At 41.8% G+C, this 57,671-nt stretch carries 50 protein-coding genes and 1 pseudogene (2 of these 51 cut by a window edge); 6 read left to right on the top strand and 45 right to left on the bottom strand.

The features are described 5' to 3' along the window. From BR63_RS03660 to BR63_RS03600, 13 genes are all read right to left on the bottom strand, one after another. A protein-coding gene (locus BR63_RS03660) for a helix-turn-helix transcriptional regulator (protein ID WP_051966137.1) crosses the window boundary here: on the bottom strand, positions 1-71 show its 5' end (the start). 1,171 nt of this gene lie to the left of the window's left edge; 71 of the gene's 1,242 nt are visible here — the first part of the coding sequence; the start codon lies at positions 69-71; its stop codon lies off the left edge, out of view. 8 nt (positions 72-79) lie between these two features. Further along, complete coding sequence (locus tag BR63_RS03655; RefSeq protein WP_034424783.1) at positions 80-1,024, bottom strand: 3'-5' exoribonuclease YhaM family protein; 945 nt, start codon at positions 1,022-1,024, stop codon at positions 80-82. Positions 1,025-1,074: 50 nt separating this feature from the next. Continuing rightward, positions 1,075-2,322, bottom strand: coding sequence for a vWA domain-containing protein (locus tag BR63_RS03650; protein ID WP_034424786.1), 1,248 nt, complete (start codon positions 2,320-2,322; stop codon positions 1,075-1,077). Positions 2,323-2,416: 94 nt separating this feature from the next. Continuing rightward, positions 2,417-5,671, bottom strand: a complete 3,255-nt coding sequence (locus tag BR63_RS03645) for a UvrD-helicase domain-containing protein (protein ID WP_034424788.1) — start codon at positions 5,669-5,671, stop codon at positions 2,417-2,419. After that, positions 5,664-8,750 carry a PD-(D/E)XK nuclease family protein gene (locus BR63_RS03640; RefSeq protein WP_051966139.1) on the bottom strand — a complete coding sequence of 1,029 codons (3,087 nt, stop codon included), beginning with the start codon at positions 8,748-8,750 and terminating at the stop codon, positions 5,664-5,666. Before BR63_RS03640 ends, BR63_RS03645 begins: the two co-directional genes overlap by 8 nt. 61 nt (positions 8,751-8,811) lie before the next feature. Next, positions 8,812-10,455: a UvrD-helicase domain-containing protein gene (locus tag BR63_RS03635; RefSeq protein WP_034424789.1), complete on the bottom strand. Its 1,644-nt coding sequence runs from the start codon at positions 10,453-10,455 to the stop codon at positions 8,812-8,814. A 144-nt stretch (positions 10,456-10,599) separates the two neighbouring features. Then, positions 10,600-11,409 carry a hypothetical protein gene (locus BR63_RS03630; RefSeq protein ID WP_034424790.1) on the bottom strand — a complete coding sequence of 270 codons (810 nt, stop codon included), beginning with the start codon at positions 11,407-11,409 and terminating at the stop codon, positions 10,600-10,602. A gap of 41 nt (positions 11,410-11,450) precedes the next feature. Beyond that, positions 11,451-13,412 (bottom strand): ATP-binding protein, encoded by a 1,962-nt coding sequence (locus tag BR63_RS03625; RefSeq protein ID WP_207724760.1) that lies wholly within the window; start codon positions 13,410-13,412, stop codon positions 11,451-11,453. Between the two features lie 527 nt (positions 13,413-13,939). Further along, positions 13,940-14,203 (bottom strand): ATP-binding protein, encoded by a 264-nt coding sequence (locus BR63_RS03620; protein WP_034424792.1) that lies wholly within the window; start codon positions 14,201-14,203, stop codon positions 13,940-13,942. Further along, a complete protein-coding gene (locus tag BR63_RS03615) occupies positions 14,200-15,330 on the bottom strand; it encodes a metallophosphoesterase family protein (RefSeq protein WP_034424795.1) in 1,131 nt (376 codons plus the stop codon). Before BR63_RS03615 ends, BR63_RS03620 begins: the two co-directional genes overlap by 4 nt. A 15-nt stretch (positions 15,331-15,345) precedes the next feature. Next, positions 15,346-17,535 carry a DEAD/DEAH box helicase gene (locus BR63_RS03610; protein WP_034424798.1) on the bottom strand — a complete coding sequence of 730 codons (2,190 nt, stop codon included), beginning with the start codon at positions 17,533-17,535 and terminating at the stop codon, positions 15,346-15,348. Further along, on the bottom strand, positions 17,532-18,860 hold the full coding sequence (locus BR63_RS03605; RefSeq protein ID WP_034424801.1) for an ATP-binding protein: 1,329 nt from the start codon (positions 18,858-18,860) through the stop codon (positions 17,532-17,534). Before BR63_RS03605 ends, BR63_RS03610 begins: the two co-directional genes overlap by 4 nt. 15 nt (positions 18,861-18,875) lie before the next feature. Then, complete coding sequence (locus tag BR63_RS03600; protein WP_034424804.1) at positions 18,876-22,538, bottom strand: TerB N- and C- terminal domain-containing protein; 3,663 nt, start codon at positions 22,536-22,538, stop codon at positions 18,876-18,878. A gap of 469 nt (positions 22,539-23,007) precedes the next feature. Here BR63_RS03600 and BR63_RS03595 point away from each other — a divergent pair, with 469 nt between their 5' ends. Continuing rightward, on the top strand, positions 23,008-23,409 hold the full coding sequence (locus tag BR63_RS03595) for a hypothetical protein (RefSeq protein ID WP_207724759.1): 402 nt from the start codon (positions 23,008-23,010) through the stop codon (positions 23,407-23,409). A gap of 50 nt (positions 23,410-23,459) precedes the next feature. On the opposite strand, the gene istB (BR63_RS03590) is transcribed toward BR63_RS03595, so the two are convergent. Then, positions 23,460-24,215, bottom strand: coding sequence for an IS21-like element helper ATPase IstB (istB, locus tag BR63_RS03590; protein ID WP_187142695.1), 756 nt, complete (start codon positions 24,213-24,215; stop codon positions 23,460-23,462). After that, complete coding sequence (locus BR63_RS03585) at positions 24,203-25,765, bottom strand: DDE-type integrase/transposase/recombinase (protein ID WP_187142697.1); 1,563 nt, start codon at positions 25,763-25,765, stop codon at positions 24,203-24,205. The genes istB (BR63_RS03590) and BR63_RS03585 overlap by 13 nt, the downstream gene beginning before the upstream one ends. A gap of 274 nt (positions 25,766-26,039) precedes the next feature. Between BR63_RS03585 and BR63_RS03580 the strand changes: the two genes are divergently transcribed. Next, entirely contained in the window at positions 26,040-27,056 is a 1,017-nt protein-coding gene (locus BR63_RS03580; RefSeq protein WP_243270060.1) for a transposase, read from the top strand. 195 nt (positions 27,057-27,251) lie between these two features. Here the strand turns inward: BR63_RS03580 and BR63_RS03575 are convergent, their stop codons facing one another. The 9 genes from BR63_RS03575 to BR63_RS03540 all read right to left on the bottom strand — a co-directional run bounded on the left by BR63_RS03575 (position 27,252) and on the right by BR63_RS03540 (position 35,423). Continuing rightward, positions 27,252-27,773, bottom strand: a complete 522-nt coding sequence (locus BR63_RS03575) for a mismatch-specific DNA-glycosylase (protein WP_207724758.1) — start codon at positions 27,771-27,773, stop codon at positions 27,252-27,254. Between the two features lie 253 nt (positions 27,774-28,026). Continuing rightward, positions 28,027-29,625: a bactofilin family protein gene (locus BR63_RS03570; protein WP_034425898.1), complete on the bottom strand. Its 1,599-nt coding sequence runs from the start codon at positions 29,623-29,625 to the stop codon at positions 28,027-28,029. Continuing rightward, positions 29,616-30,902: a glycosyltransferase family 2 protein gene (locus BR63_RS03565; RefSeq protein WP_243270059.1), complete on the bottom strand. Its 1,287-nt coding sequence runs from the start codon at positions 30,900-30,902 to the stop codon at positions 29,616-29,618. The genes BR63_RS03570 and BR63_RS03565 overlap by 10 nt, the downstream gene beginning before the upstream one ends. Next, positions 30,887-31,699: a hypothetical protein gene (locus tag BR63_RS03560; protein WP_153802196.1), complete on the bottom strand. Its 813-nt coding sequence runs from the start codon at positions 31,697-31,699 to the stop codon at positions 30,887-30,889. The genes BR63_RS03565 and BR63_RS03560 overlap by 16 nt, the downstream gene beginning before the upstream one ends. Positions 31,700-31,885: 186 nt before the next feature. Continuing rightward, the gene (locus tag BR63_RS03555) at positions 31,886-32,062 is read right to left on the bottom strand and encodes a hypothetical protein (RefSeq protein WP_187142832.1); all 177 of its coding nucleotides are present in this window, start codon (positions 32,060-32,062) and stop codon (positions 31,886-31,888) included. A 221-nt stretch (positions 32,063-32,283) separates the two neighbouring features. Beyond that, positions 32,284-32,922, bottom strand: a complete 639-nt coding sequence (locus BR63_RS03550; RefSeq protein WP_243270058.1) for a GGDEF domain-containing protein — start codon at positions 32,920-32,922, stop codon at positions 32,284-32,286. Continuing rightward, on the bottom strand, positions 32,901-33,287 hold the full coding sequence (locus BR63_RS19435; RefSeq protein WP_243270103.1) for a PAS domain-containing protein: 387 nt from the start codon (positions 33,285-33,287) through the stop codon (positions 32,901-32,903). The genes BR63_RS03550 and BR63_RS19435 overlap by 22 nt, the downstream gene beginning before the upstream one ends. Positions 33,288-33,468: 181 nt before the next feature. Continuing rightward, positions 33,469-33,681 (bottom strand): sigma-70 family RNA polymerase sigma factor, encoded by a 213-nt coding sequence (locus tag BR63_RS03545; RefSeq protein ID WP_081908343.1) that lies wholly within the window; start codon positions 33,679-33,681, stop codon positions 33,469-33,471. Between the two features lie 233 nt (positions 33,682-33,914). Next, entirely contained in the window at positions 33,915-35,423 is a 1,509-nt protein-coding gene (locus BR63_RS03540; protein WP_051966292.1) for a restriction endonuclease subunit S domain-containing protein, read from the bottom strand. Between the two features lie 313 nt (positions 35,424-35,736). Here BR63_RS03540 and BR63_RS03535 point away from each other — a divergent pair, with 313 nt between their 5' ends. Beyond that, positions 35,737-37,194: a transposase gene (locus BR63_RS03535; RefSeq protein WP_243269998.1), complete on the top strand. Its 1,458-nt coding sequence runs from the start codon at positions 35,737-35,739 to the stop codon at positions 37,192-37,194. Here the strand turns inward: BR63_RS03535 and BR63_RS03530 are convergent. Continuing rightward, on the bottom strand, positions 37,154-39,181 hold the full coding sequence (locus tag BR63_RS03530) for an HsdM family class I SAM-dependent methyltransferase (protein WP_051966320.1): 2,028 nt from the start codon (positions 39,179-39,181) through the stop codon (positions 37,154-37,156). The genes BR63_RS03535 and BR63_RS03530 overlap by 41 nt on opposite strands. Before the next feature lie 341 nt (positions 39,182-39,522). Between BR63_RS03530 and BR63_RS03525 the strand changes: the two genes are divergently transcribed. From BR63_RS03525 to BR63_RS03515, 3 genes and pseudogenes are all read left to right on the top strand, one after another. Continuing rightward, positions 39,523-41,085 carry a DDE-type integrase/transposase/recombinase gene (locus BR63_RS03525; RefSeq protein WP_187142831.1) on the top strand — a complete coding sequence of 521 codons (1,563 nt, stop codon included), beginning with the start codon at positions 39,523-39,525 and terminating at the stop codon, positions 41,083-41,085. After that, positions 41,073-41,828, top strand: a complete 756-nt coding sequence (gene istB / locus BR63_RS03520) for an IS21-like element helper ATPase IstB (protein ID WP_187142695.1) — start codon at positions 41,073-41,075, stop codon at positions 41,826-41,828. Before BR63_RS03525 ends, istB (BR63_RS03520) begins: the two co-directional genes overlap by 13 nt. 130 nt (positions 41,829-41,958) lie before the next feature. Beyond that, a pseudogene (locus BR63_RS03515) lies at positions 41,959-43,101 on the top strand (IS3 family transposase). Positions 43,102-43,496: 395 nt separating this feature from the next. Here BR63_RS03515 and BR63_RS03510 read toward each other — a convergent pair. From BR63_RS03510 to BR63_RS03415, 20 genes are all read right to left on the bottom strand, one after another. Then, positions 43,497-44,246, bottom strand: coding sequence for a hypothetical protein (locus BR63_RS03510; RefSeq protein ID WP_051965865.1), 750 nt, complete (start codon positions 44,244-44,246; stop codon positions 43,497-43,499). A 125-nt stretch (positions 44,247-44,371) separates the two neighbouring features. Then, positions 44,372-45,202, bottom strand: a complete 831-nt coding sequence (locus tag BR63_RS03505; RefSeq protein WP_034423116.1) for a tyrosine-type recombinase/integrase — start codon at positions 45,200-45,202, stop codon at positions 44,372-44,374. Positions 45,203-45,509: 307 nt separating this feature from the next. Next, positions 45,510-45,866 (bottom strand): hypothetical protein, encoded by a 357-nt coding sequence (locus BR63_RS03500; RefSeq protein ID WP_034423115.1) that lies wholly within the window; start codon positions 45,864-45,866, stop codon positions 45,510-45,512. Between the two features lie 484 nt (positions 45,867-46,350). Next, positions 46,351-46,650 carry a type II toxin-antitoxin system RelE/ParE family toxin gene (locus tag BR63_RS03495; protein ID WP_034423114.1) on the bottom strand — a complete coding sequence of 100 codons (300 nt, stop codon included), beginning with the start codon at positions 46,648-46,650 and terminating at the stop codon, positions 46,351-46,353. Between the two features lie 5 nt (positions 46,651-46,655). Next, positions 46,656-47,000: an AbrB/MazE/SpoVT family DNA-binding domain-containing protein gene (locus tag BR63_RS03490; RefSeq protein WP_153802107.1), complete on the bottom strand. Its 345-nt coding sequence runs from the start codon at positions 46,998-47,000 to the stop codon at positions 46,656-46,658. 217 nt (positions 47,001-47,217) lie between these two features. After that, positions 47,218-47,457 carry a zinc-ribbon domain-containing protein gene (locus BR63_RS03485; RefSeq protein ID WP_153802106.1) on the bottom strand — a complete coding sequence of 80 codons (240 nt, stop codon included), beginning with the start codon at positions 47,455-47,457 and terminating at the stop codon, positions 47,218-47,220. Positions 47,458-47,491: 34 nt separating this feature from the next. Further along, positions 47,492-47,896 (bottom strand): DUF7448 domain-containing protein, encoded by a 405-nt coding sequence (locus BR63_RS03480; RefSeq protein WP_034423111.1) that lies wholly within the window; start codon positions 47,894-47,896, stop codon positions 47,492-47,494. A 19-nt stretch (positions 47,897-47,915) separates the two neighbouring features. After that, complete coding sequence (gene nrdG / locus BR63_RS03475) at positions 47,916-48,419, bottom strand: anaerobic ribonucleoside-triphosphate reductase activating protein (RefSeq protein WP_034423109.1); 504 nt, start codon at positions 48,417-48,419, stop codon at positions 47,916-47,918. Positions 48,420-48,681: 262 nt separating this feature from the next. Beyond that, positions 48,682-49,074 (bottom strand): YopX family protein, encoded by a 393-nt coding sequence (locus BR63_RS03470; RefSeq protein ID WP_161781887.1) that lies wholly within the window; start codon positions 49,072-49,074, stop codon positions 48,682-48,684. An 83-nt stretch (positions 49,075-49,157) separates the two neighbouring features. Beyond that, entirely contained in the window at positions 49,158-49,667 is a 510-nt protein-coding gene (locus BR63_RS03465) for a hypothetical protein (RefSeq protein WP_153802105.1), read from the bottom strand. A 198-nt stretch (positions 49,668-49,865) separates the two neighbouring features. Then, on the bottom strand, positions 49,866-50,147 hold the full coding sequence (locus tag BR63_RS03460) for a type II toxin-antitoxin system HicB family antitoxin (RefSeq protein WP_051965864.1): 282 nt from the start codon (positions 50,145-50,147) through the stop codon (positions 49,866-49,868). 23 nt (positions 50,148-50,170) lie between these two features. After that, on the bottom strand, positions 50,171-50,350 hold the full coding sequence (locus BR63_RS03455) for a type II toxin-antitoxin system HicA family toxin (RefSeq protein WP_187142881.1): 180 nt from the start codon (positions 50,348-50,350) through the stop codon (positions 50,171-50,173). A 358-nt stretch (positions 50,351-50,708) separates the two neighbouring features. Continuing rightward, positions 50,709-52,184, bottom strand: coding sequence for a VWA domain-containing protein (locus BR63_RS03450; protein ID WP_034423104.1), 1,476 nt, complete (start codon positions 52,182-52,184; stop codon positions 50,709-50,711). A gap of 16 nt (positions 52,185-52,200) precedes the next feature. Then, entirely contained in the window at positions 52,201-53,340 is a 1,140-nt protein-coding gene (locus tag BR63_RS03445; RefSeq protein WP_034423102.1) for an AAA family ATPase, read from the bottom strand. Positions 53,341-53,613: 273 nt separating this feature from the next. After that, entirely contained in the window at positions 53,614-54,528 is a 915-nt protein-coding gene (locus BR63_RS03440; protein ID WP_034423100.1) for a DUF6744 family protein, read from the bottom strand. A gap of 117 nt (positions 54,529-54,645) precedes the next feature. Then, positions 54,646-55,068 carry a YgiT-type zinc finger protein gene (locus BR63_RS03435; RefSeq protein WP_034423098.1) on the bottom strand — a complete coding sequence of 141 codons (423 nt, stop codon included), beginning with the start codon at positions 55,066-55,068 and terminating at the stop codon, positions 54,646-54,648. Positions 55,069-55,148: 80 nt separating this feature from the next. Then, positions 55,149-55,595 carry a DUF4258 domain-containing protein gene (locus BR63_RS03430; protein WP_034423096.1) on the bottom strand — a complete coding sequence of 149 codons (447 nt, stop codon included), beginning with the start codon at positions 55,593-55,595 and terminating at the stop codon, positions 55,149-55,151. Positions 55,596-55,609: 14 nt separating this feature from the next. After that, positions 55,610-55,960 (bottom strand): hypothetical protein, encoded by a 351-nt coding sequence (locus tag BR63_RS03425; RefSeq protein WP_034423094.1) that lies wholly within the window; start codon positions 55,958-55,960, stop codon positions 55,610-55,612. Continuing rightward, positions 55,950-56,156, bottom strand: a complete 207-nt coding sequence (locus BR63_RS03420; protein ID WP_034423091.1) for a hypothetical protein — start codon at positions 56,154-56,156, stop codon at positions 55,950-55,952. Before BR63_RS03420 ends, BR63_RS03425 begins: the two co-directional genes overlap by 11 nt. 310 nt (positions 56,157-56,466) lie before the next feature. After that, positions 56,467-57,671, bottom strand: partial view of a DUF2325 domain-containing protein gene (locus BR63_RS03415; RefSeq protein ID WP_034423089.1) — the 3' portion only. Its footprint extends 208 nt past the window's final position; 1,205 of the gene's 1,413 nt are visible here — the last part of the coding sequence; the start codon falls outside the window, past its right edge; the stop codon is at positions 56,467-56,469.

Raw genomic sequence — 57,671 nt, 5'->3', positions numbered from 1 at the left:
ACAATTCTGCCCTCTTTCAGTTGATCAACAATCCCCTGGTAGATGCGGATCTCCCGCTCCAGCCTGCTCATTTTCTCACCTACTTAAGATAGACATAACGATCCAATCCTTTTATCCATCCCGACCAGACCTGTCCCTCTCCTAAATCTTCTTTTACCTGGGTAAATTTATCTACCTTGGCATCAATCATATCTGCATAGTGGAGCAACATTGCTTCCAAAAACTTTGGCCTTTTGGGAGACTGCCACTCATACTCACCATGGTGGCTCACTATCATATGTATAATCTTCAGTTCTAAGTCTTTGGGGAAATCCGGTATCTGTTTAATTAAATCAACAACTATTTGCGAACCAAGGACAATATGACCTAGCAGACGACCCTGGTCCGTATAACCAATCATAAGATCGTAAGATAACTCAATCGTCTTCCCAATGTCATGAAGAATGGCCCCGGTAACTAACAAATCACGGTTAACATCTTTATATATATCGGCTAAACGAGTACATACCCTGACAACACCCAAAGTATGCTCCAATAGTCCTCCAAGATAGGCCTGATGGTGAAATTGGGCAGCAGGGGCACGGCAAAACAGTTTATATCTCACAGGATCATTAGTGATCATATTAAGTAAGTATTTTAGGTTTTTATCATTTATTGTTTCTATTACATCCCCTAGTTCAACCTGCATGATGCCAATATCCTTGGAAGAGACAGGCACCAATTCTTCGATAACATAACAGTCGCAGGGTATTAGGGAATTAACTTTGATCTGGATGTTCTCTCGATATGTTTCTACTTCCCCTTCCACTTTGGCAACAAGACATTCTCCCAAATGTGCTAGACAATCTTCGGCATTTTCCCAAAGAAAGGCCTCAATTTGCCCAGTCTTGTCGCCTAAGATCATATTAAGAAACTTTCCAGTCTTGTTTTTAAAGGGCAGTAGCCTCTTCGATTTGATCAGGAAAGGAGCAGATATTTTGCTCCCTTCCTTCATTTCGGCGATAAAAACTCTATCTTCATGCATATTCATCTCTCCCGCTTGCTTCTTTTCCCTAATTCCATTCTAATAGGTCTTTATCGTTTATTCCGGGAGACATAGCTGGCGTATTTCATTTCTTTGCGATTAATCGGACTATAACAATTCTCAGAGATAATCGTATAATTCGATTCCAAAGTTTGGATTTCCTGCAAAATCTCATCATCTTTCGTTCTATTGTACAGTTCTTGTAGTTTTTCTTGCTGATTCTTCAACACTCGCCCTGCTTCCGCTACATTGCCTTGGTCGGCCATTTTAATTGATTCTTCTTTAGCCTGAGCAGTTCGGTAAATCTCTACCTCTTTTAAGACCTGGATATCTACGCCTGAATTGATACTTTCCTGGTCATTGGAAACTTCAGCGCTGAGTGTGACATCATAATTGACAGTGGTCAGGTTCTCCAAAACATCGTCATAGCGAAATTTCACTTGTACCAACTGCGTCTTCCCCGCCACCTCCGGATTAACTAGCATTTCCACTAAAACAGTTTTGGTATCGCCTCCATACATATCTGGGAGCATAATTTTGACCTCAGGCCAACCTGCGGGCTCATAGCCAAGGATACCCATGATCTTAACCCCAGCCGCAGGAAGCAGAGCTAACTCCAGATTCTGACCTGTAATACTTAGCAGCCCCTGTAATTCCTGATCAAATATCTCAGGAATTCTGTCAGGGCTTCCGATGAAATAGAAGTTACCCCCTCCCCCTTCAGCCATGTCAACAAGCAAATCCTCCTGAAAATCTGATCCTACACCTAATGTTGATACTGTTATATTCCCAGCCTTAATCTCCTTGGTCTTTTCAACAAGCGCATGATGACTGGTAATTCCCTTATTAGCTATCCCATCGGTCAACAGGATCACACGGTTAACCTGCCCATCCTTCAGATTGGCCTTGACCTGCGCCGCTCCTTTCAATAAACCTCCGCTTAGATTAGTACATCCGCCGGTCACGATTCCGTTGACAGCCTGGCTTATTTGGTCCTTATATAATGCTTTCTCAGCAGGAACCAGAACCTCTACTTGGTCCTCGAAAGTTACCAGTGAGACAGTATCTTTAGCCTCCAGGTGCTCAAGAGCAAACTTCACGGCTTTTTTGGTGTAATCCAACTTTTTCCCTTCCATGGAACCTGAACGATCCAATACGAAACTTACATTTAGAGGAAGTCGCTTTGCATTCTCAAATCTGGGTTGCTTCAGCCGGATCATCAGGTAAACCACTTGGCAACTACCGGGTTTTAGGTATTTGTGGCTTAAAGATAACTCCATACCCATTTTCTCATTCATATAAAAAACACCTCCTGTACTCTCTAAGATAAGAATACACGAGGTGACTGACAGTAGATTGTCAGTATGATTTTTGCAAATGACAACATTTTTGTCAGCAACTATAGACAACCCTGTTTTCTTGAAGGAATGTAAAGTAAATTTCCCCTTTTTTAACGTTTTCTCCACTCAGTTGCTGCCAAACATTACAGTAAATTGCTACCTGAGTTGAATACTCTTTCTCCAGCAATTGAAAGTCTTCCTGGTTCTCAGGCCGGTCTGTCTTAAAGTCAACGATAACCCAACCCTCGGATTCTTTTATTGCAAGGTCAATAACACCAGAAAGAACCACGGGTTCATTATTCTTTGCCTTTAGATAGCTATATACTGGACTGTCATTGGTAATCTTCGTAGTAAAGGGGATTTCTGTAAGGGTTTGTTCCGCTTTTTGAATTCTCTGCCACAGCAGAGAGTTTTTAAATTTGTCTAAGAAATCCAGTATCTCACCTTTTCTTTCCAGAGGTAAAGAGTATTCCTCCAGTGTTAGTAAGATCTGTGTGTCTATGTCGTTACAGCCTTTTATCATCTGCTCCAAAACCTTGTGGATTGCGCTGCCCCAATCCTGTCCTCCACCGCTTTTTCTCAATATTTGAGCCTTATCTTCATCTACTTTTATTCCCGTGGGGGAAGATAAGATAAAACTCGGTTTGGCGAGAACAGCCGTACGTTGCGTTAATTCAGTTTGTACCTTTTCCAGATGAGAGGGTATCACATCTTCCTTGCCTAAGGACTGGACAATGCTATAACCCTTATCTATTTCTGGCAGCCAAAGGCTCTCTACCTGCTCCTCATTGTCCAGCAAAGGAAGCCATGGATTTAAGTTTTGCTTTTTAGGATTGAGGCACCTGCTGACAACAAGGAGGTTTTTAGCCCTGGTAGCAGCAACGTATAATAGGCGCATTTCTTCCGCATCGGCATAGTTCTGTTCCTCAGATGCAAATTCATCCCATAGCCTGGGTTGGGCGATAACTTCCTTATTAAAATTCCCTTTAGGCCGTGTAAAGATGAAATAGCCTTGTGAACTGCCATCTACTCTTTTGACATGAGCATCAGGGGGTATGTTGGGATTCTTTGCAGGGTTGGCCAAAAACACAACCGGGGCTTCTAAACCCTTAGCCTTATGGAGATTCATAATTCGTACCGAATCTCCTTCATCTGCAAGCAAGTTTAATTCTTCCTCCACACCCATTTCCAGGATGGCTCCAAATTGTTCCACCATCTTAGAATAGCTTGAAGCTTCAGTGCTCTCTATTCTCCGGATATATTCAAGAATCTGATATGGATATCCGGAGCGGCTCTTGCTTAGGGGTTGAGTTAAAGCATAGGGAATTAGGCCTAGTTCGTCAATAATTTTTTCTAATGCCACAGCCGGAGTGTATCTTCTGGTAAAACCGTAGAATTCTGTTAACTTTTCATAGGAATAAAAGAAGATATCTTTTACCCTTTCGTCCAACTCCGCGGGGACGGGTGCAAATATATTGAAGATCCCCCCCGCCTCTTTAAAAGAGTATAAGTCAGCATCACTAATCCCAAAGAAGAGCCCTCTTAAGACTGCTACCGTATGCACCTGGTTTTGAGGATCGGCAAGGGCTTTCAGCAGTTGCAAGAGTTCATGGATTTCTTCGGTCTGTTTAAGGGAACTACCCCCGGCAATACTGACAGGTATTCCATATTTTTCTAACGCCCTGGCGTATACATCCATAGCCTCTTTATACCTGAGAAGAATCATGAAGTCTTTGGGTCTGGGGGTTCTTCTCAATCTAACATTTCCATCAATAGCCCATCTGATATACCTGGCTATGAATTCAGCTTCTATAGGAATAACCTCGTCCTTATTGCTATATTCCTCAGGAATATCTAAAACTCTTATTCCTGATTCGGTTCCTTCCTCATCAGGCTTGATGGTATCAAATGAGGTAAAGCTGGCCTGGTAGCAGCTTCCTTCAGAGGGTAAAAGCTTTTTGAATACAGGATTAAGCCACCGCCCCAGAGAATTTACAGACCGGAAATTAGCGGTAAGGTGTAATACCTCTCCCCCACTTTGTAGAATGAGTTTCTTAACCAGGTTATAGATATCTATATCGGCCCTGCGAAAACGGTAAATGGATTGTTTAGGATCTCCCACGACGAACAAAGAACCTGGCCTGGGTTTCAACTTCTGCCATTCCTGTTCATTTGCATTTTCTCCGGTCAGGTAAAACATGATTTCCGATTGAATCGGGTCGGTATCCTGGAACTCATCCACCAGAAGGCAACGGTATTTCTGTTGAAAGTATTGTCGTACTTCAGGATAAGACTTGAGCAGCTGGGCAGTTTTCATTAACAGGTCTTCAAAGTTTAAAACAGAGTGTTTTTCCCTAAACCTGCTGTAGTATTGGACAGCAGGCAGCAAGAATTGAACAACATTGCCATGACAATATTCGCGCCACTGGCGAAGGAGTGGTTGTATTATCTCCCTTGCCAAAAGAGCGAATTCGTCTCTGAATTGTTTTCCTTGAGCAGTTGTTAACCACAACTTTTGAGTTACACTAGGTTCTTTTTCAAAGATAGAAAGCAGTTTAATTGCATTTTTATCTTGAGCCATGTCAAAATACTTTATATATCTACTTGCTCTCTTTACCGCTTCCTGCAATTTGTCATACCTGTTTTCATGGGGAGGATAGGGGATCGCAACTCTCGCCCTTTCAACCAAGGAAACTAGCCTGTCAATTGGCTCCTTCAAGTCCGGTTTTCCAGTCTTTTGGTATACTATAGCAACATCTGGGTAAGCACTCAGTTTTTCGAATCCTGTTTTAAGTTCAGCTAGACTAATGCCTAGTTTATCAAACAGTTCAAGATAGTAAGGTTCCTTTATCTTTACTTCCAGGATGTAACTATCCCAGGCTTTGTCCCTCCAAATCCTGTTTTCAACCTCGTCTAATTCTGCAAATTCAGGATCTAATCCGGCCTCCACGGGTCGTTCACGCAAAAGCTTGGCGCAAAAGGCATGGATAGTGCCGATATAACACTGGTCCAAGTCTAAAAGTGCCTGAGCCAGCCTCTCTTTCTGTACAGTATCGCAATTTAGGTTATAAGCTTTTTCTAATTCTGTTTGAAAACGCTCACATAGTTCCGCAGCGGCCTTACGGGTGAAAGTTATAGCGGCAATCTCGTGTACTTTACAATGGCCTTCTTTGATTAAACCAAGCATTCTTTTGACAAGGCTGGCCGTTTTGCCCGAACCGGCACCCGCTTCTACAAGCAGATTCTTACCCAGTTCGGTTTCAATTTTGGCACGTTCACGATAATCAGGAGGTGTCATTCTACTCATAATCCTCCAACCTCCTTACCTTTTCCAACTGTGGATTACAAGGGGCTATAAGCTTAGCTTCCACAACCGGTGCAAATAATTCCCTGCGGCACACTTCTGGATAATCACAAAATTTACAATGTTTGTCTTCAAACGACATGATAAAAGCGCCAGCATGGAGAATGTCACACAAGACTTCAATGATCTCCAGAAGTCTTTCCCGCAAGTGGTATTTCCGGACAATCCTTTGCCCTTCACCTTTCAGGGTTGGAAATACATAAACACCTTCTTCCACACGAGGGCTTGTAAACAAACCGTACTGAGAAAGGATTTTTTCTGCGGCCATAGCATAGAGAGTATGCTGCAATTGGGTACCACGCTGAAAAGGCTTGCCTTCTTCAAAAACATAAGTGCTCCCCGACTTATAGTCCAGTACCCGGAATACTTGATCACCAACCTGGTCTACTCTGTCTATCCTACCACGAAGATAGAGCCCCTCGCCGTTGGGGAGTTCTAAATATACCGGACCAATTTGGCCCAGTCCGGGAGTTTCCTCTGCGTTAACTCCAAAACTCAGTTCAAAAAAGCGAGGGTCTGCTCCCTGGCATTCTTCTTCCTCACTGGCCAGAAACACCCGGCAGGAATCTTGGATTTCGCGGGATTCCAATTCATAAATAACACTGCTTGGCGGAGGAAGCATCTCCTTTTGCTTGCTTAACAATTCGCTGGCTATTTCATACATTAAGGCTTGGTGTTTCCCCAACTGTGGTTTTTCTTTCCTGTCAATAAGTTTCATATAAAATTGTTCAAAAATACTGTGTAACAAAGAGCCCCTGGCAGCAGCATCAAGCCAAACTCCCGGGTCAAATGCCAGTTCTTCCGGCGGGCTTATCCTCAGTATATATTTCAGGAAATAAGCAAAGGGACACTTAGCCAGGTCCTCAAACTGGGTCGCTGAAAGTACCAGTTGATGATTTTTTCGGGGATCTAAGGAAACGTTACTATTAATTAGGCCGTCATAGGATGTATATAGATGATTCCTTCTGGCTTCCCAGGCTTTGAGGCCGTTTTCCCAGTGCCTGTAGCAAGAAACTAAAGATCTTTCCGGTTCTTTTATACCTCCAGCCACAAAATTTAGGTTTAGCCAGTATTCGGTCGGATCTAGAACATCCGCAAGATTCCTGGGAACGAAAGCCTTCTTTTCGGTAAAGGCTAATAAGAGTTGAGAATAGTCCTTAGTTTTTTCTCCGGTTTTTAACCGGTAATATTGCATCAAAAGCGGTGAAGGGAAAACATCTCTATTTTCAACAGTATCAAAGGAGGAATAACTTAACGTTACATTTCCGGGAAGAGCGGATAATAATTGGACCATGTCGTAAAGGTTTTCTCTAACCTGGTATTTTCTTTGCAAGAACCCTAACCCCATATTTTGTCGTTCTATATCAAGCAGGATCGGGTCTTCTCTCAATTGCCCGGGAAACTTATGGGCATCCAGACCAACCACGAAGGTATTCTCCCGAAATACCCAGAGCCCTTGACGGTAGCCTGTGACATGGATAGCACCTGGCTTGGGGTTTGATCTGCCAACTCTGATCCCGGAAACTAGATCTTCTAATCTCTTTATTGCTTCTTCAAGGCTCATTTCTTCATTGGCCGTTGCCGACATTAAACTCAATTCGTCTATAATAATTTTCTTAGCTGCACCATCAATATCTCCTGTGATATTGCCGAATGTCTCAACAATACCTGTCACTCCATGCAAAAATGCAGCATAGTCTACCCTGTTGTTTATCTCTTCCGGTAACAATACAAAAATTTTTTCCATAAACTCTTGGAGCCACTTTGCATTTTCAAGAAGCCTGATGTTTTTTTCTTTTTTATTTTGTTCTTGTGCTTTACCGACCTTTTCTTCATAGCTCCCGGAAAGTATCGCTAATTGTTGGTTGTAGCGTTCTCTTCCCCAACCTATTCCTGCATTTCTGAGCAAGGCAATTATTGTAGAATTAGAAGGGGCGGCTTTCTCATCATCTACCCTGAAATCACCATTGTTAATCAAGGATATCAGCAGGGAAACATCGTAATTATTCCCGATCCATTCTAATAAACCAAAAAATAATCTGCCGGGACGGCTGTTTATAATGCCTATACCTTCACCAAAGGTCATAGGTATGTTATATTGCTGGGATAGGTCGTAAAAAAGCTGTACGTATGGCTCTTGGGATGTATAGCTAATCGTTACTTCATCAAGTAGTAATTGATTTTTTATAATCCTGCGCAAGACTTCTTTAACCTCGTTCGTTTCACCATAAGCATGGAACAAATCGGTTGAGTTATCATTAAAAGGGGCTGGAGCATGATCCATGTCATACAACCAGGACAAGCGATCTTTATCGGTTTTTACATCTATCTTTCCTTCTTGGCCTGATAAAACTATACATTTCTCCGGCTTATTCAGTCCCTGTACAGGAGCAAATTCCAATACCTGATAACCGGAAGTGCTAAGCTTTTCCAGAAATAGTCTTTCCATGGGGTAAAGCTTAAGATTTTCAGGTAGTAGATACAATACTTCCTTACCCTTGGATAAGATGTCTTCAGTCATGGCTGTTTTCAATAGGTCTGCTGCATCAATAAAACCGTTCCTTTGTAGGGTTTCCTCATACGCTTTAAAGATTAGATTAAAATCAGCCCCCTTTTGAGGGTTAACAAACATATCATCTTTAATATCTGTATAGTTAATCCCGGCTAACTTCAGCTCGTTTATGGCAGAGTATATTGACCTGCTAATACCAGGCGTTATGTCAAGTTGCGTAAAATAATTGAGTTTCTGCTGGAAAGAGAGATCTTTTAACACTCGCAAAAGTAAATAATTTCCCAAATTCTCAGGTATTAACGTTAATCTTCGGCGGTAAAGAGACAGTTTTAATAAATCTTCGGCGAGTGAAAAAAGAGTATCGGGTTTAAGATTAAGACAGCTACAGCCCTGTCTCGCAAAAGCCTGCAGTATCTGTTGCCCCGCAGAATGAGAGGGAACTATAAGGACTTTCTCTTCAAAACGGTACTCTTCACATTTTTTATTAAGGGAAGTCAAGAAGTTTCTCATATTTACCCCCGTTTAATCTGCTTTTAAAATAATTCTTACCATAGCTGCTGACAGCAGATTGTCAGCAGCTTTTAACTCTTTTCCAGTTTTCTTCATAAAAAACATAGAGTAAAAATTTTGCCCTGGAGCCGCCTACATAAATATCAGCATCGGTACAGACAAGACTGTCCCGTTTCACACCAATAAGAAAGACTATGTCTGACTCTAATCCTTTAAAAGCCCGTATCGTTGAAAACCTGATGGCATTGGCATTATTAGTTTCTATTCCCGCCAGATGCCACTCTTTCAGTTTATCTATTCCTGCCAGGCTGCTTTTTTCTTTAGTATGAGGAGATAGTATAGTGATTCTTTTCAGTTGAACACCTTGGCTGACCAGCCGTCCTATCTCATTTTCGATCAGCTTTTTTTCTTCCTGAAGGGATGTCCATTTAAAAAAAACAACAGGTAACCCCCCTGGAATAGCGCTTTTTAATTGATCCCCAGGAACGTACTCCCCAATCCACTTATTTATTTCCTCTGTGTTGCGCAGGTTTCTAGTGAGCCGGTGTTTGGAAATTGGAATGCTTTTTATTCTCTCGATCTCTTGATTAAATATGCTCTGATTCGGATCGGCAAAGATATAGAATTCCCCATTCTTTTTCACCATGGTTTCTAAGCACGTTATCCAGTGTTCTTTAAAATCCTGGCCCTCATCCACAATTATTGAATCAAATTTCCTTTCTTCGGATAAGTCAATGAAATGATCGAAAGCCAAGGATGGTAACGTTTCATCAAAATAATGCCGCAGTTCCTCGGGTGTTTGGGGTACTGGCAGTTCATGCCCATTTTCTCTTAAATAATCATCCAGAAAAGTATGAAAGTTTTTCGTGGTAACGGTAGAAGACAGACTGTTAAACATTAAATTGGCAAGGTTCTTATTATAGCATGTTAATAATACCTTCCTGCCTTTTTTAGCAAGCCTTCTGGCCTTTTCCATGGCTAGAAAGGTCTTGCCAGAACCTGCGCCGCCGAAAAATATCTTGCGCTTGTCCAGCTCAGTCTCATCCAAGATTCTTTCCTGCTCTTCAGTGAGAATTCTGTGGGTTTTCTGATTATGCATCTCAATTTTATCTTCGAGTTTGGCAAAGACCTTAAAGCTGGGTGCAAGTATCTTATTAATGAGAGTATCAACTGCCTCCTTCAGGTATCTGATATCTTTAGCACCGAATAAGTCTAAAATTTTGTCTTCAAGCCTATCTAAATCATTAAAGAGAATAATGCTGTTTGGGTCCAGATCGGACGGGAGTTGGCCGGTAATCTTGTTGCACTCAGGAAAGCAGATTGCGTATTTAATCTTCAGGGGGAAATTTTTCCCTGTTCTCTCGGTGTATTGTTTCAATATAGCAAACATGGCTTGTTGGGCTTGTTGAACCGGATTCTTGTGAAGAGGCTGGTATCCGTACTTTTTTAACTCATGCCAGGTACCGTCGATATAAGCTATTTCACCCTGTTTCACTTCTACAACAACAAACCCTAAGCTGCCGTGGACAATAACAAAGTCAGCTTCTCTGATTTGCTCTTCATATTTATCCAATTCATCACCTTTGTACTTATATGAATAAAGCACTGCATATTCCTCAGGCAGTTGGCTCGCTGCTAAATAAAAAGCTCTTTCCCCTTCATTAGCAATGGTACCCGGATCAATGTCAGGAATAAGTTTAGCCATGGCCAATCCCCCCGATTTGCATGGTAGTGTTTAAACAATATAATACTTCATGCTGGCTATATTTCCCTTCTTAGCTATTCACTTTCTAATCTATTAAAAGGAAAAAGTAGCAGCATAAATCGCTACTACCGGTAACACTGTCATTTATAAACCTATTAAATAATGGTTTTTCTTGGGATGCCATGAAATAAAATTATACAGCGGCAAAAGCTTAGCAAACTCACCTTTTAGGTAATTTAGAATGTTATGGTTATTATTAATATCGTTAGGTTCATGAGTCTTTTCAATGCTTATAGAGCAAGACTTCTTTAAATTTTTGAACTCACGCATCATCTTAACAAAATCTCTTCCATCAGTAAAAATCAAAGAATCTTCGTAGGGGTATGGATATATATAAAACTCATAACCTTCCTCTGCAATACTATCAAGCAGCTGATAAAACTCACTCTCTAAGTGCAAATCCTTAATCTTCTCTATTAAGTTGTACTGTTCAATCCAACCCTTTTTATCAATGTACAGATTAATCCACCAATAATCACTATTCAATCCTATCTGCAACTGCGTTACACAATAGAATGCCAGCGCGTCTCTCTCGCCTAAGTTTGTTATTTCTTTAAATACGCCAGCCCTTCTTGCAAGATCTTGAACCAATGACCTTTCTTTCCCGTAGCCCATCCGTAAATAATCTACCCACCCACCGTTTGCAGCAGGATAAGGCCAATAAACATTTGTTAAATGCTGCAATTGCCAGTGAGGGTATAGTTTATTTGTTTGAAAAAAATCCTTTAAACCATTTCCACTTTGGTGATCAAAATGTAATACCTTAAACCGATTATCAACTACGTATTGTCTAGCTGCAATTACACGATCATCTTCGGATTGAGCTAGAGATTCGTCAAAAGCTTTAAAATCTGAATCTACGAAAAACCTGCTCTTATTTCTAAAAAAAACCACTTTATCCCCTCTTCCACTACTTGTTAGAAATAAGCTTATGTTTAAATATTAATATAATTAAATTCTTTACCTTGTAATATTTCCGCTTCCCTCCGGTGACAGGTAAACAATAACACTTGGTGTTGTTCAGCGTATTCTAATAGATATTCGAGCACCGAAGCCAACCGTTCATCATCGTATTGGACAAATGTATCATCAAGTATTAAGGGGAGTTTTATGTCACTGTCATACGCCAAACCGATGATACCTAACCTAAGGGCAAAATAAACTTGGTCCAGGGTTCCATTACTAAAGAATTCAAGTTCTCTATCCCATTGAGTATCATCCTTGATAGTTATACTGTAATTCTCAGCTACTCCCACATCACTATATTTGCCCCGTGTGATTTTTTTGAGAATACTTCCTACGTTATTATTCAGAATGGGGCCGAAACTGTTTTGCAGTTCCTCAAACGATTCTGACAGCATGTTTTTTGCTAAATCCAGAGCCTCAAGTATTTCCTCGTACTGCTTAATTTGTTGTGTAACTAACTCCAGCTCTTCTTCAATCGTTGCTATATCCCGTAAATCTTTAAACCTGTTACTAATCCCGCTTTCCAGACCGGTTATTTTTTTTGCAATATCAAGCCTCTCTTCGTTCAGTTCCTTCAACTTCAATTCAAGATCCTCTTCATCTTCTATGTCGTGCTCGTTACCATCTTGAGCCTTATATTCTTCAGCTGTTGCGGCAATATCCACCATACTCCTGCCTGCTAACCGTTCCTGATAATTCTTTTTATTGGTCTCAATTCGAATTGTCAGTTCTTTTTTCCTGGTTAACTTTACCTCAAACTCTTTTATTAACGTTTCTGCTTTACCAATAGCTTCCCTGCCGACAAGCTCCAAATGGAGCTTCTCACAAATAGCTTTTTCAATTTCTCTCATCATAGAGAAAAGCTTATCTACTCTGTTTTTTAAGTTTTCAATTTCTCGCCGAATATTTTCCTTAGAGTTGATATGCTCGGAAAACTTCTTAAGCTTTTCATTAAAATCATTTACGGAGTTACAGCCAGTCAACGCGAGGATATTTTGTAAATAATCAGTGCTTTCTTTCAGCTGGCTGCGAAGTTCTTCCTCTTCTTCCGGAGAAAATTGGTCTGTACGATCACGAATTTTAGCTTCAATAATAGTTATCTCGTTATTTACTAACACAAACCCTCTCTTCAGGGCCGCAAACTGCTGACTGTCCGATGCCCCAAATCGCTGATAGACAGTAGATAGATCGGCAGTCACCTTTTCCAGCTCTTTCTTCAGACTATCACTTTGGCCAGCGGTAGAAAGCCGCTTCTCAATTTCAGCCAAGGCAGCTTTTTGTTTTTTTGCCTGGGAGAATCCATAGAAACCTGCAATTGCACCAAATAAGGAGACAACGTAACTAACGGGATGGAAAACCAAGCCTATGATTATCCCGGCTACAACAGCTACAAGACCGGAAACAATAAAGATTTGTGCGCTCTTTAATTTATCACTTATAATATCACGTCTGAGGGTATCGACCTGAGAATCTTTTTTCTGTTCGTCTTCGAGCTTTCGCTTTAATTCTTCTTTCTTCGCTATCTCCTCCTCTTCCGCTGGAGTTAATTCGTAGAACGCAGTCAACAATCCCAGACCTGACTTTTTTATCACGAGCTGCTGTTCCAGCTCTTCTTTTTCTTTACGTTGCTTTTCGAACAGGGATAGCTTTTCTGTTAGTGTTTCTTTATTTTTCTCTTTAAGGATCACTTGTGCTCCGGTATTATCCGCAAGTCCTTCGAAACCTGGGAACCCGCCCAGGACGGCTTCAATCTTTTCCAGCTCCAGAGATTTCTCCTTAAGTTCTTTTTCCAGTTCCTTGGCCTGTTTATCTTTATTTTGCCAGTCAATTAAGTTAGTCTGTACTTCCTGCAAAAATTGCGAGTCGACCAAGCTATCTCCACACAACAAATGCTCATCAATTTGTTCTAAATCTTTCTGCAGGGAATTCAATTCTTCCTGGTATTTCCTAAGTTCCTCATATTCTAAGTACTGTTTGTGCTTTTTAAGAATGATCCTTTTCTCTTCAAGATCAGCTGTTTTTTTCTGCAGATCAGCTTTTCTTTCCTGAAGATTATTTAACTCCGACTGATCAGCAATATTCTCATTATGGAGGTTCTGGACCTTTTCCTTTTCATTGCGTAATTTAAACTGCAGATTACGTAAACTGTCCAACTTACCATTGCCTGAGCGGATGGTGATTTTTTTCCGTTCTTTGTCTAAACTAGTTAAGGCCTTTTGCAAGGATACTTGTTCCTCGCCGGTTTGTTGCAAGTTCATAAGGCGGGCCATTATCTCATCATCTCTGTCGGGAGAAACAGTACAGCCAAGCTGTGGAACGTAAATAGTCCTGGTAAATGCCGCTTCTCCAAGACCCAGGATAACCTCGCCTGGGCTGGTCCTTTCATAACTGGGTATCCGTCGACCGGTTAGAACATCTGAAACATTTAGGGTACGATCATTCCCCAGTTTACGTTTAATTACAAATTCACGTTTTTTTCGTCTCTGAAATACAGCTCCCCTTCACCGAAATCTCCATTCCAGGGTTGAAACCTTAAACGGTCATTTTCTCTGATATCTCTTTTGCGCGAAGTCATTCCATAGAGCATGGCCTTAATAAAAGCGAGTATTGTTGTTTTGCCGGCTTCGTTAGCACCATAGACAACATTCAGTTTTTCTCCGAACTCAACTTTAAGATCATTTACCTTTCCAAAATTCTTAATTCTTAGCTTGGTAATTATCATTCTATCCCTGCCTCCCCCTGTTCGAGTATGCGCAGGCCATATTTTAATGCCAATTCAGCTTTTCTACGATCAGCTTGATCCTGGGTTTGCCGAATTTGTTCCAGCATTTTCTTGACGAAGACGCCTCTAAGTGTAAAATCATTTGCCAGCAATTCAGAATCAACCCTGGTTGTAGTCTCATCCTCAACCTTAAGAAAATAAAACTGATCCTCTAATTTTTCTTTAATCACCGAGGTATTTAACATAAAATCCTCTGGAATCTCTCCCTGCAGGATTACTTTAAACAGGTTTTTGCCCGGTTCCAGGACAGATGCTTTTTCCAGGGTGCTTACTCCTATTTCCTCATAAGTCTTACAACTGCTTATATCTATTTTAAGTTCAAAATATTTTCTTTTACTGATACTCTTAAATACTACATTACAGCTACCCTTGCGAAGCTCCCCGAGGAGTATCCCCTTGTCTCCCAGTTCGTCAAAAGCTCTGCCCTCGGGACAACCACAGTAAGCCCAGGATGTGTCATCCATTTTAGCAATATTTGTATAGGAATGCCGGTGGCCAAGAGCCAGGTAATCCAGTCTGCTTTCCTTGATTTCTTCAGGGGTTATGGGGTTGTAGTCGCTGCACTGCCCAGGTTGGACAACGTCTCCATGAAGAGTCATAATATTAAGTTTCGTGGAATCATCCACAGAGAATCCTTTCAATAAAGAATCCTGCTGGTGCGGCCTGATAAATCCTCTGCCATAGACACATGTATTAAGTTCTTGTATCTCTACCTTTTCTAGTGTGTTCTTAAAAATATGAATATTTTCCGGCCACTGAACCAGCTGATAATAGGAATTTTCATTGTACGGATCGTGGTTGCCTGGTGAAATAAATACCCGTACTTCCGGTATTTCGCGCAGTTTACTGATAAGGTAATCAATAGTCATGCGGCTAACCATTTGGTTATCAAAAAGATCACCGCATAATAACATGATGTCTACTCGTTCCTGCCTTGCGAGATTTACCACCCTGCCGAAGGTTTCTCTCAGATCTTCCTTCCGCTTCTCGGCTACTGTGCCTGAAAGTTCACGAAATGGAGTATCGAAATGGAAGTCTGCACAATGCAGTATTTTTACCGGTTTCAATATTCTTACCTCCTTTCAGCCTAATTGATTAAACAGCCAATGTCTTGCTTCGTTCAGGTCCAGATAATCATAGATGAACGCTTTCCTGAGCAAAGCTGGTGGGATAAATTCATCATATTTCTCCAGTTTTGGTGCTTCATCCTCGCTTACTAACTGCTGAATATCAACAACACGATCCATAATCTCCCTTAGTGTAGCCTCAATTTCAAACCCTTGACTGTCATGCATGCTAAAGATTAGGAAATAAGGCGAAAAACCTCCTACATTCCGTATGCCAAATAAATCTGCTCCAACATAGCGCAAACACCTGTCCAGAGTCCGGTAAGCCACAGTTCCCATCCAGGGGAATAAACAATAGCTGTCTCCTCCCAGAGAAAGTATATTGTCTTTCAATAGACCAGTCTCACGTGCTAACTTGCGGGCTTCATTCAACCTGTCAACAGCGCCGGGCTGAAGGTAAGGGTATACCATATCTTCCTGCAAGACTTTCTTCATACGCTGGAGTATTTTTGTATGGACATTCCCGCTCCCGCCGCTCCACGATGTTTTGATTTTTCCCTTTACAGCTTTTGCGTAAATAGTTTTACGTTTTATATCAATGTCAAGAACCTCCCATGTACGACCAGCCAAAGCAAAACGCTCCCCTTTCGGAGGCGGGGATAGAATACTGCCTATTTCCTTTGACTCATCCCGTACAGAATATTCCTCATTATCCGGAAATACTGCGTAGAAGCGGAAACTACCAACCACCTGCTCCCCGGCCAATCCGATGAGCAGACCTCTTTCATCTGTTTTCTGGATATGGTCAATTTCAATCAAGTATAGTAATAGTTGCCTGAAATCTTCATTCGGTATGTCTTTAAAGGGACTCAACGTTAATACTCTCTGCGCAAGTGCCGCGGGAGCCAATTCTCCCATGGCAGCCAGTGTGCTCATGGTCTGATGGTACAGCAGGCTGAAAGGATACTTTTTCTGCTTTACAGGTTCAATCCACCTTTCTTCCAAATAAAGCTGGATTATGGCAATGGATTGAAGAAGAGACCAAGGAATCTGGTTAGGTAGTAGATCATTTTGTACCGGCTTTTCCTCCTTGCAAACAAGCCACATTTCAGAAGGAGTACCCCTTCTTCCCGAACGCCCCAGCCTCTGTAAAAAGCTTGAAACAGATAAAGGTGTTTCCAGTTGGATGACCCGTTCCAGTTGTCCCAGATCAATGCCCAGCTCTAACGTAACGGTAGCAGCAGTGATACAAGGCTCCTGTGAATCCTTCATTGCCTTCTCCGCTGCTTCCCGGAGAGGAGCTGAGATACTTCCATGATGAACATGATAAATATCCGACATTTTTTTGCCTTCCGCCATCTGACGCAGAGTAGCAATAGTATGCTCTGTCTGTTCCCGGTTATTTGCAAAAATTAAACATTTCCTGTTTATGGACTGGTTAAAAATATATTCGTCATAGGGAGAACCAGCTTGCCTTTGAGGTTCTTCATCCTCTTCGTTATCTATGTAAAAGTGTTCTACAGCCAAACGGAACTTTTGCTGCCCAGACTGTATTTTCGGTGTTATAACCGTCTTTCCAGTTCCGTAGGCCAACCATTTCTCTGCTAGGGAATAATCGCCCAGTGTTGCGGAAAGTCCTATTCTCCTGGGCTGGATGCAGGTCAACCGCATCAACCGTTCTAATTGGCAGAGCACCTGGCTTCCACGGTCTGTCCCCATAAAGGCGTGTACTTCATCGATGATGATAAACCGAAGGTCGGAAAACAGTCGCAAAATATCGGTGCTCCTGTTAATCAACATACTCTCTAGAGACTCGGGTGTAATCTGTAAAATCCCCTTTGGATCTTTCATCATCTTGTTTTTGTGGCTTTGGGAAACATCTCCATGCCAGTGCCAAACCGGAATGTGTGCTTCTTCAAGCAAATCGTTGAGTCGCATGAACTGGTCGTTGATTAAGGCCTTCAACGGACCGATATAGAGAGCGCCAATGGTCGTAGACGGATTTTCATGGAGCAGGGTTATCACCGGTAAAAACGCGGCTTCGGTTTTTCCCGCCGCAGTTCCCGCGGCCAGCAGCAGGTGGGCCTCCGACTCAAAAATAACCCTGCAGGCTTCAACCTGGACTGCCCGCAGTTCCGTCCAACCATGATTGTAAATGTATTCCTGGATAAAAGGAGCTAGTCTGTAAAAAGGATTCACGCTCATAACGTAAACTCCGCAAATTCACTTTCATCTATCTGGTCCGGGTCTTTATCGGCTGATTTTATCTGGAAATCCGGTCCATGCAGAACATGACCAAAGGAGATATCCGGATTCTGGTGCAGTATGTTCAGAATGCTAATAAAATCCCTGACAACCTCTCTTGGTGTCAAAAGCTCATCCGCACCCATACGGCCTGCCACCGCCTGCATAAACTCGATTATGTCGTTTGAGGAGATTGCCGGCTCATAACCATAGTGGTTTTTATGAACTTCCAACAAGCGATTTAAAAGAACGAATATTTCTTCATGGGTTAGGGTTTGAAGACGGATAATGGGTCCGGTGAGGTCACGAAAACCGTCTTTTGTAAACCGGCTTTCCGAGAACCTGGTACGCAAGGCCTCATAACAGTACAACCCCCTTCTCTGGTCCTCTACGAATTGGGGGGTTCCACCCAGAATAATTCCAAGATTCTGCGCTTTCCCCTGCATAGTGTCGTTAAACATGGTCAGGAGCTTTTCATAATTGCTTTGCCTGGAAACGGAGTTGGTAATCTTATACAGATTAACACCCTCATCTATAAAGATTACCAAACCCTTATATCCGATGTGCGAGACAAATGAGGCCATTAGTTTGATGTAGTCATACCAGCTTTCGTCATCAATAATCATCTGGACATTCATGAAAGTTCTCGCTTCGGTCTTGGTCGCAAATTCACCGCGAAGCCAGCGCAGTGCAGCACTCTTTTTAGCATCATCCCCCTGCCGGTATCCATTCCAGTAGGTGATCACAACATTGGCAAAGTCAAACCCATGCACCATTCCTTCAATACTGTTGACAACCTCCAGGATTTTTACCTCCACTGCCTCTCCAAAGCCGTTGTCATTAGGCCGTAACCCCGTATCTTTAACTACTTGCATCTGGATTCCCGATATCCATCGCTCTAGGATTGAGGCCAGAGCCCCCCCATCAGGCCTGGTTTTAGTAGACATGTTGGTGATGAGATCACGGTATGTACTTAACCCCTGCCCCTTAGCCCCCACCAAACGGCGCTCTGGTGACAAATCGGTATCTGCAACCACGAAATCTCTTTCCATCGCATAATTGCGGATGATCTGCATCAGAAAGCTCTTGCCGCTTCCATATCGCCCTACTACAAGCCGGAAGGAGGCTCCCCCCTCCGCAACGTTTTCAAGGTCAGCCAACAGTGATTCAATTTCATCCTTTCGTCCCACAGCAATATACTCCAAGCCAATGCGGGGAACCACACCCGCGGACAAGGAATGAATCAATGCAGTACTGATTCTCTTCGGTATCTTCATTTGACTCATACAAACCACCTATCTTCATGCGGTAATTTTTTTAACCATTTCCAGGTATTCTTCATTGATTACCGGCGGAAAAGACTCCACTTCAATAATCATGTCTCCAATATTCTCCAGTGCTAATTCGTTTATGGAATCAATTAGCATTTCCGGCATCATAAAGCTCTCCTCGGCAATTCTGTTTATGCTTGATACCAAATCTTCTTGCTTTACAATGGCTAAAAGGGCTTTATATTGGAAGGCTGAAATATTCGCTCTGAAGCGTTCCCATTCTTCAGGCAAGTCTAAAGCCTTGTAGGTATCTTCCGCCTTTTGAATCGTTGGTTCTTCCAGACGGGGCAACAGGTACTCCAGTTCATCCCGGAAATCGTCGGCAACAACCTTTTTATCTCTTTCAACAGCAATAAGCAGATCTCCGACGTACTTGAGAGATACCTCATTGATGCTGTCTACAACAGGGTCAATAAACATATCCGGAAATAGCCCGTTAAGTTCTTTGTCTCCCAGCTCCCACTGATGTTCTGCCAGGACTCTGAGCAAATGCAATTGCTGGCGGTCGAGCACCCTAAGCATCTGGTGGACAGGTTCCAAATCAGTGAGTAGTTTGTCCAGCGTACCTGGCGGTCTTTCGATTCTACCAGCTATTATTGTTGGTTCAACATTCTGTACTTTACCAGGAACTTCAGTAACACCTTCGTCTGCAATCAGCATATCCCGCACTTTATCGGAGTCTTTGATTAACTGTGCCACCTTTGAAGCGTCTATCTCAATCTTGGGAGACGGTTTTACCGTTATTTCCGGTCCTTTTAGTTCGGAAGTTAAATAATCATCTATCCATTTCATGATATCGGGTTCTATCGTATACCCCCGAAGCCTTCCCGTATACCCTTTAATCTCCCTGAGCTTGTTTTCAGTGTGCTTTACTACACTTGTGAGGAAATCCCGCAAAGGCTTGTGCTTAGTGAAAGGAACAGTCTCGATAGTAATCTCGCGACTGCTTTTATGGCAGTAAACAGCACTGCGGAAGGGCTCTCTTTGGATCTTTTCCGTCTGACTTGGTTTGAAGAAGTCCAGAATTCCTAAATGATGCTTTTGTAACAGGTAGGCATTCACTTTTTCTATGGTCTTGGGTATATACTCTTCTAAAAGGGCCTGGCAGCCTTCGTTGTAAAACTTGCTCCGCAGAACATTATAATCTGTCAGTTGATTAATCAGAGCTAATGGAAGCTGGGGTAACCCCAACTTACTATAGCTTGCCAGAAGTATATCCGGATAAAATGAATAAATATTCCTGTTGACAAGCTGTTTATATATCTCAAGAAGGTCAACGTTACACTTGTGCAACGCGACATAATCGGTAATCCAGTCTACCAGGTAATGGTCTAACTTCGGAAAGCATTCCCGATAATTAATCCACACATTATACAACTGCCAATACCCGTCCATCGGGTCTCTAACACCTACGTTGTTAATCAATTCATAGACATGCACAAATATATACGATAGGTCTGTATCGTGATAGATACCTTTACGCACCTGCCCCCGCCAGTAAAAGTACCATTTTTGCTGTTCACGGCTCATGGAATTATAAGTTGGCCAGTAAGACATGAACGGTATGAATTTTGCGCTATACTCCACATATCCAACCCTTTTTTTCGCTTCTTCTACAAAAGAGCTGTCTCCACTGTAATAACGATTGGAGTTCTCAATACTTATGGAGATAACAATCCCTGAATTTTCTTTATCAGAAACCTGTATCCTCTTTTCTGTTCTAGGCGGAATAGGCATGGTTTTATCTGGGAAATCGCTTTTGACAGTTAATTCAGCAGGATACCCTTGTAGATTCTTGTTATTCACAGGTTTGTATTTGAGTCTGTAAGGCGGCGGTAAAACGACTCTTTTCTCATTAGGGTTTCGCAGCCCATATTTCCAGCCTATCTCCCTATCCTGTATGCCAAATATTGTTGAAAGCGCTTCAAAGGACTGCCGGTGGCTATAAAATTCAGTACCTGTAAAAACACCTAGCACCACACGGGCTTTACATGAGACAAGATTGTTGAATAACCTTGATGTACTGGATTTAACTAAGGCATCAGGTTCCATAATCAAAAGAATATCCCACTTAGCCTGGCTTAGCCCCGGATAAAGCTCCAAAGCATTGGGTGTTGCCGCAAACACTCCTGCTGTATTTGCCTTCAACTCCGGGTCTTTTTTGTTCCCATCATATCTTCCGGAAAGGATCTGTTTCCATTTCTCCGACATACCGTCAAAAAGGACTTTTTTCCCTACTATTAGTATCCTGACTTTTGGTGATTTTTGCAGCACTTTTGCAAGATTTTCAAGCACTGTAGTCTGATATTCGGCAAATGTTCCGATAAATCCGCCTGGAATTCCCCATTGCTCCAAAAAATCCAGATGCTTGAGCGCAATACTATATGGAGTATCGTCAGCCGGAAGCTTTATCTCCGGAAATTCAATACGCTGCCAAGGGCCATCAAAACGTTCCGACCCCCTCCGAAGAATTTCAGTGGTGGTAAGTTTTATGTAATTGCTTAATGATGTCCCATCCATCAGTCGCCCCATAGGCCCAAGACCCAGCTGTTTCAGTTTTTCCACTGGATACCAGCCGGTGTTCAACCGGATATATTTTGTCTCGGGTAAAATTTTACGGGAGATTTCTTCTGCCTTTACTCGTTCTTTTTCACAAACAAAAAGCGGAACTGCTTCAGCGGTGCCTACACTGTTCAATTCCTTTCTTTCCACCAATAGAACTAACTCCCCGGCACTTTCCAGGATGCGATGCATCTTAGCCAATTCTTCCACATTACCCTGTGTCCATTTTCTGATCCTTGGAAGAATATGCTTCTGAAAGACAGCGATATCATCCCCCAGTAGGGAAAAGCTTTTACTTTGCAAAGGCAGTTTTACAGGAAGCTTTGCTACATTAAGCCCCTCACAAAGAATATGTTCTGAAATAACATACCCTTCCACAGAGGGTATTTCACTAATACTTTCTGCTTTTACCCTCCACAGGATTTCACATCCGATTGAGTTCTCTCCAACTTCGTTAATCCTAATTATAAAGGCAGGTTCCGTTCCCGTACTTATCTCGCATTTTACAGGGAGCCCGCGTTTTTCCCATTCAGAGATGACATGGCTGACGAACTCAAGAATTTCTTTTCCTTGAATTTTGGTTTTATCGAGCCATAACTCATCGTTTTCGTTCAGTCCTGGTATGTTCCAATAGCCATTTTTTGAAACAAACCAGCCTTTTCCGAAATATGTCCCCTCCATTTTTTGAAGAATAACTTGCTCTGCATCACTCCAGCTATAATTAATTTCAAATTTTGCAGGTATATTAATCGGTTTTAGCGTTTTAATTTCCTCAGGTATCAAAACTTCAAGCTGGTTATTCTGATCCACGGAATTTATAAAGGATAATTCCGTTTTTACCTGTTCCAAGTTTTCAAACGGTATTACTAAACGTTCTTTCTCCTTTTTTATGCAAGGTGACAGCTTGCCCAACTCCATATGTTTGTTCAATAACTGAGTAAAAGGCACTTTTCTGGTTCCTTTATATGTATTTAAAACTATTCGCTTGTTTTCAATGGATAGAACTACCCGATATTTTGAGCCTGAAAATACCTTTTTAATTCCATCAATTATTTTCTTAACAAAACTCATTTATCATTTCTCCAATTTCATATCATTAAGCAACTGAGATTCCTGTAAGCAAACTATTTCATATTGTTACTGACAGAAGATTGTCAGTCGGGATGGTTTTATTAGATATTGAATAAAGCATTATGTAATAGTTTAAGAGCAATGATTACCTTAAACTCCTACATCAACACTATTCTCATATTATAAACAACTAAATTATACCAAAATATTACATCGTTTTACTGCTAAATTAACAAAAAAGCCCATATTAAGGCTCAAAATTATGATTACTATCTATGCTTTGAATCATATTTTCTCTTTATTACAGGAGTTATGCAGTTGGTGGAAATAAATAGAAAATGATAACTCCAAAAATATTTTAAAAAAAGATCCTAATTTTCGACAAAAAAGGCTTGACTTTTTCGAAAAGCCCCCATAATCGCTTTGGATGGTATTTTCTACCATCACTCTAGCGATATGGGTGATGTTGATGAAGAAACTGTGTAAACCAACTTTCGAGAAAAAAGATCACGGTCAAGGTGCCGGAATCCCGGTACTCAAGACAATTTGGGATTTGTTTGACCTTCTCTGCTGTTTTCCCAGTCCGGAATACGCAAACACTCCGGAATTCCAGCGTGGCTCCTGGCTTTTGCCTACATCTGCGGCCTTGTTAATCATTCAAGTTCTGCAAATCAAAATGCTAAGTTTTCAACGGAAGCTCCATTTTTACAACAACTGCTTTCCGGGCAAATCATCTCTCAAAGTGCCTTCAGCCGGTTTCTCTCCAAGCCCTTTCAGTGGCTCCGGTTCTCTTTGGGCAGATTTGCCAGGTTACAAGAAAACACGGATAGCAGGCTGTAAACGTCAATATCAAATGTACCAAAAACGCTAATATTTTTTGTACCACTTTGAGCTAATTTCTACCAATAAAATTCCCAGTAATTAATTTCCAAAAATGGTTCTTCGATTTTCTAGTCTGTAGCTTGGGCCATCCAGGGTAAATATCTCACACTGGTGGGCCAGACGGTCGAGGATTGCGGCGGTTATCATACTGTCACCTATGAACTCACTCCATTCCTCGAAGCTTTTGTTACTGGTCAAGATGATAGATGTTTTTAGATACAGTAAATTCACTAATTCATATAGCTTGTTCGCGTCCTGTTTAGAGATGGGCAAGAAGCCCACCTCGTCCAGGATGACCAGATCACTGTTCTTTATGGCCTTGACCCTTCTTGCGGCCCTAGGGCTGATTTCCGAAGTCTTTAGAATCCGCATCAACTCGTCAAGACTGATGAATGATACGTGATATCCGGCCTCTACCGCCTTCAACCCGAGTCCGATTGAAAGCCTCGTTTTGCCGAGCCCGGTAGGACCCAGGAACATGATGTTATAAGCCTTCTCCAGCCAGGCCAATTCAGCCAGTTGTTTGATGTGAGCTTTGCTTATCCCTGTAAAACCCTTACGGTTAAAATCAAAGCTGTCTAATCCTTCTACATAGGGGAAACAAGCAGCTTTCAGCCTTTTTGCTTTTCCTTTGGCGTTTCTGCCGTCAATTTCAAGGTTTAATAACTTATCCAATACATCAAGCGGTGTCTTGTTGGCCAAGGCCGCCTCCGCAACAACCGTCTCGAGACTGTGGGAAGCTTCGATAAGGTTCAGTTGTTTCAGCTTGGACGCCACAACAGTTAATTCAGCCATGTTCCGGCGCCCCCTTTCAGGCAGTTGATCATATCCTGCAGATTTCTTTTGGCCACTTTAAGGCTGGATAAGCTTGAATTGTTTGTGGTATGAATATCCGAGGGGACCGGCTTGTTCTCTGTTTCCTTTATGCCCTGGCTAAAATGGATGACCGCATCCCGAAAATCAACCGCACTGTTAAGTTCATTTGTCAGGCAATACTGAAGGGCCGCGTCCACAGCCTCGCTGCTGTATTGACTGATGGTCTTTTCGATTAACTGGAACTGATCCCTGACATATCTTTTCTTCCCTGCATGTATCCGGTCAAGATACTTTTCAGCTGTAGCAGGGTCTAAAAATCTGGCTTTTAAAGCCTCTTTCATGCCGGCAATCTTAATGTTCTTGTTTCTGATATGATTGTTGTTTTGGATTAATTTACCCTTTTCCAAGCATATCTTGTGCCTGGCCAGCAGTATATCGCAAAAACCGGCATATATAAGCAGTTCATCTTCCTGAATCTGCAATTGGACATCTTCATAAACTCCAAAACTTCCGGTGGGTACGGTATATCTGCTGCCCTCATACATGACGGTGTTGTCTTTTCTGATTTTTCGCAGTAATATATTACTATCAGGATTTTCTATTTTGTATGATACCGGAGTGAGGTAGCCACGTTCTATTTCAAACACCTCAGCCGGTATTTTCTTTGTAATTGAGTGTTTTTTGGCGTTACCGGTTCTGTGAAGCCATTTTTCAAATTCCTCATCCCATATCCATTGTTCGGAATATTGCCGATATCTTGCGAAATTGTACTTAAAGAATTTTACCACAGCTTCAATCCGGCCCTTACTTGGCGGATCGCCTTTCCGGCAGAGGTAGATATTCAGCTTCTCGTTTTGTCTGAACGCTTCAAACTCTTTTGTATAAAGTATATCGCCATAATTTTCATCCACTGCAATCAGCCTGTCCTGGTCAAATACCAGTTCTTTAGGCTTGCCGCCCATCCATTCAAAACAGCATTTAATGGCGTTTACCATATCCATAGCATCCGGTGGTTTTGAAAACCATACCCCGTACTTATATCTTGAAGTTGAAAGCACAAACCCAATACAGTAAAGTTTCTGATATCGCCTTGTCCGAACATTTTCGACTGATATGGTCCCAATATCAACCTGCATCTGCAATCCCATCGGAGGATCCAGGACTGCTTCATAGTTGCGGTCATCACCTTCCGGCTTGATATTGTAATCTATCCGTAACATTCGGACATATCTTCTGACACTGTTTTCTGCCAGAGTCGGGTTGTACTTTTCTTTTAACCAATCATAAATTTGGGCAGCGGTTATTTCACGATAAGTCCGCAACCATGAGATAATCAACTCTTTGTGTTGCTCAAGGCTGGATTTCTTAGCCGGTTCGAGGATTGTCTCCTGAAACTCATCAGGTGTCATATCCCAGTATTTCTTAACAGTATTACGATGAATCTGTAGCATTTTTGCCACCTTACGTTGTTTAAAACCTTCACTTTTCATTACCTGAATTTTACTGTACATGTGCCACCTCTTAATCATTTTTCGCCTCCCATAATATTACTTTTTTGGTTCCGCACCAATTAAGATAATACCATGAAAAGCCATAATATTTGCCATTACTGGCTTATTTTAGTGGCACACTTTTCATTAGCGTTTTTGGTACACTTTATTTTAGCATTTACACAGGCTGACCGACGGCGATATCATTGCCTTAGACGATACCAAAATTGAGCATCCTCACGGTAAAAAAATCCCTTTTCTCTGTTGGCTCTTTGACAGTTCGGATAAGTGCAATGTATGGTGCATTAATCTTGTGTCGACTCTGGCTGTCTTAAAGAATGGGCTCGAATATCCCATGCTGTGGCGCTTTTGGGTTAAAACCGGTCAGGAGAATGAAAAACAAAGCAAGCTTGATCTTGCTAAACAGATGCTCGCAGAGGCTCGTCAGCTGAACAAGGCCAGACTATGGGTAGCCATGGATCGCTGGTTTTTGTGTAAAAAGTTCCTGAACTGGCTGATGGGTCAAAATTTTGACTGGGTTACCAAAGCCAAACGTAACACAGCGCTATTCAGGAAAATCTACGACCCGGTACTAGGAAAGGAACGCTACATTAAACTTAATCCGAAGCAACTGCTGCGAGAAGTTTATTCCCAGCTTCGGGTCCTTGGCAAAGAATCGGTTCTCAGTATTCCGGACATTTACATCAAAATGCCCTATGAGACCTTAACACGCAAGGGAAAACCCATTACTAGACAACGTTTTTTACCCATAGCTGCCATTGCAGCCACTTATGAGAAGCAGGCTGTCGAGGGCAGCATAGTTCTTCCGGAGGAAGAATGCCCGGCAACCTTCAAGGATGCGTATCTCCTGATAAGCAATCGCGTAGATACGCCGGAAGAAGCTGCAACTGCCTATGTTAAACGATGGAGAATAGAAGTTTTTTACCGCACCGCTAAACAGAATCTTGGTTTAACATCTTGCTATGCTCAGTCTGAAACAGCTCATTTCGCACATGTGGAGCTCTTGTTTACAGCGAAGACCCTTCTTTGTTATGCCTCTTGGGAGTGCAATAAAGAAGGCGCCGAACAAGCCCCCTCCCTCTGCGAAGTGATAAGGTACTTCTTCAACGCCGGTTGTCGGATCCGCTGTTGCGAGCAGTTGATCCAAGTCTATTTTGACACGGCAACCCAGCGTTTTTCAAGGCTTATTGATAAATTCTGGCCACATTCTTTGGAGCTTAGGTTATGGGATTGGGAAAATTATCCTGAAACTGCACAACTACTGTACTATCATATGCGTGCATTTTCTCCAAAAGTTCTAGGGGGCTAAATAGAGAACGCCCTGGATAATCTGCTTCCGTGGTCCGATTCTATTCCCTCATACTGCCGAGTAAAAAAATGAGTTTAGTTAGAATCCTCACCTTATTTGCAAGGTGGGGATTATTTTACGCTTACGTCACTATGGGGTCCCACCGTTGAAACAAACTGTTCCACCCCATTCTTGCGGAAGAGGTTATTCCGCTATTTATTCGGGACTTGTGTAGTGCCCCTGTTTATCATACCGTCCTACATACTCGGCAAGTTCCAACCAGTATTGTTCATTCCAGTAAGCTCGTGCCGCACCCGAGGTTGATGGTAAGACGAAAACAGCCGATGACCCCACTCTTTCCGGTTGTAACCCGTATTTTACAGGACGACCCAGGAATTCCATAGCAGCTCGCTTGCCATTAAAAACAACCACTTTTGGAGACGCTTTTTCCAGACGCTGCCTAAGACCCGCAATATTAAAGACTTCTTTCTTTAAAGTATTATCATTCCCTGAAGCCTTTTTCACTAAATCGGTGAGACCTATACCATAGTTCAAAAGGATACGATATTCTTGTGGCTGTAACTGGCGAGGAGTTAGGCCAATCCTGTAGAGTACTGCCCAGAATTGGTTGCCTCGCCCGGCATAATAAGCCCCAATGGCAGCAGACCGGTTCCCAACCGCCATCCCGCAGAAAACCACCTTAAGGCCCGGTTTAAGAACGTCAGGAAGGATATCCATCAGAAGAATCATCTCCTCTGGTTACAAACCTAACGATCTCTTCCATAAGTCTCTTAAGCCCCGCATTGACTTCATTCCGATCGCTAGCGCCATTTAAGTGTAATATTATATGCTCGGGGATTTCCGTTTAGCTACTCGACTCTCTTCTTCCCTGCAGTAAGCATCTTGTTCATCTTGCTTCCGGAGAATACGGTGACTGTTGATAGTCACATGGTTGACAGCCTTTCCGTTACTGCGAGTGAGTTCTACGGCATCACGATTGCCGAGTAAGCAGCATAAAATCGTGCTCAGTAACCCGTCCCGTACCCTGCATGGACGGCATTTTGGCATATACTTCATTGATTGCACCAATAACGTCATCTGAATACTGCTGATATGCATCACTCTCAAATCGGATACGTCCAGGGACAAGCATCAGGTATTTGTTTACGCCTTCTGGCAGCGAAGCCATGATACCCCTTAGAACTTCGGAATTCTGAAGAATATTGTTAGTATCATAATGAAATCGTTCCAACACTCTATCCTTAAAATAGACATGGTCCTTTGTTATCAGCACCGGCTCAGTTTCCAATTGGCCGCCATCCGGTTTGCCATCTATGCCATAAGAGAATTCTTCTGCAACCGCCTGCTTATCCTTAAAAAACCTTTCATATTCCTGTACTTTTTTGAGAATTACTGTGGCAGATACACTGGTAGTGATAACCGCAAAAAGTACTACTGCGCTAATTACAGCCGGCCAAGGTTTTTTCAACAGGTACTCCTTTTCAGGGCGTGGACGGGACAAAACGGGCAAGGTGGCTGTATCCGTTTTGCAAAAGTTGTTATCAGGGCAGCATATTCCACCCGCTTCTGAATTAACATAGCCGTGGACTCGGCAGTTTTTCTCAAAAATGATCTTTCCCCGTGCGATAACTGATTTTGTTTTGCCAGGTTGGCCAATAGTTACACCGCTTTCGGCATACAAGTTCCCCTGTGTGAAAACCGTTCCATATACACGTGCATTTTGCCCCAGATAAATATCTTCCTCCGCAAAAAGGTTGCCATAAACCACCGCATGGTCACACAGTCTTATGCTTTTATGGGAGCGAATATGTCCTTTAACAGTAAGGCTGTTTAGTACGATAATATTGTGTATGGTTATGATGGACCCTGTCAAAACACCGGCATCATCTGTAAGGTCATCGTCCACATATTTTATGTTCCGGAAACAGCCTAAAGCAACCGCTTCTAAATTTATATCCTGACTGCGGTCATTAAACAGTGATTCTTCCCCGGGTGCTTGTCCAAATAAGATGGTGGGCGCAAATAAACGCCTAAAACGAGAATTGCTGCCGATTATGATTTTTGTGGTGCTGCTAGCACTTATACCCAGGTCACAGTCATCAAAGACAGTGAGCGTCCCTTCAGCATCTACCCACCGTAAAACTCGGGTACCACTGCCTAAAACCAGGTCCTTTTTGCTGCAAATAGCCCTGACCGTCTTAATACCAAACAAATAGGCATTTTGGCAAGCATAAACCTCTTTTTCAAAGCTGATGCCTGCCGGTGGCCGGAATTCCAGATTTTCCGCATATACGATACTATGGCAGACTGGAGGATATTCTGCTATTCCATCGGCTTCCAAAATATTCTCTTCTCTTGAGAGGAAAATCTTACCTGAGCCATCATAATTTGCCCACTGTTGGTCAAACAGCCTAGTAAACGATTTAACAAAATAACGGGGGTCTTTTACTTTTGACTGTTGAATGTCGAGCACATCGCCACTGCTTTTTCGCAGGGAAACAAGGCTAAAGAGAATTGGGAAGAGCAACATGATGATGAAGATTATTATGGAAACTAAAATTAATGCCAATGCTGTGTCACTCCTGCCTTAACACTATTCTCAAACCGTTTAGTCTTTACCCACTTCACATCACGCTTAGTTATGAGGTCAATCACAGCATCCAGGAATCCTAAACTGATGTACCACAAATAGTAATAATAATTGAATGCTATAAGCGGTAATAGCAAAATGTCTCTTTTTACTCCATCAACCATTAGCGCTATGGCGATTTCGTAAAAAGGGGCAAAATTTCCGAAACTGTTATAGGCACCAACAAAAAAGATTGCCCACCATCCTGAAAAAACGTTCATCTCTCCCAGAAAAAACAGAGCGATAGAGTCAATCAGTCCAAGAGCAAACAAAAATGGTACCGCATACACAATCAAGAGCAGCAATCCATCTATCTTTTCACGCAAGGTCATATGCTTCGAAAAAATCACCGGTAAAAAATAACGGAACATAACAGCGTTATGACCACGGGACCAGCGCCGCACCTGTTTAGCCCGTGCCTTCCACGTTTCAGGAACTTCTTCGTAACATTCGGCAGCATTGGCATAGACCACTTTCCATCCCTTGGTATAAAGCCGGTATGTCAGCTCTGTATCCTCAGCAAGGACGCGCGGGTCAAACCCTCCTGTTTCTATTATTATACTTTTACGAAAACCACCCACAGTACCGCCATATTGCGGTATAGTCTTTAAATTATACCGCGCCTGCTGGTCCGCTTGGTACCCTCCCGAGCGTTCCAGATTAAGCAGCCTCGTTAACAAATTCTTATTTGTATTATAGGGAATCACCCTGCCCATCACTGCACCAACCTCAGGGTCTGCAAAGGCAAGGACAAGCTGCCGCAGCAGATCTTTGCCCGGGCGGTAGTCCGCATCAAAGACTATGATGATTTCCCCCTTTGCTAGCTGCATTGCATCGTTTAGGCTTGCAGGCTTGCCGCGCTCTTCCGAATAACGGTGCAGCGGTTGGATAAGGGGGTGCCTGCGGTGGTATTCATCCAGCATTTTCCCCGTTGCATCGGACGAATTATCGTTAATAGGGATGATTTCAAAGCGGTCTTTTTCATAATTACATTCCAGTAACGCGTCCAGTACATATTGCAGGACATTCTCCTCGTTATGCATGGGAATAAGTACCGATACGAATGGCAATTCGCTATCGTATATATCGCTGTAATACATCCTCTGTCGCCCAAAGATTCGGTTATAGGAGAAAATGAAATGGCGAACCGCATAAACAAGCATCAAAATCACGATAAACACAAAATATGCTTTTAAGACAGTTACAGCCAATGCCACATCGCTCTCCCCTCGCCTTGGCCAAGTCGCTTAATCTGCTGATTAATATAAATACTATAGAAACATACAAGATATAAGAAATCAAACATCGGCCCCAATGAAAAAAACAGCGATGCCATATAAAGTGAGGAGGCCTTGGATACAATAAAAATGGAAACCAAGTAGCGCACGCACCCAAATATGAATGAATATGCCATAGTTCCGAAAAAGACAACAAGCCTGCCTTTCAAACTGCCGTAGCCGAGTATTCCAGTGATGAGACCTGATAGAACCAGAAAAGACAGCCAAATACCTACCTGTTGCTGAATGTATAATTCCGAATACTGTGTCGCTGAGTAAGGGTAAGAATCTTTTGCAAACATAAAATAAGTACCTGCAACCAGATGTATCAAAAGTATAATGGCAAAATAGATTAAGAGTGGAGTTCCTCTTTTACTACTTTTAATGAGAAAGAAGCATATAAAAAGAAGGAGAAGGGTAACCACAAGATTTGTTGTAACCTCCTGGAAAGACGGCATTTTGCTTGGAATCTGTACATAGTAGACGCCGCCAAAGAGCGGAAGAAATTCTCCGTAGCCAATGCCTAAAGAAATCACAGGGATAACAAGCGAAAGCGCCTCCTTAATCCAAACTGCCAACAGATAACTTATTTTTGTGTAAAAGAAAAGAAAAATGATCAAACTGGGCAAAACAACCCATAACAGAAAGAACAATTGTTCCTTGCTATTAGGCTTTAAATGCCTGTATGATCGCGAAAAATATATTTGCGTCTTCCATCTTAAATTTTGCGCACTCAAAATATCGCCTCGCATCCATAACTGGATTCTGTCCCGTATGGCATTTCACCTATATTATTACATATGAGCCTTCCAATGCAAACCCGCAGAAAAACCATGTTGTCAAGGGTATATTAATAGTTCAGATGTAGGCTTTTATTTCCTGCACATCGGCAATCGCCACAGGGTTGATTCTTACTTTGAATTTCACGCTAAGATCTCCAATGCTTTCTTGAGGTCATCAAGGGATTTCCATTCCTCTCCTGTTTTGATTGCATCCTCTGCCTCGGAGAACTTTGACAAAAGCTTGATCACCGCCAACTGTTTTTCGTATTCTTGCATATCCAAAAGAACATAGACAACGTGATATTTTACATCAAACATGTCTTATCAAAATATCTTTTTTGAACACTCATTATCCTTACCCTCAATATAGCAAAGCGCCTGAAACCCTTCACCCATCATCCTTTCACCCTCTCAATCCTTGCAACGCTTTCTACATGCTTCGAGCGGCGAAAAGCGGTCAAAAGAAAACTCTCTGATATGTTTCCTTTAAGCATTGTAAAAAGAAACCCCGGTTTACACAGGGTCGCTAATCTTAGTAGCTATTCACATTCATTCATATACCGCACACAATTCCTGCCGGCAGCCTTTGCCTCATACATCATATTGTCTGCCCTATTCACCAATGTATCGATCGTATCTTCGGGGCAGCAGCCGGCAACCCCGAAACTGGCAGTCACACTACCCACGCCCGGTATATCCATGCGGCTTAAACTTTCCCGCAGTTCTTCCGCTAGATGGACCGCGTTTTTTACCGTTGTATCCGGCAGAAGTATAATAAATTCCTCCCCGCCCCAGCGGGCCAGGGTATCTATTTTGCGGATCCTGTTCTTAATCAATTCAGCCATGCTTTTAAGGACTAAATCACCGGCGTTGTGACCGAAGCAGTCATTGATGCTCTTAAAGCAGTCTATATCCAGCATGATCAGGGAAAACTTATTACCGCTTCGCTTGGCGCGCTCTATTTCTTCTTCCAGTTTATGCGTAAAATAGCGTCGGTTATAGGTGTTTGTCAAAACATCTGTTACAGATAAATGGCGGAGTTCCTCTTCCATTTTTTTGTACCTGGTAACATCAGTAGCATAATGAAGATAGACCTCCTCTCCCAACGGAATCCACCAGGTATCCCAGATGCCCCCTGCAAACTCCACTTCGCTGTTTATCGGCTCATTTCTGACCAAAGCTTCGTCTCCTCGGCAGAAGTAGCATTTGGTTCCCGGCAGCGGCGAGCCGTTTTTTTTTTTTTTAATGCCTCCCGGTATTCATCCGGCAGGTTTCCCCCGCCAAGGACTCTTTCCCAGCAATAATCACCGACTTTTGTCCCAAATAATGACGCCGCCGCTTTATTCTGCGCCAAAATACGGCGCTCCCTTGATACCAGCCAGGCCGGACTGGGAATGCCCTTCAGCATCAGGCGACTCTGCTCCTCTTTGCGCCTTTTTTCCTCTTCCAATTGTTTTCTTTCGGTCAGGTCAACAACCAACGCCAGACATAATTTTTCTCCCCCGTAATCGAAAAGCTGTAAATTTATTTCCACAGGATACAGGGAACCGTCCTTCCGGCGGTGTACTGTGTTAAATAAGACCTGCTCCTGTTCCCCGCTGACCAGAGGGGCAAAGAGTTCCCCAAACTATTCTTCTATTCTGCTTATTACATCTTTGTATTACAGCCAGAACTAAGCCACAAATGATGCAATTGAGTCATTTCGTGTAGTTTTTTAAACGGCTCTATGATAATCCCTTTATTAATTTTTCTAATGCTCTCTTTTCTATTCGAGAAACATAAGAACGGGAGATACCTAACATTTTAGCAATTTCACGTTGTGTTTTACGAATGCCATTTAGCAAGCCAAAGCGCAATTCTAAAACTTTTCTTTCTCTTTTTCCTAAATTTTTAATCTGTGCAAGCATTTGTTCAAATTCCACATTATTCTGGACCATTTCTGGAACAATGTCAGGATCTGTGCCCAGGACATCGATGAGGGTGATTTCGTTTACATCAATAGTTTATCTGTTTTGTTTAATATCCCCGATTCCTATTTTGCCCAGTGACGACTTCCCAGACTGAAGTCTGGAAAAATATATATACATTATTTACCAGGAAATATTTTTATAGGAAACTGGACATCATCGGATATTCTTCTTCTCCTACTCCACCGCTAAGAGCCGGAATCCTAGAGTGGGCAAATACGGCCCGTGTGATGGCTTGGGGTCCATATTTTGTTTAAATAAAAATCCTTATCCTTTAAATTATCGTTTTTAATATCAGCCACTATTTTCTTAAGAGCGGCGAAGCATAATATTCTAAAATTATTTAGCTCAAATATACCTGCTTCTTTAAGCTTTTCAGGTTCGTGTTTGAATGGTTGGATTTCAACAATATTATGATAAAGTTTTGCTAATTTCATGATTAAATCGTTTGTGAAATTAGGTATGTTAATCGTATTCCAATAACCAACCGCAAAACTTCCTCCCTGTCCGCCTACAGACAATTTTTTAAAAATACCTTTAGCTCGTAAATAATTTAAATACAATCCTAAGAAAATTGATTTTTCTATTGGTGAATTCTTATTACTTGGACAAATTATCATGCCATGAAAATTTGTTGTGAACTTGAGTTCATCATCACAAATAATAAATATCTTTCCAACTGTCCCCTCTGCGGAAAACAAAATATTGCCATGTTCTAAATACCAAACAGGGTTTCTAGCTCCAATATAACTATTCTCTAAAATGTATCCACCTTCTGAAATATCACTTGGGTAAACAAGGATGTGATAATTGGGTCTATATTCTTTGGTTTGTATCGAACGTCCTAAATCTCTTTTTGCTAAATTTGGTCCCCTCTTTAATTTGAAACCAAACTCTTCGATACTAAAATAACCATTTTTGTACTTTCTTACATTCTCATTTAATTCAAATACTTCTTTTGAATATATACCCGCATCAACCCTTTTTTCTTTTAAAAGTTTGAGAATTGTAGGGTTCTCATAATTCACTTTATGTTGCATTAATTCAGTTTCAATCATATTTTCAGAAGCCCTAAGCTTTTGATATGAGCATTTCTCGGAAAACGCCAAGTTTTTGATTAAAGCTTCAAAAATATCATATACCCATTCTTCTTCTGGTCTAATCTGAGGTATAAAGCATTCCATAAATAAATCGCCGGAATGCCTAATTGTAGAACCTTTTGGTGTTTTTGAATCCAATTGCTCTAAAAAGTAGTCATCTTTCATGAAAGCTAAGCAATAATATTTAAATTTCTCTTCCCTAAAGTTTAATTTTAAAACCCCCGATGAGATGATTGTTTCCTCATTCGAGTCATCAATATATAAACAAGCATCACCGATATTAGCATCTTTACACATTAAAATATCGAAATTATTAACCATATTCTTGAAACCATAATGCGGATTAAGATAAATCAACTTATCTTGTTCGAAAGTTACGTTGAGTTTATTAATGCAACTGTTTCTTAAAAATCGTATTGCTGATTTCTTAACATACGTTATACTTCCCGGTTCTTCACCCTTAACATATGGTACATTCTCCGATAAAAATGTTGAAATCTTAGTTTTCAACTTTCTTTTAATGGATATTTGTTTATAGTTGTTTGGTGAAAGAGACTTTTTCTTAATAATATTTTCAAATAGAATTTCATCAGGTATTAGTATATTATGCATATTTCTACTCCAAAAATAATTTTTTTAACTCGGCTTCTTGGAACAAGCACCATTCCTTAAATTCACGGACAATTATACTGAAATCTTCATTAAGAACTGATTCACCATGCTCATTAATAATGGTCTCGAAAGTTTCTTCATTAAGTAACAGGAGTTATGCAGTTGGTGGAAATAAATAGAAAATAATAACTCAAAAAATATTTTAAAAAAGATCCTAATTTTCGACAAAAAAGGTCTTGACTTTTTCGAAAAGCCCCCATAATCGCTTTGGATGGTATTTTTTACCATCACTCTAGCGATATGGGTGATGTTGATGAAGAAACTGTGTAAACCAACTTTCGAAAAAAAGGATCACGGTCAAGGTGCCGGAATCCCGGTACTCAAGACAATTTGGGATTTGTTTGACCTGTCTCTGCTGTTTTCCCAGTCCGGAATACGCAAACACTCCGGAATTCCAGCGTGGCTCCTGGCTTTTGCCTACATCTGCGGCCTTGCTAATCATTCAAGTTCTGCAAATCAAAATGCTAAGTTTTCAACGGAAGCTCCATTTTTACAACAACTGCTTTCCGGGCAAATCATCTCTCAAAGTGCCTTCAGCCGGTTTCTCTCCAAGCCCTTTCAGTGGCTCCGGTTCTCTTTGGGCAGATTTGCCAGGTTACAAGAAAACACGGATAGCAGGCTGACCGACGGCGATATCATTGCCTTAGACGATACTAAAATTGAGCATCCTCACGGTAAAAAAATCCCCTTTCTCTGTTGGCTCTTTGACAGTTCGGATAAGTGCCATGTATGGTGCATTAATCTTGTGTCGACCCTGGCTGTCTTAAAGAATGGGCTCGAATATCCTATGCTGTGGCGCTTCTGGGTTAAAAATGGCCAGGAGAATGAAAAACAAACCAAGCTTGATCTTGCTAAACAGATGCTCGCAGAGGTGCGTCAGTTGAACAAGGCCAGACTCTGGGTAGCCATGGATCGCTGGTTTTTGTGTAAAAAGTTCCTGAACTGGCTGATGGGTCAAAATTTTGACTGGGTTACCAAAGCCAAACGTAACACGGCGCTATTCAGGAAAATCTACGACCCGGTACTAGGAAAGGAACGCTACATTAAACTTAATCCGAAGCAACTGCTGCGAGAAGTTTATTCCCAGCTTCGGGTCCTTGGCAAAGAATCGGTTCTCAGTATTCCGGACATTTACATCAAAATGCCCTATGAGACCTTAACACGCAAGGGAAAACCCATTACTAGACAACGTTTTTTACCCATAGCTGCCATTGCAGCCACTTATGAGAAGCAGGCTGTCGAGGGCAGCATAGTTCTTCCGGAGGAAGAATGCCCGGCAACCTTCAAGGATGCGTATCTCCTGATAAGCAATCGCGTAGATACGCCGGAAGAAGCTGCAACTGCCTATGCTAAACGATGGAGAATAGAAGTTTTTTACCGCACCGCTAAACAGAATCTTGGTTTAACATCTTGCTATGCTCAGTCTGAAACAGCTCATTTCGCACATGTGGAGCTCTTGTTTACAGCGAAGACCCTTCTTTGTTATGCCTCTTGGGAGTGCAATAAAGAAGGCGCCGAACAAGCCCCCTCCCTCTGCGAAGTGATAAGGTACTTCTTCAACGCCGGTTGTCGGATCCGCTGTTGCGAGCAGTTGATCCAAGTCTATTTTGACACGGCAACCCAGCGTTTTTCAAGGCTTATTGATAAATTCTGGCCACATTCTTTGGAACTTAGGTTATGGAATTGGAAAAATTATCCTGAAACTGCATAACTACTGTAAGTAAGTAGTCTTTTTCAAAAATAACATTACGATTTGAGGTTTTCTTAATATAACCTACATTGTGTATTTCTCTAACAAAAACAGAATAATTATTTTCAATTAGCTCATTCAATCGATTCTTAGATGGTTTATACGCAACTATTATTGTGGTATTAACCCCTGTCTCCGCAAATACATTGGGGGGCAAATCAAATAAGGCAACAAGTCTTACATTTTTCATGAGCCATTCTCTCACGAAAGTCCATGTATTATTGGAAGCAATACTATTACTTAACACGATTCCAAATCTGCCGCCTTCTTTAATAGTTCTGACTGCATTCTCAAGAAAAACGACTCCTAAATCAAGACCTGATTTAGGGTTTTCCTCAACATACAGTTGATATAATTCATAAAGTTCCGCTAGATTTCGGTGTGCTGGATTGCTTAAATCAAGACTTCTTCCTTTTCCAAAGGGAGGATTGGTTAAAATTACATCATATTTCATTAACTCAGTTGTATCAAACCAATTATCCCAATTCCCAAACCGATGCTCATCATTATTTAAGGTAACAATTTCCCCTTCAGTCGATAATTTTTGATTAATAGAACCTGAGTCGGGCACGTATTTGATAACCGCATTTCCATCTCCATTTAATAGCATATTTAATTGTGCTAAAACAGTCATATCATAGTCTTTATCGAAACCATATAAATTCCTATCATCAAGTTTTGCATTAGCGTTTACATAACTCATTGATAAAAAATCACCAATTCCGCAACAAGGGTCACATACCGTTTCTGTTCTTCGAGGATTTACTATATTAACCATGAACTCGATGATGGGTAACGGAGTAAGGAACTGGGCATTTTCATCTTTTTTGAACTTAGTTGCGAAGTTATAGAATACAAGTTGATACAAGTCACCTCTTCGAGAACGAACAAATGAATACTTCTCAAATTGTCTAACAATCTCGGTTACAACTCTAACATGTCTTATGTTTTTCCAATCAATTCGGCTTGTTGATAAAATATTCTTATAATATCTTTTAGCTTCAGAATATAAATCTTGCATTCTTGTAATGAAAGATTGAACATCTTTATTTGACAAGGTATCACGTAATATTTCGCTATCATCCACGAAGAATCTTATATAACTCCCATGTAAATCTGATTGTTTCTCATCAAATATTTTTATTGCAATCATCTGAATAAGAATCTGATAGCCTTCTTCGTTAAATAAACTAACTGATTCCAATGTTCTCAGAATATGACTTAACGCCAGTTTGATATTTTCATCAGTAATAGTATGAACAATGTCGAGGTCTTCAACCTTTAATTCTCTTTTATTAATAATAGTGGTACTATTCCGTTTAATTAAGTTTTTAAAGCTTGGAATTAGATAATAAGGGTCGGTAATTTCAAGTTGATACTTTTCTAAGATGCGTTGACTTGAAAGAAAATTTTTAGAGTTATCATAACGAGTTATTTCATTATTTACTTTCTTAAATAAATAAAGTCTTCCTGTATCGTAGTAAATACCTAGTACAAAATTAGCATCAGGTTCTTTTATGGAAGCTTTAATCTGAGAATTAAAAACTTGTTCAATTTTTTTGTCATTTCTTTTAAACTCTATAACGCAAATGGCTAACTCTCTAAGACGATTAAGTGCATCCTGGTCATTATCTTCCCGATATTTTTTATAAAAATCTATCCATTCTAATGAACTAAAGATGACAGCATCTATCTTTATTGGACTTGATTTAATATTTCCTTTAGGGAAATAAATTTCTGTTCCAATATAATCACGTGAATACAAACCTGAGGCAATCAATGAAAAAATAAACTGCCATTTATAATACTCTTCGTTCGGATTACCATTAATATCTTTAATCTTGATGTTATCAAGATATTTTCCATCAACCGTTACAAGAGACCTCGATAATACATTTTTGTTTTTATATTCCGTATCAAATTTGATTTTAGCCTCCGAAAAATTCATAAAGCGGTTCTCCTTCTAAACGATAATGTAGTTTATAATTTTAATAATACCATGCCAACTATGATGACAGAGATTTTTTTCATTACCAATTGACTTTTTATAATATAAGTGGAAATATTTTTTAACGGAATTTACCATTATTTTAATATTGAGCCACTGGCTGATTTTAGGCGATTAGAGTTTTATAATGGATAAAGTGTAAATGCTAAAATAAAGTGTACCAAAAACGCTAATGAAAAGTGTGCCACTAAAATAAGCCAGTAATGGCAAATATTATGGCTTTTCATGGTATTATCTTAATTGGTGCGGAACCAAAAAAGTAATATTATGGGAGGCGAAAAATGATTAAGAGGTGGCACATGTACAGTAAAATTCAGGTAATGAAAAGTGAAGGTTTTAAACAACGTAAGGTGGCAAAAATGCTACAGATTCATCGTAATACTGTTAAGAAATACTGGGATATGACACCTGATGAGTTTCAGGAGACAATCCTCGAACCGGCTAAGAAATCCAGTCTTGAGCAACATAAAGAGTTGATTATCTCATGGTTGCGGACTTATCGTGAAATAACCTCTGCCCAAATTCATGATTGGTTAAAAGAAAAGTACAACCTGACTCTGGCAGAAAACAGTGTCAGAAGATATGTCCGAATGTTGCGGATAGATTACAATATCAAGCCGGAAGGTGATGACCGTAACTATGAAGCAGTCCTGGATCCTCCCATGGGATTGCAGATGCAGGTTGATATTGGGACCATATCAGTCGAAAATGTTCGGACAAGGCGATATCAGAAACTTTACTGTATTGGGTTTGTGCTTTCAAATTCAAGATATAAGTACGGGGTATGGTTCCCGAAGCCACCCGAGGCACAGGATATGGTAAATGCTATCAGAAGCTGTTTTGAATGGATGGGCGGCAAGCCTAAAGAATTGGTATTTGACCAGGACAGGCTGATTGCAGTGGATGAAAACTATGGCGATATAATTTATACAAAAGAGTTTGAATCGTTCAGACAAAACGAGAAACTGAATATCTACCTCTGCCGGAAAGGCGATCCGCCAAGTAAGGGCCGGATTGAAGCTGTGGTAAAATTCTTTAAGTACAATTTCGCAAGATACCGGCAATATTCCGAACAATGGATATGGGACGAGGAATTTGAAAAATGGCTTCACAGAACCGGTAACGCCAAAAAACACTCAATTACAAAGAAAATACCGGCTGAGGTGTTCGAAATAGAACGTGGCTACCTCACTCCGGTATCATACAAAATAGAAAATCCTGATAGTAATATATTACTGCGAAAAATCAGAAAAGACAACACCGTCATGTATGAGGGCAACAGATATACCGTACCCACCGGAAGTTTTGGAGTTTATGAAGATGTCCAATTGCAGATTCAGGCAGATGAACTGCTTATATATGCTGGTTTTTGCGATATACTGCTGGCCAGGCACAAGATATGCTTGGAAAAGGGTAAATTAATTCAAAACAACAATCATCTCAGAAACAAGAACATTAAGATTGCCGGCATGAAAGAGGCTTTAAAAGCCAGATTTTTAAACCCTGCTACAGCTGAAAAGTATCTTGATCGGATACATGCAGGGAAGAAAAGATATGTCAGGGATCAGTTCCAGTTAATCGAAAAGACCATCAGTCAATACAGCAGCGAGGCTGTGGACGCGGCCCTGCAGTATTGCCTGACAAATGAACTTAACAGTGCGGTTGATTTTCGGGATGCGGTCATCCATTTTAGCCAGGGCATAAAGGAAACAGAGAACAAGCCGGTCCCCTCGGATATTCATACCACAAACAATTCAAGCTTGCCCAGCCTTAAAGTGGCCAAAAGAAATCTGCAGGATATGATCAACTGCCTGAAAGGGGGCGCCGGAACATGGCTGAATTAACTGTTGTGGCGTCCAAGCTGAAACAACTGAACCTTATCGAAGCTTCCCACAGTCTCGAGACGGTTGTTGCGGAGGCGGCCTTGGCCAACAAGACACCGCTTGATGTATTGGATAAGTTATTAAACCTTGAAATTGACGGCAGAAACGCCAAAGGAAAAGCAAAAAGGCTGAAAGCTGCTTGTTTCCCCTATGTAGAAGGATTAGACAGCTTTGATTTTAACCGTAAGGGTTTTACAGGGATAAGCAAAGCTCACATCAAACAACTGGCTGAATTGGCCTGGCTGGAGAAGGCTTATAACATCATGTTCCTGGGTCCTACCGGGCTCGGCAAAACGAGGCTTTCAATCGGACTCGGGTTGAAGGCGGTAGAGGCCGGATATCACGTATCATTCATCAGTCTTGACGAGTTGATGCGGATTCTAAAGACTTCGGAAATCAGCCCTAGGGCCGCAAGAAGGGTCAAGGCCATAAAGAACAGTGATCTGGTCATCCTGGACGAGGTGGGCTTCTTGCCCATCTCTAAACAGGACGCGAACAAGCTATATGAATTAGTGAATTTACTGTATCTAAAAACATCTATCATCTTGACCAGTAACAAAAGCTTCGAGGAATGGAGTGAGTTCATAGGTGACAGTATGATAACCGCCGCAATCCTCGACCGTCTGGCCCACCAGTGTGAGATATTTACCCTGGATGGCCCAAGCTACAGACTAGAAAATCGAAGAACCATTTTTGGAAATTAATTACTGGGAATTTTATTGGTAGAAATTGGCTCAAAGTGGTACAAAAAATATTAGCGTTTTTGGTACATTTGATATTGACGTTTACAATAAAGAAAACTAGACAAAAAAACAGCTTTCTTTAAGGTGGATTGTGACCATGAGAAAATCATATTCTGGGGAGTTTAAAGCCAAGGTTGTACTGGAAATTCTCAAGGAAGAAAAAACCATATCCCAGATTGCTTCGGAGTATGAGATACATCCAAATCAATTGCTTAAATGGAAGAAAGAGGCAATAGGTGCTCTGGTGGAAGTTCTTGAAGATGGTCGCAGAAAGGGTGACAAGGAGAAAGAGACCTTAAAGAACAAGATTCAAGAACTTTATGCAGAGATTGGCGAGTTGACAACTAAGCTCAACTGGCTTAAAAAAAAATCTGGCCTCAAATTGGACTAGAGCTGAAAGAATTGAACTGGTGGATTTTGAGAACCCGAGCTACCATTAACAGCTCAGGCAGAACTACTTTCGCTCAACCGTTCGAGTCTTTATTACCGGCCAGTACCACCATCGCCTTTGGAAATTGCTATCAAGCATAGAATCGACCGCATTTATACGGAGGACCCCTACTTGGGTTCTCGCCCGATTACCGCGATTCTGAACCGGGAAGGCTTTTGCATCAGTCGACCCACGGTACAGAAGTATATGCGGGAAATGGGGATATCTGCAATCAGGCCAGGGCCGAACCTCAGCCGCCGGAACCACGAGCATAAAGTCTATCCCTATTTGCTTCGCGGCGTTAAGGCATCCTTCCCCAACCACATTTGGGGTACTGATATCACCTTTATCCGCCTCAGAAAGGGCTGGTTGTACCTGGTGGCTTTTCTAGACTGGTTCTCGAGGTTCGTAGTAGCCTGGGAACTGGACTGTACTCTTGAAGTCGATTTTGTGCTGGAAGCTCTCCATAGGGCATTGCGGACTGGCAAGCCTGAGATTGCCAACAGTGACCAGGGAAGCCAGTTTACTAGCGAGCGGTATACCACAGCATTACTGAGTAAAGGGATCAAAATCAGCATGGACGGGCGAGGTCGTGCTATGGACAACATTTTTACCGAGAGACTCTGGCGTACAGTTAAGTACCAGGAGGTCTACATAAACGACTATACAAGCCCCCGTGAAGCCCGTCTCGGTCTTGCCAGGTTCTTTGAAAAATACAACAACTACAGGCCGCATCAGGCACTGAAAAATTTGACTCCGGCCGAAGTCTACTTCGGCAATTATACCTTGGAACACTTCCAATAACATTTCGAGTCTATTAAGCCGAGGATTATAGAGCATTTAGGGGGTATTGGCCACTCTGGTGTCCAAACCCCCTCTGACCAGTATAATCCTGGCTACTCCGTCAAGTTCGAAGCCTCCTACTGACTCTAAGCTCCCTGGTGGTCGCTAAGAGTCAGTACGTCGATTACGAACTTGACGAACAGGAGTCAGGTAGTATTTTGTCTGGTAAAACGTGACATAATTACCAGTTAACAAATGTTATTATTAACAATATTTTACTTACAAAATACACTAAGGAGGTAGAAAAACCACCTTAAACAAGGTCAAAAAAATGCCTTGACATCTTTAGCCACCATATTTCACCTTTTTCTTGAAGTTCTGGTGGGTATGATATGTCTCTCCTCATTTAGTTAGTTTTATAGTGATTTGAGTAAGCTATTTTTCAAAACGATACTGTACTCTTTCTCTGGTATGAGTTTAATTAATGCTGCATAACTTTGGGAATCTAGAAACATATATTGCTTTTTCCCTTCGTAAAAGAATTCAATTAATGTTTCTCTTTCATCATGTGTAACTGTTTTACTATGAATGGGGTTTATTGACTTTCTACTGCCTATAATTGCTCCGGTTGGTCCAGCAATTAATGCTCCTACAACTGCCCCTCCTAATGAAGATCCCCCTCCACCACCACCTGATATAATAGTTTCTTGCAATAAGTCTCCTTTGATAGTAAAAGTGTTAATATCCTTAATAGGTAACGTATGAAGATCAATTTTATAATTTGGGTGAGTAAATTGATTAATATATTCTCTATATTGTTCTAGTTGATACTTGTTGGGTCCTTCTTTACTATACTTTTTTAATTCATTTAAGTATTCATTTATTTCATATAATTCCTTTGAAAATACCAATTCATTATTATCTGTTTTTCCAAGGTACATTTTGGAATACTTATAACCTTCCATAAGCGGATTGCCAGATATATATGTTATAGGATATATTTCTCCTACAATATGTAGTTTTTTAATAAATGTCATTATTAAATTCTCAAACTCAGAAACGAGTGATTTTATTCTTTCCTCTTCTTTTTTATCGGCTTTATTATTTAGTACTAGCATCCAAATTAGATAACCGACAATAATAATTATTACCATTATCCAAAGCATAATAGGGCTCTCCTCCTGGCTTAATTATTTAACTTGTTATTCTACTACATTTTTAAATTACCCTTCGGGAAATAAGAAATTTTATGTCTATTTGTGTCATATGAGCTGTTTCAAACCTCCTTTTGCTAAGATAAACTGATTTTGTTAATTGCTTCCTCTATTTCATCCAGAGATGGTTTACTGTACCTTATAATCATTTTTGCCGAAGCGTGCCGACTGAGGGATTGGATAACAGAAAAATCGACATTATTACGGACGAGCCTGGTTATAAAGGTATGACGCAAGGCATGAGCATTAATCCCCAACTGCTCCATGATATACTGAACGGTCCTTTTACTTATTCTTTCGCTTCTATTTGAAAGAAATAGGGCTGGATGGTTGTCTTTCCTTGTATCCAGATACTCTTTCAAGGCCCTCCGTGCTTCGTTATTCAACGGAAGTTTCGCTGCTTTTCCGCCCTTGCCCCACCTTACCGTTATTTCCCCTTTCCTTTCCGACAATTCTACGTCACTGCGATCCAGTTTTACCAGTTCGCCTACCCGCAGTCCGGTATTTAAAAGGAGAGTAACAATACAAAAATCCCGGGGGTTTTCTTTTTTCTCCGCTTCACGCAAAACCCGGTGCATTTCTTTTTTATCCAGGGCCTTGGGAGCCTGGTTTAGAATATCGGGCTGCTTTACTACTCTTATGTTTTCCACGGCCTTCATTTTACCGACATAACGGCAGTATGATTTAATGGCGTTAAATACCTTGTTGATTGTTGCCGCAGATTTTTTCCTGGCGGCAAGATAGTCTATATACATTTGAACGTCCGTTCTAACGAAGTCCGACAAGTCTGTGCCTGTGTCAATAAGCCACTTTTCAAATTGAACAAGGGCTTGCCGGTAGGTTTCTTTTGTTGTCTCAGCTTTGTTGAAAAGGTGTTCCTGCACGAAATTGTCAATGTTTTTGCCCAAAGCTATCCTTCCTTTTCTTTGGTATATGGGTATAGGAGCAGGAGAAATTTCAGCAAAAATAATTCTGTGCAATAAATTTCATCGGATAATGGGGTGGTTTAAGGGTAATTTTTGGTCCTTTTAGCAATAATTATAACATAGAATTGTAATTCTATGTAATAATTCTGTGCAAATCAATCAATTACATTATCAAAAAAATTAGAACTGTGCTGGCACACAGTTCTATAAGGTTGACTACTTCCAAAAGTGACGCTCCGCCGTGGGCTTAAGCCCAACAGCTTCTTCGGACACACGTGCGTAGTCGCTTTCACTCGGGCTGAAGCCCGGTGATTTGCGGCAGGTTCGTGATTCCGCACTGCGGGCAGATGGGGCTTTCCTTCCCATTAACCGTTTCCAGGGGCAACAGCCTGTAGCTAACGACTGAGATCTGCCAATCAGGATCATTGGGTTCGCCATAATAACTCGTTCCATCGTCCCAGTAAATCTCACACTCCGCCTCGTAGACACCACTTTCCGTTGGCAGAGTTGACCTATCGAAGTAGTTGTTTTCGCAATAAGCCTCCCCGTCCAGAAAGTATTTTACATATTCTGGAGCCTGAAGTATCACGAATCGCCCGAATGTGTCTGTGGCAATGATCATTTTAACTAGTTCTTTTCCAGTCATTTTTTCATATTCTCCTTTCTTTTCATTATTTTATTTTGTTTAATTTTGCAGCAGGCTGAGGTTTCCTGACGGTCTACTCTGTTTTGCTCATCTTTTTCTTTTCTTTTTAGGCAGCTTTCCAGATTCCCCGCCCCACTGGCTCAAAATCCTTATGCAATTACAATTGCAAAACCTGCCGCACTTTTTCTTTCCAATGAGGGTTGTTTGCTGCCTTTTTGGTTTTGCCAACAAACGCTCGTTTGTAATAAGAACAGGCCGCCTTGTTAAAGCGACCTGTTCTTATCTTTCAGGCAAAGAAAAATTGCCTCTTTGATATTTTCTATTGCTTCGCTTATCGTTTTCCCTTAGTGTAGCATCCCTCAAGGATTGGACAAGAAATTACAAAGTAACCTGTGTTGTCTCGTTTAATTATTACAGGGAATTAGGAAATTTATATTTATCTTTAGGAATAGCCTTATTAAGTCTTTCGATTCAATTATTGCTTCTATCTTTGTTTTTTTAAATATTTTTTTAATTCATCATAAAAGTTTTCCCTAGTTCCAGCCAGGATGATTAATACTGTTTTCCCCTCGATCTCTACTACTTTGTATGCAATTTCATAATTGGTGTTTTTATAATATATGTCATAGCCCATAATGCCAGCTAGATCATATTTTTTCGCCTTTCCAACTTGTGGATTTTTTCTGATATTGTCAATAGCTTCTTTAAACCGGCGTTTAAGTTGTGGGTCACGAATCTTTTTAAGATATTTCTCTGCTTGAGGCAAATATTGTACTGGCAACATATTAGTTAATCCACATCAGAAAAAATTTCTTTATGCACGGCATCACGATCTCGAGTATCTTTCTTGGCCAAAGAAACGGCATCGTCTATTAATTCTTGAGCAGCTATTCTTATCCTGGCTTTCATCTTACGAAATTCTTTCACTAACTCATCACCTGCGTAGCCCTGATTGACTAGGTCTTGCAGAATTAGGTCGGAGTAATCGTCGTTTGCTTTATCATGTCTCCTAATAATTAACTCGTCGCCCTTTAAGATACATTCTACTTCCCGTCCTAAACCTAATTTTTCATAAAATACCTGGGGTATTGTTATTTGTTTTTTAGATGATACCTTGATTATCCGAGATTCCATATCTATCAATCCATCTTTTGATAATTGTATAGACATATTATATTCGCCTCCTAATCAAATATGCAATTTCTTTACCATCTTGGTTACTTGGTTATATTTTACCATAACGCAGTGTCCGCTCAGGCTCTCTTTGGGCGTCTTTTCGGTTTTTTTTTTGTAAAACCATGAAGCAGCACAAAAGTATCTTGGCAGTATCCAATGTTTTTTTATCCCTTATTTATTCCCACTCTAATTTTTGACCGCATCTAGTGCAATATTTAAAAACGTCTAGGTTGTGCATATGGCAAACGGGGCAAAAACCCCCATCACCATGCAACTCAAGGACTTTTTGCGGTATTTGCTTCTCTAGTGCCTTGATAGCCGCTTTTGCGGCTTCAACCTCTGTTGGTCTATATGTCCAGTACTCTATGATATTTTTTAAGCTGGCAATTGCTTCCTTTTCTTTCATTACCATCATCCATCACTCCTTTTAAAATACCCCTTCACTATTTTTACAAATTAACTTTCATTAAAACTTCATTATCTTTTGTAACTAAAATTCCATGCCCATAATATCCATTGTGGGCATTGTATACTGCTAACTGAAAAATACCCTGATCAGTAATAAAATCAACAAACTGTATTCCTCCATTATCTTCGTAGTAACCAGAGTTGTCTACAACAGACTGATTTAATGCTTTATCTGTTAATTTAATTTCGATCAGGTTGGCCCCAATAAAATTATTCAAATTATCTTCGCTGGATAGATAACCCCAACTTTCACTGCAAGATTGCTTATTATCTATTAGTATGTAAAAAATATGTTTTTCGGTTTCAACTTTATAGCCGTCCATAGAACATTCAGGATTGACTCTAAGATCGAAAACTTCTTCAATACTTTTTATTTTCCCTAGCATTATACCTATCCCCCTTTTTTCAGGCAGTTTTTCTTGCATATTTTGCAAATTCTTGTTTTGGTATGATCCTCTGGTTGCTTGAGCCCCGGAAAGCCAGGTCCAAACTGCGTTTTTCTTGAATAAAAGGCCCGTCAACCAGAACGTCAGTATACTGCAAAAGCTCAAGCCAATCCTCTCTTTTGGCAGCCAGGAGTTGTTCTATGGTATACCCTGTATATACCCATACGGACTTTCCGAAGTTCTTGATTTTCTTGGCTATTTCCGCACAGGCTTCGGGCTGGAGAAACGGTTCCCCGCCAGATATAGTAATACCGTGGTACATCCTGAACAAACGCTCGTTAGAACAAAACTCCCGGATGATCCTTTTTACCGGGACCCAAAAACCGCCGTTAATATCGTGCGTTTGAGGATTATGGCATCCTTTGCAATCGTGAGGACAGCCCTGGGTCCAGACCACCATCCTCAGCCCCGTACCGTCGACAACGCTTTCATGGGTACAAGGTGCGGCAAGACGAATAAGCATATTAACACTCCTTTTTTATTAAGGGGCGGTTTCCCCGCCCCTATTCAGTGTGTTATTTTTTTCTGACGTATCCTGAGCAGTTCCCTCTGTATCGGGAATTGCCCCATTTTCCCCTGTCTGGATATGAAATGATGCTTTGCAGCATAAAAATACCTCCCTTTTTTTGCAAAAATAAACGCTCGTTTGTAATAAGAACAGGCCGCCTTGTTAAAGCGACCTGTTTGCATTTTCTTTCTTTAAGAAGAAAAGAAAAGAAATTTGTCTACCAACGTCCAGTACTCAATAGTTCTGGATTTTCGTGGACGTTGCCGACAATTTCAAATTCTTCAATTTCAGCCATTGTATCAAAGGAAATGCGAAAATCTTTTACGCTCCCTCCTAGTTGTAGAGCGTAATGATTTTCAACAATGGCTAGAAAACTGTCGTAGACCTTAAGAATATCCCCCGTATATACCTTCTTTTTATGCCGGTCTTTAATTCCGACATATTGCCCTGCTGTTTTGGGGATAACTTTCTTACGGTCAAGACTTCCATCGGGGTGACGATAGAGAATTGATGGCCCTTCTCTATCTTCAACGTAATATCCATAAATCCACTTGCCATCATCTTTTCTTTTGCCCCTAAACTCAACGTTTGGGGTTTTCGATTCAAACATCGTTTTTCGCCTCACTTTCTTCTCTTTCACATTTTCTTTGTTATACGTCATTGCTTGAAATTTAAGAGGCGGTTTCCCGCCCCTTAATTCAGCGGCGTGTTATTTTTTTTTGCTATTTTCTGTGCAAGCTCAGAGGCAGCTCTGAGCATGTTTTTTGCCGCTGTCTCAGCGTCATTTTCCGAAAAAAGCAGCGACGCAGCAACCTCAAATGTTTTAGTCAAGGCCATTGCTTTTTCCGTATCCCCTTTTGCTAAAGAAAAAACAACCATTTTAAAAATATCGTCCGGATTTGGAAGGGTTTCCAGAAATTCTTCCACGATTTCTTGGGCCGTTTTTGCTTTAAGTTTTTTGCCTTCTTCGATAGCAACTTTTCTATCGTTGGTATCGAAGCCGGTGCCCACAGCCCTTTTTTTGGACAGGTTGACGTGCCTTTCCACCCGGATGTTTTTCACCTCCAGAATTTCGGGCATAAAACCTGTACTTTGTTGGAAAATGCCTTCCAGAGTGTTCTCTTTGAACACCATTTCCGGATCGCAGGAAAACTCAGTTATACAAACATGCTCTTTTCCTGCAATCCTTCCCTTTAATTCCAATGTGGTTTTCATCATTTTTTGCCCCGGGAAATACCCGGGGCTTCACCTCCTTTTTAAAATTTTTATTTTAAACGCCCGTTGGCTTGGGCGTTTAAAGCAAACAAAAAAGCCCACTATATCCTTCTTTCTCGAATAAAATGGGCTTTTTAAAATACTTTTTTTTCCATGTTAGGGTTCTCGTAATCTATGCCGTCTCGTTTAATTATTAATTACGGGAAATGCGGGTATAAAATCACCAACCTCGATATTTACAAGAGTTTTGATCTCGCCCGGTTTAATTTCTAAATCTGCTAATTTACCCGGTTTGGGAATAAATCTTCCCTCGTCCTGTTCAAAACAAATCCACATATTAATGGCGTCTTGAGCCATTAATATAGCTTCGGTAATATCTTTGCCTTGAGTATATATGTTTAGATCAGGAACCGTTACGGCGTACATTCCTTCTACGGGCGTTAAAATTACAGGATAAGCAATTTTCATTTATTTCGCCGCCTCTCTCTCTTTCAGATTATTTTTATTCCTGCTCTTTTTAATATATTTTTAGCCGTGACTTCGTTTATCTCATTATGTCTTGGAACAGGTTGAGATTTTGCTCCGTTTGTATATATATCATGGCTAGAACCATGCCGGGCAAGATACCAACCATTTTGGACAAGTATTTTTATTAATTCCCGCCGTTTCACTTTTTTATCTCCTCTTATTTTATCATACGCCATTATGAAAAGCGTATATTTGTATTAGTGTTGTTTTCATCATTTTGCCGCCCCGGTTTATGCCGGGCTTCACCTCCTTTTTAAAATTTTTATTTTAAACGCCCGTTGGCTTGGGCGTTTAAAGCAAACAAAAAAGCCTATTTTACCCTTTTTTGGATAAAATAGGCTTTTAAAATTCTTCCTTTCCCACACATGGATTTTTATAAACAAAAATAAACTCATAAAACGGCTTCTTCCGCAACGGTTGCACCGGGCGGTTAAGCATTAAAACTTATCCATGGCTTAAATATAGCACACTTTACAAAAAGAAAAAAGCCCCTTTTGGGGGCTATATCTTAAAAATACTGCTGTTTTCGGCTGCTTCTATGAGGTCCTGGGCGTAAAACAGTTCGTCTGTTACTTTAGCAAGATGATTGTTTATGTACGAGGACCCATTGCCCAGGATACAACCCATGCACTGGAATTTCAGCCGCTCTTTTTGAAGTTTGTAGTTCCGCAAAAAGTCTTCGCCGATTTCCGCCTCTCCGTCCGTGACAAAGATTATATCAGCATTTTTGAACCGGGCGGTTTTCTGTATGATTTTTATTGCTTCTGAGAGGGGTTTTTCAAAATTTGTTCCGCCTCCCAGAAAACTTGTAGCCATCTCTACGATGGCTTCTGTCGAGATTTTGCCTTTGGGGAAGGTAAAAACCTCACCAATGCTGCTGTCAAAGGTTATATAGGCAAAATCCCTCCTTTGGGCCCTAGCTATCATAGCTATGGCTAATGCAAAGCCCGCCGCCTGTTCCTTTAAACGATTCATGCTGCCCGACTGGTCCAGGCACAAAACAATCGGGCCCTTCCCGGCCTGCTCTTTTCCTAACGGCGTGTACTGCAAGGTCTGTTTTTCCGCAAACCGCCGGTAAAAATCAAGCCTGGTGGCCGGATTTTTCAACTGGGCCAGTTCTGTCGGCAAGAGCAGTTCGGGATCACTGCCCAACGATATGCCTTGCCGCTCCACGGAAAAAACATTCTTGGATTTTTGTTTTTTCCGGGCTATACGCTTGAACCGTCCCGCCCATTCCGCAACTTTCTTGATCTTGGGATATTGTTTCAACTGCATCGCAAGTTCAAGTTGATTGCGGAGTGGTATTTTCTGCATTTCCATATGGCCTGAACCCGGCTGCGAACCGGACAGCAGTTCTTCCATGCTGTCTTTTGTTTCCTTAGTCTCCTGTGCCGCCTGGGACAATATTTGATTGACAGGCAGCCCATCCGCAAGAGATTGCGTCACCTGCTGAGAGAGATTATTAAGCTCGTTTTGCAGGGCCTTTTCTTTCTCTTTTTGTTTTTGGGTTGGCCCTTTTTTGTTGTTTTGCATGGAGTTTTGGAGCTTTTCCAGTCGTTGCTGGAGTTCTTTCTGCTGTTTCAGTTTTTCTTTCAGCTCCTCATCTATTTTTTTTCTGTTTTCTATATACTCAATGATTTTTTCGCTCGTTATCATCGTGCCAAGCACCGAGGAAAAATCATCGAGTACCGTCGTTTCCCTTAATTTCCCATATTCCTCCGATTCCATGAGTTTTTTGATCAGAGGTTTGTGGTAAAGGGCAGTTTCGCTTATTTCCGTCTCCGGCAGAAGTCGGGGAGTGGCCTTGTATAAACAAGACCACTGGTCCCCCATGAGATTCACAAAACCGGGAAAAATTATGTCGCCCCTTTTTTCAAGGGCATCCAGCTTTGGCGATATGTTCATCAGCCGTTGGAAAGACTGCCTGTCGTAGCTGTCGGTATTCAGGCAGCTATGAAAGTATTTCCTTTTTGCCATCTCCTACCCCTCCCGACTAAACGGCCAACATGGCCGTCTTGACCAACTTCATGGAGTCATCTATTTTTTGCAATATGTTTTGCTTCGACTCCTTGATGTCGTCCCTGTCCGGCAGGAGAGCAACCTGTTCTTTTAATCCCTTGAGTTTCGTGTTGTACTCAAGGGCTTTTTGGGCAGCGTCGGCACCCTGGCTGTTCTTGATTTCGGGAAGAGCAGCCCCCAATTCCACCATCAATTCGTTGGTGACATCCATAATTTGGGCCAGTTCTTTTTCCACGGGGTCCAGGGCCAGGTCGGTTACTACCCTTCTCACTATTTCTCGTTCGTTCTTTTCCGGAGTCACCCAGAGAACATCAGAGAGAATAGCGAGGTCTTTTCTTTTGACGAAATCCCTGCCATCCAGGACTGCCGCCGCTTTCAGAAGGGACAAACACTGCCGGAACCGGCGGTCGGATGGACGAACCCCTTCAACCTTTAAATCATCTCTTATTACCAGCAGGGCCTCCAGAACGTCCAGATGCACCGTGGTCATCATCTCCGCCTGCATCTGCAACTGCTCCAGTTCCTCCAGGCTGATGGTAGGACGCTGAGGAGGAACGTTGCTTTGCAGCATGAGGATGAAGTTGTTGCCGTCGGCGATGTTGCCCACCTCATACCTGAACAGGAACCGGTCGAACAACGCCTCCAGCCCTTCCCCTTCTTCCGGCCACTCATTGGAAGCACCAACGAGCGAGAACAACGGAGACTGGACAATGCCGCCGTTGTTGTAAAACAAACGCTCGTTGGCAAGCGTCAATAAGGCGTTCAGAATGGCGGAATTGGCCTTGAAAATTTCATCCACGAACCCTATATGGGCTTCCGGGAGCTTGCCGTGAGTGTTCCGCTTGTAGGTGTCCTGTTCAAGCCCCTTTAAGGACACCGGCCCGAACAGTTCCTCCGGCGTGCTGAACCTGGTCAAAAGCCACTGGAAGTAGTTTGTTCCCGTTATGCACTTTGCCAGGTCCGCCACCAGTGCGGATTTTGCCGTGCCGGGAGGCCCTACGAGCAAAACGTGCTGGCGGGCGACAAAGGCGGTCAAAAGGCCGTGGATGATATGCTCTCTTTCCAGGTATATGGAACCCAGGAATTTTTTGATTTCGTTGATTTTATTGATCATTTTCTCGCCCCGGTTTTTACCGGGGCATCACCTCCTTGTATAAACTTTTAATTGGGTATAAACTTTTAATTGGCAATCAGTGCCGTTTCCTGATTTTCCCCTTACCTTCCAGGGGAATTTTCCATTTTTTTACGACTATCCCGTCAGAGTTGAAGTGGTTGTATAGGACATGATTGCCCACTACAACCCAGTCCGTTCCGCAGGAAGGACAAACATATTCGGGATAGCCTCCGTATACCTTATGTTCTGGCGAATATGGGCAAGTTTTTAGATTTACCCCATGTTTTCACCAGCCTTAACTTTATCCATAAGCAGACTTAAGGCGTCCCGGATAATTTCTATCCGTCCGTCTATTTCCTGCTTGGATTTTTGGATGATTTCTTCGTAGTCCCGGTAACCGGCGACTACGTTTTTGGTTTCGTTGATCAGCTCCGCCAGCTTTGCCTTGGGGATGGACCCATCTTGCAAAGCCTGCCTGCATTGTCCGAGCAGGCTGTCCAGATGATCCTTCACCTTGGTTTCAACCATCCGGACGGATTCCTCGGAGTTGACGACCGGAATTTTGAAGCCCTCGCCCTTGGCAAAACTGGAGCAAAACTGTACCAATTGGCATAAAGCCCGGTCGTGAACGGCTGGAATGAAGTATACTCCACCCGAGGGCCGCACCGGAGTCGGCGACAGGGTTTTCAGCACTGCCTGCACCATGCCTCTTACTGCCTGGCCGTTGTGGTGCTCTTTGAAAACTTCAAAGAGACGGACGGCTTCTTCGCACAGCTTCCAGGCGTAGGAGTTGGGATCGGCTGAAAAATGGATTGCATCAGCCTTTTTGTCCAGGGTCAAGATGGCTTCATTTTCGTTGTATGACAGCCTCTTGCCCTTGGAGTCCACGGTTTCCTTAACAATGTGCCGGACCGCCACAGCCGGGTCGTAGTATACGTCCCGGGTGATATAGTTTTCTTGCAGTCCGTTGCCCAGGTTTCGGCTGGTCTCCACTTCTTTGGTGGACCGCCTGAAAGCATCCACGGGCCTGATCTCGTTGGGCATGTAGCTCAACGATAAGCCCGCTCTAACGAGCGTTTGTTCCAGCAGGGACCGGCTGTATAAGTCGTCTCCGATGGAGTACCAAAACAGGTGCCCGATGTGGGCTTTTGTTTCTTGATTTTGCACTGCGACCATGTTTTGCAACATGGTCATCACCTCCTTTTTTGTTTTTTTGTAAAAATAAAAGGACGACGGCTTTCGCCATTCGTCCTTTTTGTTGCTTGTTACCCGGCAACAGGCGTGACCGGGTATCTTTTTTGTTTTTTAATGGTCGAGCAGCCGGGCAAGTTCTTCTATGCTGATCTTTTCCGGCCACTCTTTACCTTTCCGGGTGAAGTAATTGACCATGCGGAGCTCCGCCTTCTCCAGTTCGGCCATGAGGTCCAGGTCAAAGATTATTGTGCCGCATTTTGGACATTTTTCTGCGGGGATTCCTGTTATTGTTATGGTGTGTTTTTCATCCCCCACCTCCAGTTCCCGTACATCATCGTACAGTATGGATTCCATCGGCACATCCTCATCTTCCTCCGGGCACAGGCCAGGCTTGGGCGGCAGCATCGGTTCGTACTCTACCACAGCACGCCGTATCACTTCGGACAGGCTGCTCCTTTCCCTGGCAGCCTTGGCGTGCAAAAGGAGCATCTCACCGTCGGTCATTCTCACCCTCAGCATGTTATCTCTTACCATGTTTTTATCCCCCTTTTAGTTTTTCTCCTGGTAAGAGTATAACATATTATTTGCGTTTTGTGTAGCAACATATTGTATATTTATTTTGTCGCTACACAAAAACATATTCTTTTTGTGTAGGTTTTATCCCATCGCCACGCCTCAGTTCTGGGATCGTAAAGGGTGACGACGGAGTATTTGCTGTCGTTGGCACGTTTTTTTAAAATAATGTGTAAGGGGCGGTATTTCTTACTTGATATGCGGATGTGGCCCCATACTACCATTTTTGTGGTTCCGAATTCGTTTTGGTGATATTCGATAATATCACCGTCGAATATGATTGTTCGGAGCTCTGTTTCTGATATAGCACGCTCTAACATTCTTTGCTGAGCGTGTTTTGAGAAGCCTAAGCAACTTAATCCTTTAGTTGCATAGACTTCTTTTAACTTATTAAATTCCTCTTGCCCACCGATTTCTATTTCGCAGGCATAAGCAAGAGAATATTCTTTGCTTTTTTTCTTGCATCCTTCCGGGTCTTTACAGACCATAAACCTTCCCCCTTTTAATTCTTAATTAATTCTTCGATGTTGATCTCTTGAGGAGTTGGGATTCCCTTTCTTACAAAGGTTTCCAAATATTCCCCGATAGCCGCTTCAACGGCCAGGTCCATCTCAAAACTTCCGCAATCTTTGCATCTATAAGCGGGAATACTTTTTATGACGGTGCCAATATCCTCAAGCTCCGCATCGTAGGTGCTCCTTTTTAAAGTACCGCCGCACTCGAAACAGGAGCCTCCTTCTTCCGGCAATTGAGGTTTGTATGCCTCAACTGCCTTTCTGATAAATTCCCGCATGTTGCCGTTTGCGGCAATTGCGGACTTAAGTTGTTTAAGTGAGAACTGCTCACGATTCACAAAAACACCCCTCTTTTTTTAATACTTCTACCACGTGTACCCATGTCTCGCACTCGGATACATCAACGATGTCAATGGCGTCGAGCATCCCGGCTAACACTCGGTCCAGGGCTTCGTAGTTTGTTATGTCGGTTATATTTCCAAGCGTCCCGCTGGAAAGACCGGCAATAGCTCTTTTTGCCTCGCTTTTGGTCATTTTTTATTACTCCTTTCCCTTCTTTTTTCAACAAAAAAAGCCTATTCTACCTGAAAATACAAGTAAAATAGGCTTTTTAAATACTTTTTTCCGCATGGTTACGGTTTTATAAAATTAAAAAAATATAAATTTATTACTGAAATTGCCGTTTTCCGTAATGGCCGTCGGCCAGGACGGTGTACGGTTTTTACATTCTCTATGGTTGTATTATACCATATTCGGTTTTTTATGCAAACAAAAAAAGAGGGACAAAAAAAGAGGGACTGAAATTTCTATGTATGTACTTAAAAAATCTGCAAATTATACAGAATTATTGCGTTTTTTGCTTCTCTGCTATATCCTGGAGTATCCTCTGCACGTTCCTTGACTTTACGAAATATATAGGTTTGTTTTCTTCGATTGCTTGCTCCTTCAACCACCACATGGCGGCATGGGAGCCGAACCTGGTGAGAAAGACAAGTATGTCTGCCTCTTTTAACAGGGCTTGCAGTTTTATGTCCACTTTGTCCCCATCGTGCCAGAAAATTTTGCAGTTTTCACCTTTCGTTTCCTCGTTTGGCCAACCGACAATCAGAACGGTTTTCCCCGCAAGAACCGAAAGATCGGTTTCGGGCTGGGCTGTTTCCTGTTGTTTGTTTTCCATCTGATCTTCTTCAAATGAGTGTTCTTTTTCTTCTTGAGGCAGTTTGTTCCTTAGTCTTTCGATTTCTTCCCGGAGCTCTCTGATAAGCCCCTTGAATTCCTTGATTTTCCTCGCATCTTCCGCTTGCCGGTCTACCACCACCGGTTTTCTTGCCAATTCCCTTTTTGTTTGAGCTAACTCTTCCTGGAGCTTGTTTATTTCTTTTCTAAGTTCCAAAACTGTTTGGCCTAATTGTCCGGCCCTTTTTTTGTGTTTCTCCAGTTCCCTTCCCAATTGGCCTATACGCTCAAAAAGAACGCCCGTTTCACCAGTGCGTTTTTTTATTATCTGGCTCAGTTTGATTGTTCTGTACTTTTCCAGTTCTTCCGGAAGGGGTATGTGCAAGGTTAAATATGTTACCCTTTCCCGGCCATAAAGCCTGATAAAGTCATCCATCGGCCAGGAATCGGTCGGGGTCCACAAGAATTCATGATGAATAATGTACTGGTTGGCTGCACGCCAAAATATCTCTTTTTCCGTTTTGCTCTGAAATCTCTTTTCAGCATCCCTACGCCAAGCATGGAGGTTGGCTGTCGAAGGCTGCAACGGCACTCCCAGGGTACGATATGCTTCAAGGTACTCCTTTTCATTTATTTCCTTGAGGACTACCTGCCATTTTTCAACAGCAAAGGTACAATAGTTTTGCCAAAACTCTTTCTCGTGCTCTTTGAAGTGATCTTTTATCTTTGCCAGGCCCCGTTCGTACTCGGCCTGTTCCTCTTTCGACATAACATTTCCGTAGGGCGTTTCTTCCCCGTTTACAACCGGTATTTTGGAACTCCCGATTTTGTCAACCAACACCCTGGTCATCTTGCCGTCGGTAATGTCGTACA

The sequence above is a fragment of the Thermanaerosceptrum fracticalcis genome, assembly GCF_000746025.2.
GTDB classification, from domain to species: domain Bacteria; phylum Bacillota; class Peptococcia; order DRI-13; family DRI-13; genus Thermanaerosceptrum; species Thermanaerosceptrum fracticalcis.
The sequence above is the reverse complement of the archived record's forward strand: the minus strand, read 5'-3'. Positions and strand labels throughout refer to the sequence as shown.

What these genes read in the sequence shown, in the direction of transcription:
- BR63_RS03525 (WP_187142831.1), top strand. Translation starts at nt 39,523, where the DNA reads ATGATTAAGAGGTGGCACATGTACAGTAAAATTCAGGTAATGAAAAGT.
- BR63_RS03500 (WP_034423115.1), bottom strand. Translation starts at nt 45,866, where the DNA reads ATGACTGGAAAAGAACTAGTTAAAATGATCATTGCCACAGACACATTC.
- BR63_RS03430 (WP_034423096.1), bottom strand. Translation starts at nt 55,595, where the DNA reads ATGGTCTGTAAAGACCCGGAAGGATGCAAGAAAAAAAGCAAAGAATAT.
- BR63_RS03450 (WP_034423104.1), bottom strand. Translation starts at nt 52,184, where the DNA reads ATGGCAAAAAGGAAATACTTTCATAGCTGCCTGAATACCGACAGCTAC.
- BR63_RS03640 (WP_051966139.1), bottom strand. Translation starts at nt 8,750, where the DNA reads ATGAGAAACTTCTTGACTTCCCTTAATAAAAAATGTGAAGAGTACCGT.
- BR63_RS03420 (WP_034423091.1), bottom strand. Translation starts at nt 56,156, where the DNA reads ATGACCAAAAGCGAGGCAAAAAGAGCTATTGCCGGTCTTTCCAGCGGG.
- BR63_RS03480 (WP_034423111.1), bottom strand. Translation starts at nt 47,896, where the DNA reads ATGCTAGGGAAAATAAAAAGTATTGAAGAAGTTTTCGATCTTAGAGTC.
- BR63_RS03610 (WP_034424798.1), bottom strand. Translation starts at nt 17,535, where the DNA reads ATGAGCGTGAATCCTTTTTACAGACTAGCTCCTTTTATCCAGGAATAC.
- BR63_RS03485 (WP_153802106.1), bottom strand. Translation starts at nt 47,457, where the DNA reads ATGATGGTAATGAAAGAAAAGGAAGCAATTGCCAGCTTAAAAAATATC.
- istB (WP_187142695.1), bottom strand. Translation starts at nt 24,215, where the DNA reads ATGGCTGAATTAACTGTTGTGGCGTCCAAGCTGAAACAACTGAACCTT.
- BR63_RS03635 (WP_034424789.1), bottom strand. Translation starts at nt 10,455, where the DNA reads ATGGCTAAACTTATTCCTGACATTGATCCGGGTACCATTGCTAATGAA.
- BR63_RS03545 (WP_081908343.1), bottom strand. Translation starts at nt 33,681, where the DNA reads ATGGTCCAGAATAATGTGGAATTTGAACAAATGCTTGCACAGATTAAA.
- BR63_RS03530 (WP_051966320.1), bottom strand. Translation starts at nt 39,181, where the DNA reads ATGAATTTTTCGGAGGCTAAAATCAAATTTGATACGGAATATAAAAAC.
- BR63_RS03600 (WP_034424804.1), bottom strand. Translation starts at nt 22,538, where the DNA reads ATGAGTTTTGTTAAGAAAATAATTGATGGAATTAAAAAGGTATTTTCA.
- BR63_RS03585 (WP_187142697.1), bottom strand. Translation starts at nt 25,765, where the DNA reads ATGATTAAGAGGTGGCACATGTACAGTAAAATTCAGGTAATGAAAAGT.
- BR63_RS03510 (WP_051965865.1), bottom strand. Translation starts at nt 44,246, where the DNA reads ATGCTTTGGATAATGGTAATAATTATTATTGTCGGTTATCTAATTTGG.
- BR63_RS03440 (WP_034423100.1), bottom strand. Translation starts at nt 54,528, where the DNA reads ATGTTGCAAAACATGGTCGCAGTGCAAAATCAAGAAACAAAAGCCCAC.
- BR63_RS03535 (WP_243269998.1), top strand. Translation starts at nt 35,737, where the DNA reads ATGAAGAAACTGTGTAAACCAACTTTCGAAAAAAAGGATCACGGTCAA.
- BR63_RS03435 (WP_034423098.1), bottom strand. Translation starts at nt 55,068, where the DNA reads ATGGTAAGAGATAACATGCTGAGGGTGAGAATGACCGACGGTGAGATG.
- BR63_RS03575 (WP_207724758.1), bottom strand. Translation starts at nt 27,773, where the DNA reads ATGGATATCCTTCCTGACGTTCTTAAACCGGGCCTTAAGGTGGTTTTC.
- BR63_RS03470 (WP_161781887.1), bottom strand. Translation starts at nt 49,074, where the DNA reads ATGTTTGAATCGAAAACCCCAAACGTTGAGTTTAGGGGCAAAAGAAAA.
- BR63_RS03490 (WP_153802107.1), bottom strand. Translation starts at nt 47,000, where the DNA reads ATGGAATCTCGGATAATCAAGGTATCATCTAAAAAACAAATAACAATA.
- istB (WP_187142695.1), top strand. Translation starts at nt 41,073, where the DNA reads ATGGCTGAATTAACTGTTGTGGCGTCCAAGCTGAAACAACTGAACCTT.
- BR63_RS03645 (WP_034424788.1), bottom strand. Translation starts at nt 5,671, where the DNA reads ATGAGTAGAATGACACCTCCTGATTATCGTGAACGTGCCAAAATTGAA.
- BR63_RS03555 (WP_187142832.1), bottom strand. Translation starts at nt 32,062, where the DNA reads ATGTTTGATGTAAAATATCACGTTGTCTATGTTCTTTTGGATATGCAA.
- BR63_RS03650 (WP_034424786.1), bottom strand. Translation starts at nt 2,322, where the DNA reads ATGAATGAGAAAATGGGTATGGAGTTATCTTTAAGCCACAAATACCTA.
- BR63_RS03540 (WP_051966292.1), bottom strand. Translation starts at nt 35,423, where the DNA reads ATGCATAATATACTAATACCTGATGAAATTCTATTTGAAAATATTATT.
- BR63_RS03620 (WP_034424792.1), bottom strand. Translation starts at nt 14,203, where the DNA reads ATGATAATTACCAAGCTAAGAATTAAGAATTTTGGAAAGGTAAATGAT.
- nrdG (WP_034423109.1), bottom strand. Translation starts at nt 48,419, where the DNA reads ATGCTTATTCGTCTTGCCGCACCTTGTACCCATGAAAGCGTTGTCGAC.
- BR63_RS03495 (WP_034423114.1), bottom strand. Translation starts at nt 46,650, where the DNA reads ATGTTGCCAGTACAATATTTGCCTCAAGCAGAGAAATATCTTAAAAAG.
- BR63_RS03445 (WP_034423102.1), bottom strand. Translation starts at nt 53,340, where the DNA reads ATGATCAATAAAATCAACGAAATCAAAAAATTCCTGGGTTCCATATAC.
- BR63_RS03655 (WP_034424783.1), bottom strand. Translation starts at nt 1,024, where the DNA reads ATGCATGAAGATAGAGTTTTTATCGCCGAAATGAAGGAAGGGAGCAAA.
- BR63_RS03460 (WP_051965864.1), bottom strand. Translation starts at nt 50,147, where the DNA reads ATGAAAATTGCTTATCCTGTAATTTTAACGCCCGTAGAAGGAATGTAC.
- BR63_RS03605 (WP_034424801.1), bottom strand. Translation starts at nt 18,860, where the DNA reads ATGAGTCAAATGAAGATACCGAAGAGAATCAGTACTGCATTGATTCAT.
- BR63_RS03595 (WP_207724759.1), top strand. Translation starts at nt 23,008, where the DNA reads ATGAAGAAACTGTGTAAACCAACTTTCGAGAAAAAAGATCACGGTCAA.